58 protein-coding genes and 1 other RNA gene (2 of these 59 cut by a window edge) are annotated in these 56,051 nt (G+C 56.2%); 32 read left to right on the top strand and 27 right to left on the bottom strand.

The genetic code is table 11. The features are described 5' to 3' along the window. The 5 genes from betA to ACR0KN_RS10600 all read right to left on the bottom strand — a co-directional run. Positions 1-293, bottom strand: partial view of a choline dehydrogenase gene (gene betA / locus ACR0KN_RS10620; RefSeq protein ID WP_480653377.1) — the 5' end (the start) only. Its footprint begins 1,366 nt before the window's first position; 293 of the gene's 1,659 nt are visible here — the first part of the coding sequence; it begins with the start codon at positions 291-293; its stop codon lies off the left edge, out of view. An 86-nt stretch (positions 294-379) separates the two neighbouring features. After that, on the bottom strand, positions 380-1,888 hold the full coding sequence (gene betC / locus ACR0KN_RS10615; RefSeq protein ID WP_480653375.1) for a choline-sulfatase: 1,509 nt from the start codon (positions 1,886-1,888) through the stop codon (positions 380-382). Further along, a complete protein-coding gene (gene betI / locus ACR0KN_RS10610; protein WP_260022726.1) occupies positions 1,885-2,457 on the bottom strand; it encodes a choline-binding transcriptional repressor BetI in 573 nt (190 codons plus the stop codon). The genes betC and betI overlap by 4 nt, the downstream gene beginning before the upstream one ends. Before the next feature lie 61 nt (positions 2,458-2,518). After that, a complete protein-coding gene (locus tag ACR0KN_RS10605) occupies positions 2,519-3,451 on the bottom strand; it encodes a DMT family transporter (RefSeq protein ID WP_170540935.1) in 933 nt (310 codons plus the stop codon). Between the two features lie 40 nt (positions 3,452-3,491). Next, entirely contained in the window at positions 3,492-4,091 is a 600-nt protein-coding gene (locus ACR0KN_RS10600) for a LysE/ArgO family amino acid transporter (protein ID WP_170472528.1), read from the bottom strand. Positions 4,092-4,175: 84 nt separating this feature from the next. On the opposite strand from ACR0KN_RS10600, the gene ACR0KN_RS10595 reads away from it, so the two are divergent. Next, positions 4,176-5,063 carry a LysR family transcriptional regulator ArgP gene (locus ACR0KN_RS10595; RefSeq protein WP_480653373.1) on the top strand — a complete coding sequence of 296 codons (888 nt, stop codon included), beginning with the start codon at positions 4,176-4,178 and terminating at the stop codon, positions 5,061-5,063. A 2-nt stretch (positions 5,064-5,065) separates the two neighbouring features. On the opposite strand, the gene ACR0KN_RS10590 is transcribed toward ACR0KN_RS10595, so the two are convergent. Then, a complete protein-coding gene (locus ACR0KN_RS10590; protein WP_170472532.1) occupies positions 5,066-6,340 on the bottom strand; it encodes a permease in 1,275 nt (424 codons plus the stop codon). Positions 6,341-6,510: 170 nt separating this feature from the next. After that, entirely contained in the window at positions 6,511-7,251 is a 741-nt protein-coding gene (locus ACR0KN_RS10585) for a YebC/PmpR family DNA-binding transcriptional regulator (protein ID WP_010441922.1), read from the bottom strand. A 111-nt stretch (positions 7,252-7,362) separates the two neighbouring features. On the opposite strand from ACR0KN_RS10585, the gene ACR0KN_RS10580 reads away from it, so the two are divergent. From ACR0KN_RS10580 to ACR0KN_RS10565, 4 genes are all read left to right on the top strand, one after another. Further along, positions 7,363-9,135, top strand: coding sequence for an SLC13 family permease (locus tag ACR0KN_RS10580; RefSeq protein WP_170472535.1), 1,773 nt, complete (start codon positions 7,363-7,365; stop codon positions 9,133-9,135). Positions 9,136-9,151: 16 nt separating this feature from the next. Then, complete coding sequence (locus tag ACR0KN_RS10575; RefSeq protein WP_480653370.1) at positions 9,152-9,886, top strand: glutamine amidotransferase; 735 nt, start codon at positions 9,152-9,154, stop codon at positions 9,884-9,886. A gap of 72 nt (positions 9,887-9,958) precedes the next feature. Further along, positions 9,959-10,816, top strand: a complete 858-nt coding sequence (locus ACR0KN_RS10570; RefSeq protein WP_010441919.1) for a bile acid:sodium symporter family protein — start codon at positions 9,959-9,961, stop codon at positions 10,814-10,816. Positions 10,817-10,827: 11 nt separating this feature from the next. Next, entirely contained in the window at positions 10,828-12,489 is a 1,662-nt protein-coding gene (locus ACR0KN_RS10565; RefSeq protein ID WP_480653368.1) for an FAD-binding dehydrogenase, read from the top strand. Here the strand turns inward: ACR0KN_RS10565 and ACR0KN_RS10560 are convergent, their stop codons facing one another. From ACR0KN_RS10560 to ACR0KN_RS10550, 3 genes are all read right to left on the bottom strand, one after another. Further along, on the bottom strand, positions 12,490-13,236 hold the full coding sequence (locus ACR0KN_RS10560; RefSeq protein ID WP_480653366.1) for a YbaY family lipoprotein: 747 nt from the start codon (positions 13,234-13,236) through the stop codon (positions 12,490-12,492). 96 nt (positions 13,237-13,332) lie between these two features. After that, a complete protein-coding gene (locus ACR0KN_RS10555; RefSeq protein WP_480653364.1) occupies positions 13,333-15,111 on the bottom strand; it encodes an SLC13 family permease in 1,779 nt (592 codons plus the stop codon). A 91-nt stretch (positions 15,112-15,202) separates the two neighbouring features. Then, positions 15,203-16,015 carry a TIGR00282 family metallophosphoesterase gene (locus ACR0KN_RS10550; protein ID WP_170472550.1) on the bottom strand — a complete coding sequence of 271 codons (813 nt, stop codon included), beginning with the start codon at positions 16,013-16,015 and terminating at the stop codon, positions 15,203-15,205. 87 nt (positions 16,016-16,102) lie between these two features. On the opposite strand from ACR0KN_RS10550, the gene ACR0KN_RS10545 reads away from it, so the two are divergent. Beyond that, a complete protein-coding gene (locus tag ACR0KN_RS10545; protein WP_170472553.1) occupies positions 16,103-16,330 on the top strand; it encodes a putative hemolysin in 228 nt (75 codons plus the stop codon). Here the strand turns inward: ACR0KN_RS10545 and ACR0KN_RS10540 are convergent. Beyond that, positions 16,327-16,899: a 5-formyltetrahydrofolate cyclo-ligase gene (locus ACR0KN_RS10540; protein WP_480653361.1), complete on the bottom strand. Its 573-nt coding sequence runs from the start codon at positions 16,897-16,899 to the stop codon at positions 16,327-16,329. The genes ACR0KN_RS10545 and ACR0KN_RS10540 overlap by 4 nt on opposite strands. Next, positions 16,896-18,290, bottom strand: a complete 1,395-nt coding sequence (mgtE, locus tag ACR0KN_RS10535) for a magnesium transporter (RefSeq protein WP_480653359.1) — start codon at positions 18,288-18,290, stop codon at positions 16,896-16,898. The genes ACR0KN_RS10540 and mgtE overlap by 4 nt, the downstream gene beginning before the upstream one ends. 139 nt (positions 18,291-18,429) lie before the next feature. On the opposite strand from mgtE, the gene guaD reads away from it, so the two are divergent. Next, complete coding sequence (gene guaD / locus ACR0KN_RS10530; protein ID WP_480653357.1) at positions 18,430-19,719, top strand: guanine deaminase; 1,290 nt, start codon at positions 18,430-18,432, stop codon at positions 19,717-19,719. A 65-nt stretch (positions 19,720-19,784) separates the two neighbouring features. On the opposite strand, the gene ACR0KN_RS10525 is transcribed toward guaD, so the two are convergent. The 3 genes from ACR0KN_RS10525 to ACR0KN_RS10515 form a co-directional block, all read right to left on the bottom strand. After that, positions 19,785-21,119, bottom strand: coding sequence for an 8-oxoguanine deaminase (locus ACR0KN_RS10525; RefSeq protein WP_480653356.1), 1,335 nt, complete (start codon positions 21,117-21,119; stop codon positions 19,785-19,787). Between the two features lie 114 nt (positions 21,120-21,233). Then, complete coding sequence (hisN, locus tag ACR0KN_RS10520) at positions 21,234-22,025, bottom strand: histidinol-phosphatase (protein ID WP_480653354.1); 792 nt, start codon at positions 22,023-22,025, stop codon at positions 21,234-21,236. A gap of 44 nt (positions 22,026-22,069) precedes the next feature. Continuing rightward, positions 22,070-22,441: a helix-turn-helix domain-containing protein gene (locus ACR0KN_RS10515; RefSeq protein ID WP_010441908.1), complete on the bottom strand. Its 372-nt coding sequence runs from the start codon at positions 22,439-22,441 to the stop codon at positions 22,070-22,072. 337 nt (positions 22,442-22,778) lie between these two features. Here ACR0KN_RS10515 and ACR0KN_RS10510 point away from each other — a divergent pair, with 337 nt between their 5' ends. Beyond that, entirely contained in the window at positions 22,779-23,747 is a 969-nt protein-coding gene (locus tag ACR0KN_RS10510; RefSeq protein WP_480653352.1) for an NADPH:quinone oxidoreductase family protein, read from the top strand. On the opposite strand, the gene ACR0KN_RS10505 is transcribed toward ACR0KN_RS10510, so the two are convergent. Next, the gene (locus ACR0KN_RS10505; protein WP_010441906.1) at positions 23,731-24,609 is read right to left on the bottom strand and encodes a LysR family transcriptional regulator; all 879 of its coding nucleotides are present in this window, start codon (positions 24,607-24,609) and stop codon (positions 23,731-23,733) included. The genes ACR0KN_RS10510 and ACR0KN_RS10505 overlap by 17 nt on opposite strands. Before the next feature lie 127 nt (positions 24,610-24,736). Here ACR0KN_RS10505 and ACR0KN_RS10500 point away from each other — a divergent pair, with 127 nt between their 5' ends. From ACR0KN_RS10500 to ACR0KN_RS10490, 3 genes are all read left to right on the top strand, one after another. Further along, positions 24,737-24,955 (top strand): DUF1127 domain-containing protein, encoded by a 219-nt coding sequence (locus tag ACR0KN_RS10500; protein ID WP_170472574.1) that lies wholly within the window; start codon positions 24,737-24,739, stop codon positions 24,953-24,955. Between the two features lie 195 nt (positions 24,956-25,150). Then, entirely contained in the window at positions 25,151-25,888 is a 738-nt protein-coding gene (locus ACR0KN_RS10495) for a Bax inhibitor-1/YccA family protein (RefSeq protein ID WP_010441904.1), read from the top strand. Between the two features lie 78 nt (positions 25,889-25,966). Next, positions 25,967-26,440: a GNAT family N-acetyltransferase gene (locus tag ACR0KN_RS10490; protein WP_480653349.1), complete on the top strand. Its 474-nt coding sequence runs from the start codon at positions 25,967-25,969 to the stop codon at positions 26,438-26,440. Positions 26,441-26,503: 63 nt separating this feature from the next. Here ACR0KN_RS10490 and ACR0KN_RS10485 read toward each other — a convergent pair whose 3' ends face one another. Beyond that, positions 26,504-27,010 (bottom strand): hypothetical protein, encoded by a 507-nt coding sequence (locus tag ACR0KN_RS10485; RefSeq protein ID WP_480653347.1) that lies wholly within the window; start codon positions 27,008-27,010, stop codon positions 26,504-26,506. 207 nt (positions 27,011-27,217) lie between these two features. Continuing rightward, entirely contained in the window at positions 27,218-27,385 is a 168-nt protein-coding gene (gene rpmG / locus ACR0KN_RS10480; RefSeq protein WP_010441901.1) for a 50S ribosomal protein L33, read from the bottom strand. A 371-nt stretch (positions 27,386-27,756) separates the two neighbouring features. Between rpmG and ACR0KN_RS10475 the strand changes: the two genes are divergently transcribed. After that, on the top strand, positions 27,757-28,089 hold the full coding sequence (locus ACR0KN_RS10475) for a GYD domain-containing protein (RefSeq protein ID WP_010441900.1): 333 nt from the start codon (positions 27,757-27,759) through the stop codon (positions 28,087-28,089). Between the two features lie 6 nt (positions 28,090-28,095). Here ACR0KN_RS10475 and rnpB read toward each other — a convergent pair. From rnpB to gatC, 5 genes are all read right to left on the bottom strand, one after another. Beyond that, an RNA gene (gene rnpB / locus ACR0KN_RS10470) (RNase P RNA component class A) lies at positions 28,096-28,493 on the bottom strand. A gap of 124 nt (positions 28,494-28,617) precedes the next feature. Continuing rightward, complete coding sequence (locus tag ACR0KN_RS10465) at positions 28,618-29,322, bottom strand: N-acetylmuramoyl-L-alanine amidase (protein ID WP_480653521.1); 705 nt, start codon at positions 29,320-29,322, stop codon at positions 28,618-28,620. Next, positions 29,273-29,965: a hypothetical protein gene (locus ACR0KN_RS10460; protein ID WP_480653345.1), complete on the bottom strand. Its 693-nt coding sequence runs from the start codon at positions 29,963-29,965 to the stop codon at positions 29,273-29,275. The genes ACR0KN_RS10465 and ACR0KN_RS10460 overlap by 50 nt, the downstream gene beginning before the upstream one ends. A 40-nt stretch (positions 29,966-30,005) precedes the next feature. Continuing rightward, positions 30,006-31,493, bottom strand: a complete 1,488-nt coding sequence (gene gatA / locus ACR0KN_RS10455) for an Asp-tRNA(Asn)/Glu-tRNA(Gln) amidotransferase subunit GatA (protein WP_319544947.1) — start codon at positions 31,491-31,493, stop codon at positions 30,006-30,008. Between the two features lie 3 nt (positions 31,494-31,496). Further along, positions 31,497-31,784: an Asp-tRNA(Asn)/Glu-tRNA(Gln) amidotransferase subunit GatC gene (gene gatC, locus ACR0KN_RS10450; protein ID WP_170472591.1), complete on the bottom strand. Its 288-nt coding sequence runs from the start codon at positions 31,782-31,784 to the stop codon at positions 31,497-31,499. A gap of 224 nt (positions 31,785-32,008) precedes the next feature. Between gatC and ACR0KN_RS10445 the strand changes: the two genes are divergently transcribed. After that, positions 32,009-32,167 (top strand): hypothetical protein, encoded by a 159-nt coding sequence (locus ACR0KN_RS10445; RefSeq protein WP_010441895.1) that lies wholly within the window; start codon positions 32,009-32,011, stop codon positions 32,165-32,167. A 152-nt stretch (positions 32,168-32,319) separates the two neighbouring features. After that, on the top strand, positions 32,320-32,883 hold the full coding sequence (locus ACR0KN_RS10440) for a DUF4202 domain-containing protein (RefSeq protein WP_480455643.1): 564 nt from the start codon (positions 32,320-32,322) through the stop codon (positions 32,881-32,883). A gap of 52 nt (positions 32,884-32,935) precedes the next feature. On the opposite strand, the gene ACR0KN_RS10435 is transcribed toward ACR0KN_RS10440, so the two are convergent. After that, on the bottom strand, positions 32,936-33,607 hold the full coding sequence (locus tag ACR0KN_RS10435) for a ceramidase (protein WP_260022741.1): 672 nt from the start codon (positions 33,605-33,607) through the stop codon (positions 32,936-32,938). Positions 33,608-33,664: 57 nt separating this feature from the next. On the opposite strand from ACR0KN_RS10435, the gene ACR0KN_RS10430 reads away from it, so the two are divergent. The 3 genes from ACR0KN_RS10430 to ACR0KN_RS10420 are packed head-to-tail and all read left to right on the top strand — an operon-like array spanning position 33,665 to position 36,497. Beyond that, a complete protein-coding gene (locus ACR0KN_RS10430; RefSeq protein WP_260022742.1) occupies positions 33,665-34,357 on the top strand; it encodes a metal-dependent hydrolase in 693 nt (230 codons plus the stop codon). Then, complete coding sequence (locus tag ACR0KN_RS10425) at positions 34,357-35,532, top strand: M24 family metallopeptidase (RefSeq protein ID WP_480653341.1); 1,176 nt, start codon at positions 34,357-34,359, stop codon at positions 35,530-35,532. The genes ACR0KN_RS10430 and ACR0KN_RS10425 overlap by 1 nt, the downstream gene beginning before the upstream one ends. After that, the gene (locus ACR0KN_RS10420; protein ID WP_480653340.1) at positions 35,529-36,497 is read left to right on the top strand and encodes an adenylate/guanylate cyclase domain-containing protein; all 969 of its coding nucleotides are present in this window, start codon (positions 35,529-35,531) and stop codon (positions 36,495-36,497) included. The genes ACR0KN_RS10425 and ACR0KN_RS10420 overlap by 4 nt, the downstream gene beginning before the upstream one ends. A gap of 4 nt (positions 36,498-36,501) precedes the next feature. On the opposite strand, the gene ACR0KN_RS10415 is transcribed toward ACR0KN_RS10420, so the two are convergent. Beyond that, positions 36,502-36,951, bottom strand: a complete 450-nt coding sequence (locus tag ACR0KN_RS10415) for a nucleoside deaminase (RefSeq protein WP_480653338.1) — start codon at positions 36,949-36,951, stop codon at positions 36,502-36,504. On the opposite strand from ACR0KN_RS10415, the gene ACR0KN_RS10410 reads away from it, so the two are divergent. The 15 genes from ACR0KN_RS10410 (at position 36,950) to ACR0KN_RS10340 (ending at position 53,854) form a co-directional block, all read left to right on the top strand. After that, positions 36,950-37,828, top strand: coding sequence for a pseudouridine synthase (locus tag ACR0KN_RS10410; RefSeq protein WP_319544955.1), 879 nt, complete (start codon positions 36,950-36,952; stop codon positions 37,826-37,828). The genes ACR0KN_RS10415 and ACR0KN_RS10410 overlap by 2 nt on opposite strands. A gap of 175 nt (positions 37,829-38,003) precedes the next feature. Continuing rightward, positions 38,004-38,918 carry a 5-bromo-4-chloroindolyl phosphate hydrolysis family protein gene (locus tag ACR0KN_RS10405; RefSeq protein WP_480653336.1) on the top strand — a complete coding sequence of 305 codons (915 nt, stop codon included), beginning with the start codon at positions 38,004-38,006 and terminating at the stop codon, positions 38,916-38,918. Positions 38,919-38,947: 29 nt separating this feature from the next. Next, positions 38,948-40,138 (top strand): toxic anion resistance protein, encoded by a 1,191-nt coding sequence (locus ACR0KN_RS10400; protein WP_480653334.1) that lies wholly within the window; start codon positions 38,948-38,950, stop codon positions 40,136-40,138. Next, positions 40,138-41,109 (top strand): DUF2927 domain-containing protein, encoded by a 972-nt coding sequence (locus tag ACR0KN_RS10395; RefSeq protein ID WP_170541010.1) that lies wholly within the window; start codon positions 40,138-40,140, stop codon positions 41,107-41,109. The genes ACR0KN_RS10400 and ACR0KN_RS10395 overlap by 1 nt, the downstream gene beginning before the upstream one ends. 22 nt (positions 41,110-41,131) lie before the next feature. Continuing rightward, positions 41,132-42,280: an SPFH domain-containing protein gene (locus ACR0KN_RS10390; protein WP_480653332.1), complete on the top strand. Its 1,149-nt coding sequence runs from the start codon at positions 41,132-41,134 to the stop codon at positions 42,278-42,280. A gap of 35 nt (positions 42,281-42,315) precedes the next feature. Further along, on the top strand, positions 42,316-43,407 hold the full coding sequence (locus ACR0KN_RS10385) for a TFIIB-type zinc finger domain-containing protein (RefSeq protein ID WP_480653330.1): 1,092 nt from the start codon (positions 42,316-42,318) through the stop codon (positions 43,405-43,407). 30 nt (positions 43,408-43,437) lie between these two features. Then, positions 43,438-44,121, top strand: a complete 684-nt coding sequence (locus tag ACR0KN_RS10380; RefSeq protein ID WP_480653328.1) for a nitroreductase — start codon at positions 43,438-43,440, stop codon at positions 44,119-44,121. Between the two features lie 22 nt (positions 44,122-44,143). After that, positions 44,144-44,581 carry a D-aminoacyl-tRNA deacylase gene (gene dtd, locus ACR0KN_RS10375; RefSeq protein ID WP_480653326.1) on the top strand — a complete coding sequence of 146 codons (438 nt, stop codon included), beginning with the start codon at positions 44,144-44,146 and terminating at the stop codon, positions 44,579-44,581. Then, on the top strand, positions 44,581-45,684 hold the full coding sequence (locus ACR0KN_RS10370) for a glycerate kinase type-2 family protein (protein ID WP_480653324.1): 1,104 nt from the start codon (positions 44,581-44,583) through the stop codon (positions 45,682-45,684). Before dtd ends, ACR0KN_RS10370 begins: the two co-directional genes overlap by 1 nt. A gap of 44 nt (positions 45,685-45,728) precedes the next feature. Further along, on the top strand, positions 45,729-47,723 hold the full coding sequence (locus ACR0KN_RS10365) for a CocE/NonD family hydrolase (RefSeq protein ID WP_480653322.1): 1,995 nt from the start codon (positions 45,729-45,731) through the stop codon (positions 47,721-47,723). 124 nt (positions 47,724-47,847) lie between these two features. Next, the gene (locus ACR0KN_RS10360) at positions 47,848-49,434 is read left to right on the top strand and encodes an ABC transporter substrate-binding protein (protein WP_480653320.1); all 1,587 of its coding nucleotides are present in this window, start codon (positions 47,848-47,850) and stop codon (positions 49,432-49,434) included. Positions 49,435-49,449: 15 nt separating this feature from the next. Further along, a complete protein-coding gene (locus ACR0KN_RS10355) occupies positions 49,450-50,406 on the top strand; it encodes an ABC transporter permease (RefSeq protein WP_010441877.1) in 957 nt (318 codons plus the stop codon). Then, positions 50,406-51,221, top strand: a complete 816-nt coding sequence (locus ACR0KN_RS10350) for an ABC transporter permease (protein ID WP_029621990.1) — start codon at positions 50,406-50,408, stop codon at positions 51,219-51,221. Before ACR0KN_RS10355 ends, ACR0KN_RS10350 begins: the two co-directional genes overlap by 1 nt. Next, positions 51,218-52,855 (top strand): ABC transporter ATP-binding protein, encoded by a 1,638-nt coding sequence (locus tag ACR0KN_RS10345; protein WP_170541031.1) that lies wholly within the window; start codon positions 51,218-51,220, stop codon positions 52,853-52,855. The genes ACR0KN_RS10350 and ACR0KN_RS10345 overlap by 4 nt, the downstream gene beginning before the upstream one ends. 162 nt (positions 52,856-53,017) lie before the next feature. After that, positions 53,018-53,854, top strand: coding sequence for an alkaline phosphatase family protein (locus tag ACR0KN_RS10340; RefSeq protein WP_480653318.1), 837 nt, complete (start codon positions 53,018-53,020; stop codon positions 53,852-53,854). A gap of 8 nt (positions 53,855-53,862) precedes the next feature. On the opposite strand, the gene ACR0KN_RS10335 is transcribed toward ACR0KN_RS10340, so the two are convergent. Both ACR0KN_RS10335 and ACR0KN_RS10330 read right to left on the bottom strand, forming a co-directional pair. Further along, positions 53,863-54,786, bottom strand: coding sequence for an alpha/beta hydrolase (locus ACR0KN_RS10335; protein ID WP_480653316.1), 924 nt, complete (start codon positions 54,784-54,786; stop codon positions 53,863-53,865). A gap of 12 nt (positions 54,787-54,798) precedes the next feature. Beyond that, positions 54,799-56,051, bottom strand: partial view of an acyl-CoA synthetase gene (locus tag ACR0KN_RS10330; protein WP_480653314.1) — the 3' portion only. Its footprint extends 637 nt past the window's final position; the window shows 1,253 of its 1,890 coding nt (coding positions 638-1,890); its start codon lies beyond the right edge, outside the window — the gene reads right to left on this strand; the stop codon is at positions 54,799-54,801.

Here is a 56,051-nt window from a genome sequence, read left to right as displayed (position 1 = left end):
GCGTGGCCACGCACATAGACCATTCCATTGATCGACGAAGACCCGCCAATCACCTTGCCGCGCGGGCAAACAAGGCGGCGATTGTTCAAATGAGGCTCGGGCTCGGATTTATAGCCCCAGTCATAGCGCGACATGTTCATCGGATAGCTGAGAGCGGCTGGCATCTGGATGAATGGGCCCGCATCGGTGCCGCCATGTTCGATCACCAGAACCGAGGCACCGGCCTCACTTAGTCGATACGCCATCGCACAACCGGCGGACCCAGCGCCAACGATGACAAAATCTGCTTCCATATTCGTGTCTCCATTTCCACGCAGGCTAAGATTTTTCGGCGAAAAATCTTATCGCCTCTGGCGGAAGTATTTTGAAAAAGTGAACGTTATTCGCCCCGCGGGAAGCGTTGGCTTTCTTCAACGTCGTTTAGATCCATGTGATTGCGCATGTAGCGTTCGGATGCTTTCTGCAGCGGCTGGTAATCCCACGGGTAATAACCGCCTTGCCGCAGCGCTTCGTAAACTACCCACCGACGGGCCTGACTGGCCCTTACATCGGAATCAAATCGCTCAAGGTCCCAACGCGCCTCGGATTTGGCGCGTAAGGACTGCAGGGTGCCCGCGTGTTCGGGTTGGCTCGCCAGGTTTTTCAGCTCGTGAGGGTCCTCTTCAAGATCAAAAAGCTGGTCCGGGTCCAATGTGCAGCGATTGTACTTCCACTTTCCATACCGAAGCGAAACCAAAGGCGCGTAGGAGGCTTCTGCCGCGTATTCCATCGCGACAGGAGCTGTTCGTTCATTCCCCTTCGCCAAAGGCACAAGGTCTTCGCCATCTGTCCATGGAGCAATTTCAGCCATGTCAACTCCGGCAAGCGCCCCAAGTGTTGGCGTGACATCGATCGTTGATACCGGTGTATCGATCCGGCCAGTGGGAAGATCGGGCGACGAGATCATCAAGGGCACTCGCGAGGACCCCTCGAAGAAAGTCATCTTGAACCACAATCCACGCTCGCCCAACATGTCGCCATGGTCTGAGACAAAGAGGATGATGGCCTCTTGCCGCGTGGATTCCAGCACTTCCAATATCTCGCCGATCTTGTCGTCCAGATAAGAGATGTTGGCGAAATAAGCGCGGCGGGATTTGCGGATATCCTCGGTCTTTATGTCAAAACTGCGCCAATCATTTGCATCAAAAATACGCTTGGAATGCGGGTCCTGATTGTCATAGCCCAAATCCGAGATCTGTGGCTCAAGATGCTCACAATCCTCATACAGATCCCAATATTTACGACGCGCCACGTACGGATCGTGTGGATGCGTGAAGCTGACGGTTACACACCAAGGGCGTTCATCTTTGCCACGCGCCAGATCATACAATTTGGCTTTGGCGTTATAGGCAACCTCGTCGTCATATTCCATCTGGTTGGATATTTCGGCAACGCCTGCCCCGGTGACTGATCCCATATTGTGATACCACCAGTCGATACGCTCACCGGGTTTACGATAATCCGGCGTCCAGCCAAAATCGGCTGGGTAAATGTCGGTGGTTAGGCGATCCTCGAACCCGTGCAACTGGTCTGGACCAACAAAGTGCATCTTACCTGATAGACAAGTGTAATACCCAGCGCGGCGAAGATGGTGCGCATAGGTTGGAATATCGCTGCGGAATTCAGCCGCATTATCATAGACGCCTGTCCGCGAGGGTAACTGGCCAGACATAAAGCTGGCCCGCCCCGGCGCGCACAGTGGCGACGCTGTGTATGTATTCGCGAAACGCGTTGATTTTGCCGCCAGTTTTTTCAGGTTTGGCGCATGCAACCATTCCGCGGGACCGTCGGGAAAGAGGGTCCCGTTGAGCTGATCCACCATTAGGATCAGAATATTCGGTTTTGTCATTTTTCGGCCTCTAGGAAAACTTTCATAACCCGCAGCGCATGGTTCACGGCCAACTGCGGCTCTTGCGGCGCGTTCAAAGCAGCGTGGATGTACAACCCATCGATCAGAGCGATCATATCTTCGGCGGCTTCGGTCGGATCGCGCAGTAGCGGGCGTAGCGCATGGATGAGATTCGAGCGGATCCGGGCCTGATAGATTTGCCAAAGTCTAAGCGCATCATCGTTGGTTTGCGCCAGAACATAAAAGGTCATCCATGCTGCAATCACGTCCGGCGTGAAACAGGATGGTGCAAAACAGGCGCGGATGATGGCCTGCGCGCGTTCTTCAGGCTTGGCTGTACCAAGTTGAGTGCGCGCTTCTGCCCCGAAATCCGACAGTATACGACGCATAGCAGCAAGGAATATCTGCTCTTTCCCACCGAAATAATGATGGGCCAATGCGCTGGACATTCCCGCACGCTTGGCAATCTGGCTGACGGTCACATCGAGGGATTTTTGTACGCCAAGTTCGGCAATCGTCGCCTTTACGATCGCATCCCGCCGGATCGGCTCCATTCCGAGTTTTGGCATCTTCGCCTCTCTACCCTGCTTGAGTGTAAGAGAAGCTAAGCGCTTTATATTGACTCGTCAATCAATAACGACTCTGAGCGGGTGTTTCTGAACCCTGGAGCGGGGTCGGCGGCGTAGCTTTGCCCTTACTAAGTATCGCCTCGCGCCACGTGATGAAACTGACGGCTGCCAGGATCAGAGAGCCTCCGACAACAACCCATATGTCGACACTCTCATGGAAAACCAATGTGCCAAGCAACGTCGCCCAAATCAACTGCAGGAATGTCACGGGCTGTGTCACGGCTACCGGAGCAGCTTGCAACGCGAGCGTCATGAAATAGTGCCCAGCCGTGGCAAAGCTGGCAACGACAAGCAGAATGCCCAAATCACGCATGGAAGGTGGCTGCCACACGGCGATAGCAAAAGGGATCAAGGCAATCGTGACCCAGATAGAAAGATGCGCAACTACTGCCGATGGCCGAATATCATGCACCATAACTTTAGCCAGCAGATAAGAACCTCCAAGTGCCAAGGCCGTACCCAACATCGCCAGATGTCCCGGCGATACCTCGCGAAATCCAGGTCTCAGTACGATTACAACCCCAACAATCGCAACACCGATTGCTGCGATTCGACGAACAGCGAGCCGCTCTCCCAGGAAAAGCGCGGCACCCAGAGTAACATAGATCGGCGTCATGTAATTCATTGCCGTTACTTCGGCCAGCGGAATGCGGGTCATGGCATAGAACCAGAGCATGACGGCTATGGCATGAACCACCCCTCGCAATCCAAACAGGGTCAAGTTACGAGTGGACAGCGGCGTTCCAATCAGCGCACGCCATGCGGGAATAAGAAAAACCAGCCCAAAAACATACCGCAAAAATGCGGCCTGAATTGGATCCATACTAGTCCCGAGCACTTTCACCAGAGCATTCATGCCCACAAAAGACAGACCTGCCGAAAGCATCCAGAACATGCCGACAAGCGGGCGCTGCTGATCGTTTGGTGAAGTCATACCGACGGTTGAACACCGTTTTCTATTCGGGAACAACCCTTCACATGATAACAAGTTTCATCGCAATACCCAGCATCACGATGCCGATCAGTACGTCGAGTATTTGCCATGCACGCGGGCGCGCAAAGATCGGTGAGAGAATGCGCGCACCATATCCCAGTGAGAAGAAGAATACGAAGCTAGAGGATACTGCACCAATAGCAAACCCCATTCGGTCATCGTATTGGGCAGAAATCGATCCGATCAACACCACCGTATCCAGATACACATGAGGGTTAAGCCATGTGAAGGCCAATACGGTCAGCATAGCCGCGCGCAAACTGGTACGCTGCCCTGCATCGGTGTCCAACATTGCGCCACCCCGCCAGGCGGACTGGAAACTGCGCAAAGCATACCATGTCAGAAAGATCGCGCCTCCATAGCGCATTACCGTTTCAAACCACGGTGCGGCCTGCGCCAGCGTGCCAAATCCGGCTACACCAGCCGCAATTAGAATTGCATCCGAAACCGCGCAGGTCAGGCAGAGAGGAAAGACATGCTCGCGTCGTAGCCCCTGACGCAGAACAAAAGCGTTCTGAGCGCCAATCGCCAAGATAAGGCTGAAGCTAAGGGCAAATCCTGCGATCATTGATGGGAACATGCGACCTCCTGTTGTTGGCCGTTGACTATAGCCATCCCGAGGCCCTATCAAATTAATGTTTGTAACCTGAATTAAGAAAATCTAATGCTCCTGGACCCGCATCATCTTTCAGCGCTGTCTGCAATATTGCGCCATGGAAGCTTTGATGCGGCAGCAGCTGAATTGTCTGTGACCCCCTCCGCAATCTCTCAACGCATCAAGGCTTTGGAAGATCGTGTTGGAGCCGCTCTGATACATCGCGGTTCCCCTTGCATCGGAACACCTGCTGGCTTGCGGATTGCGCGTCATGCCGAAGATATTGGCCTGCTTGAAGCAAAGCTCGCACGAGAGCTGACCTTGGATGAGCGCGAAGGCCCTACCCGCGTGCGGATTGCACTTCCTGCCGACATTCTGGCGACATGGTTTATCGACGCGATCGCGCAGGCTGGCGATTTATTGTTCGATCTGGTGATTGACGATCAGGATCACTCGGCCGAATGGCTGAGGCGCGGCGAGGTCAGCGCGGCGATTACCGTCGGTGGACAAGCCGTCACTGGATGCGATTCATTTGCGCTGGGCGCGTTGCGCTATCTGCCAACCGCCAGCCCCGCGTTCATGGACCGCTGGTTCAGCGATGGCGTATCGGCTGAATCGTTGTCGCTGGCGCCTTGTCTGACTTTCAATCGCAAAGACAATTTGCAGAAAACCTGGATCACTAAACAGATAGGACGTCGGCTTGCGCCACCGACGCAATTTATGCCTTCTACAAACGGCTTTGTTGAGGCAGCGATTGCAGGCTTGGGCTGGGGGATGAACCCTGAAAGCCTTGCACGCCCTGCAATTGTAAAAGGTCAACTCCGCGAGGTTATTCCCGACACGCCATTGGATGTGGAACTGACCTGGCAGATCGGGCGGGTGCTTGCCCCTGCCCTTGCACCGTTGACCAAGGCAGTTCGTCGTGTTGCAGCCCAGGCGCTCATCATAACAGGCTAACCTTATGCCTGCGTATCCGCCTTCTGTTGCGGCTGCGCAATTCGGTAACAGGAAAACGCTGCCCAAATACTGACAAGCACGATGAACACAATAGCTGATGCAACCTCGTGCATATGGGCAACTGCGGCCAACGCAGCCGATAATGCAACGGCCGTTAACCGACACATAGACTTGATGGCTGCAGCGCCCTGAATACGTTGTTCTTTGGGGGCAATGTCCAGAAAATAGAGCTTCCGCGCGCTTGATATTCCGGTTGTTGCGACCGAGACGACAAACAATGCAATCGCGTGCAGATGAACTTCGTGGTCAATGTGGGCATAGTGGAAGGCCAGCAGAACGATCCCGGTTGCTGCGACCATCAGGTTGCCCGAGACCATCACCGCGCGGTGAGACTTCATGTTCACCAACTGCCACAACGGCGCCGAAACCAGATACCCGGATGCGGACGAAATGATCATGGCCGTCAGCCCCTTTGCAGAAGTATGGTGTGCCTCTGCAGCGATAAGCGCAAAGAACGGGACCGACAGCGATACAACAACCAAAGGAAGCCGCATCGCCATATAACGACGGAACCAAGGGTATTCGAACATTTCAACGATGCCGGAAATAATACTCCGCAGCGATTGACGGCCGGAAATCTTGATGTTTCCATCTTCAGGTTTTTCGGGGGCACTCTCTGCCATTCCGAGAATGCACAGCGCAGAAAACAGGAAGAACGAAACCGATGCTGCGATTACAGCGGAATGTCGCGAAAATGGCGGATATTCTTTTGTGATCTCGTGGATCAATAACACCAATCCGATCGCGCAAAGACCACCGGCACCCAATTGGAGATATCGGATAATCATGCGAGATTTCGATTTCAGATGATCACCGAACAGATCGGACAACATCAGGGATTGGCTCTCTTCAATCAATCCGATCAGGAAAAACGCCGCAACAAAGGCGATAGCGGTCAGTGTAACGCTGCCGGTTGCCGCGATGGCCAAGGCCATCAAAAGGCAGCCGCCCAATCCTATTTCGGTCAGGGCGATACCGCGTTTCTTGCGAACCTGCGCCGCGATAGGACGCGCCAGAACGAGGTCAGAGATCATACTGCCCGACATGCGAATAGAAACCAATGCCGCCGCAAGGAACATCGGCAGCTCTAACGAGATCGCAAGAAAGGGCAAAACAACAGAGGGGCTGCCCAGAGTCCACGCAACCTGTGATAGGATGCTCTGGCCAGCTATGACCGGCACATTTCTTCGGGCAGGATCGGTCGTGTTCGTCGCCATTTCTTGGTCTGCGTAGTGCGCCTATGGTTACTTATTCAGATTTTTCAGCCTCATTGATCTGATCATAAATGCAAGGACCTTAGGGACCAAAATTTCTGTTAGGCGTAGCCCTGCAACAGAAAAACCCGGCCAAAGGCCGGGTTCTAATTAACCAACGATTGCCCGACGCATCAGAGTTGGGCCATGACCTCGTCTGTCGCCTCAAAATTGGTCGTAACCCGCTGGACGTCGTCATCGTCTTCCAATGCATCCACCAATTTCATCAGCTTCTGCATATCTTCCAGACCCAATTCGGTCGTGGTTGTGGGTTTCCAGACCAGCTTGGTGGATTCGGATTCACCCAGCGCGGTCTCCAGCGCATTCGATACATCGTTCAGATCCGTATCAGCGCACCAGATGATGTGACCGTCTTCCGAGCTTTCGACATCCTCAGCCCCGGCCTCGATCGCGGCTTCAAAGATCGTATCCGCATCGCCAGCATCCGCCTGATAGACAACTTCACCCTTTCGGTCGAACATGAACCCAACCGAGCCGGTTTCACCTAGATTGCCGCCATTCTTCGAAAACGTCGAACGCACGGTCGATGCGGTGCGGTTGCGATTGTCCGTCATCGTCTCGACGATCACGGCCACACCGTTTGGGCCATAGCCCTCGTACCGGATTTCTTCGTATTCATCCCCTTCGCCCGCAACGGATTTCTTGATGGCCCGGTCGATCACGTCCTTGGGAACCGAGTTCGACTTGGCCTCTTTTACCGCCAGACGCAGACGCGGGTTCTTGTCGGGATCGGGGTCGCCCATCTTGGCGGCGACGGTGATCTCTTTCGAAAGTTTGGAAAACAGTTTGGACCGCGCGGCGTCCTGACGTCCCTTGCGGTGCTGGATATTGGCCCATTTGGAATGGCCTGCCATGGTGCGTCCTCGTCATTCGTGATTGCGTGTTCGGCGCTCATATAGACGTTTGCGGGGGGCAGGATCAAGAGAGCGGCTTGTCCTGCCTTCGCCCTTGGCTATGGTGGCGATATGACGACAGATCAGATTATTCTTTTTTCCCTTTTCATTGCCGTATTTGGAATGCTGCTTTGGGGGCGGTTTCGATATGACCTCGTCGCGTTCACTGCCCTTATGATTGCAGTAACGCTAGGCGTTGTCCCAGTCGAGAACGCCTTCGCCGGGTTTGGCCATCCAGCAACGATTATCGTAGCACTGGTTCTTGTAGTCTCTGCGGGTCTGGTTCGGTCGGGCGCGGTGTTCCTGATTACACGGACACTGGTTGATGCCTCGCGCAGTCTGGGCGCGCATATCGCGCTGATGGGCGGGATCGGCGCAGTTCTGTCCGCTTTTATGAACAACGTTGCCGCGCTGGCGTTGCTAATGCCAGTCGACATCCAAACCGCTCGCAAGGCGGGGCGTTCGGTGGGTCTTAGCCTGATGCCGCTAAGCTTTGCCACCATTCTTGGAGGCATGGCCACGCTCATCGGCACGCCGCCCAATATCATTATCGCCTCAATCCGCGCCGAAACTCTGGGCGAGCCATTTCGGATGTTCGACTTTGCCCCGGTTGGCGGTATCGCAGCGATCGCCGGTCTGGCCTTTGTGGCCTTGGTGGGTTGGCGACTAATCCCCAATCGTGGCGTCCAGGAAGAAGCATCGGAAGTTCTGGCCGAGTACATCGCCGAACTGACCGTCCCGCCCGAGTCACCCCATATCGGCAAGCGCGTTAGCGAGCTTTATGAGGCGGCTGAGAAATCCGACGTCGCCATTATCGGCCTGATCCGGGATGGCAAGCGGCGCTATGGCAGGTCCACCCACACCACTTTGCGGGAAGGTGACGCGCTTGTGCTTGAAGCCCGACCCGAAGCGTTGGACGAATTCCGCGCTGCGCTCAATCTCGATTTTTCAGACACAAGGCGGCAAGAGGTGTTGACTGCCGAGGGCGACGGGCTTGAGGTGATCGAGGTCGTTGCCCCCGAAAGCGCCCGCATCACTGGACGCACCGCGCAGGCGCTGGGGTTGGCCTGGCGACAGAGCACGGTGCTAATGGGCATTTCGCGTCAGGGCCGTCGCATCACGGAACAAGTCCGGAAGACCGAAGTTGAGGCGGGTGACATCCTGCTTCTGCTCTGCCCGCGCGACCGGGGCGCGGACGTGACCGAGTGGCTCGGCTGTTTGCCTTTGGCAGCACGCGGCCTGAACGTCACCGCCAACGACAAAGCGTGGCTCGCCATCGGCCTGTTCGCAACAGCCGTACTGGCCGCTAGCATCGGACTGATCTATCTACCCATCGCTTTAGGTCTGGTCGTTGTGGCCTATGTGCTTACCAAGATCATGCCGATTGCGGATATCTACAATCACATAGAGTGGCCGGTGGTGGTACTGCTGGGTTCGATGATCCCGCTGGGAAGTGCATTGGAAACATCCGGCGGCACCGAACTGATAGCGAACGCACTGATCCAATTGACAAACGGTCTGCCTGCCTGGGCGATCCTGACTGTGCTGATGGTTGTCACCATGACCCTGTCGGACGTACTCAACAACACGGCCACCGCAATTGTTGCGGCCCCCGTCGGGATACAGATGGCGCGTACGCTTGAGGTATCGCCCGATCCATTCCTGATGACAGTGGCCGTGGCAGCCTCGGCAGCATTCCTCACACCGATTGGTCATAAGAACAACACGCTGGTGCTGGGTCCCGGAGGCTATCATTTCGGGGATTATTGGCGCATGGGCCTACCGCTAGAGATATTGATCATCGCCGTATCAATCCCCTCGATCCTTGTGTTCTGGCCGCTTTGACGGGTAAAGGCAGCGCATGAAACGCTTTCTGATCCTGCAACTCCGCCCAGAAATCGATGCTTCGGATGCTGAGTACGCCTCAATTCTGGACAAAACCGGCCTTGAACCTTCGCAAACCCACCGCATCCGGCTGGATTGCGAAGACCTGCCCGCAGGGCTGGACGTTACCGACTACGCCGGTGTGATCGTCGGCGGAGGCCCGGGTTGCGTCAGCGACGATCCGGCAGGAAAATCTACTTTGGATGCCAAGATCGAGGGCGCGATCATGGGGCTGATGCCGCAGATCACAGCACAGGACCACCCGTTCATGGGCTGCTGCTATGGCCTGGGAATTCTCGCGGCGCATCTGGGAGGTGATGTCAGCAAACGGCAATTTGGCGAACCGGTTGGACCATCGGATTGCGAACTGACCGAAGATGGCGCGCAGGATCCTCTGACCGCTGGCCTAGTTCCGCAGTTTGAAGCCTTTGTCGGTCATAAAGAGGCCGTGCAATCCCTGCCAGAAGGCTGCGTGCATCTGGTCACCTCGGCCCCCTGCCCGATCCAGATGATCCGCTGGGGACAAAATGTCTATGCCACTCAGTTCCACCCCGAAGCGGATGCCAAGGACTTTGAACAGCGGATTAACATCTACAAAGATCACGGGTATTTCCCGCCGGAAGATGCACAACGCCTGATCGATATCTGCCACGCGGCGGACGTTACACAACCCGGGGAAATCCTGCGACGGTTCGCCGAACGCTACGGGTGACCCAACGGCGTTATTGCCTGATTAACACCCCCTCGCATAGGCTGGCCCGAATGACTTTGGGAGGAGTTGTTCTTGGACCTGCTCATAAATGTTGGCCTGCCGCTTTCGCTGGCCATTATCATGCTGTCGCTCGGGATCGGGCTTGAGGCCGCTGATTTTCGCCGAGTTCTTACCCGCGGATACCCATTCGCCATCGGTGCGATCAGTCAGGTTGTGTTGATACCACTGGCTGCTTTCACAACCGTCACGATGTTCGGGCTACCCGCTGAGATTGCCGTTGGCGTGATGCTTCTAAGCTTTTGCCCCGGCGGCGTTACCAGCAACATCCTTGCAAAGTTTGCCAAAGGCGACGTTGCGCTATCAGTCAGCCTGACGGCTGTGATCAGCCTGTTGTCGATTGTGACAGTTCCAATTCTGGCCGCGTGGTCCATCGATTACTTCATGGGTGAGACAGCCCCGGAAGTATCGATTGGCGCCCTTGCTACCGCATTGTTCCTGATCACAACGTTGCCTGTCGCGATAGGCGTTAGTATTCGCCACTTTGCCAAAGAGTTCGCGGTTCGGATCGATAACCCTTTGTCCACGCTTGCCTCGATCCTGTTTGTGCTGATCGTTCTGGCGGCGCTGGCCGGAAACTGGCAATTCTTCATTGAGAACCTCAGCTCGATCGGGGCCGCGTTGATCGCGCTGAATATCGCACTGCTACTAATTGGGCTTGGGCTGGCGCGGATCGCCAAGCTGACATGGGAAGAGGCGAAAACCATTTCGGTCGAAACAGGCATACAGAATTCGGCGATGGGAATTACGTTGGCGGCACTGATCACAGGCACCACAACGGGCTTCAGCCCGCTTGCCGTTCCGGCCGCAGTTTATGGTATTACGATGTATGTGGTCGTGACCCCCTTTATCCTTTGGTTCCGCAACCGCTGAAAGGAGATCAGATGGCTGATAATACAGCAGACGCGATTGTCGTCGGCGGCGGGCTTGCCGGTCTGGCTGCCGCCGCAGAGTTGGGGGATCGCGGTAAGCGTGTGATCATTGTAGATCAGGAGCCGGAACACTTCCTTGGCGGGCAGGCGTTTTGGAGCCTTGGCGGTCTGTTCATGGTCGACACCCCGGAACAGCGTCGCATGGGTATTCGCGACAGCTACGATCTGGCACTGCGCGACTGGATGGGCAGCGCTCAGTTCGACCGTGATGAGGACAATTGGCCCCGCAAGTGGGCGGATGCCTATGTCGAGTTTGCAGCAGGTGAAATGCGTCCTTGGTTATATGACATGGGGTTGCGCTGGTTTCCGGTCGTGGGATGGGCCGAACGCGGTGGGTCATACGCCAATGGTCATGGCAACTCAGTCCCGCGCTTTCATATCACGTGGGGCACGGGCCCGGGAGTGTTGGAGCATTTTATTAGGCGCGTGCAGGATCATGTCAGTGCTGGTTTAATCCAGTTGAAGTTCCGCCACCAAGTCAGCCATATCATTATGCAAAATGGCACAGCCAAGGGCGTATCCGGAGAGGTTCTAGCCGATGATAGTGTCCAGAGGGGTGGCAAGACCAATCGGGACGAAGTGGGCGAGTTCGAAGTCTACGCGCCTGCGGTCATCGTCACCTCCGGCGGGATCGGTGGGAACTTCGAAATGGTGCGAAAAAACTGGCCCACAAACCGATTGGGTGAACCACCCAAAGACATGATCGCTGGCGTGCCCTTTCATGTCGATGGCCGGATGATCCCGATCAGCGAGAAAGCAGGCGGCCATGTGATCAACGGTGATCGAATGTGGCACTATACGGAAGGCGTACGCAATTGGGATCCGATCTGGCCCGCGCACGGTATTCGCATCCTGCCCGGTCCAAGCTCGATGTGGTTTGACGCGTGCGGCAATCGTCTGCAACCCCCTTGTCTGCCGGGCTTCGATACGCTGGGCACGCTGCGCGAAATCTTGAAGACGGGTTATGAGTACAGTTGGTTCGTTCTGACCCAGAAAGTGATCAAGAAGGAATTTGCCCTCTCCGGGTCCGAGCAGAACCCGGACTTCACTTCGGGTAGCTGGAAAGAGGTTATTCAACAGCGCATTTTATCCGGCTCAAAGGCAACTGGCCCGGTCGAGGCTTTCAAGGAAAAGGGTGAGGATTTCGTTGTTGCCAACACGCTGACGGAATTAGTCAGTGGCATGAACCAATTGGGCGGCGGACTGATTGACGAAGCGTATTTGCGCACGCAAATCGAGGCGAGGGATTCTCAGATCGACAACCCATTCTCGAAAGACGCTCAGATGATGGCGATCCATGCCGCGCGCAATTACCGGGGCGATAGGTTGATCCGCACCGCCAAGCCACACAAATTCCTCGATCCGTCAAATGGCCCTTTGATTGCAGTTAAATTGCATGTTCTGACCCGCAAAACGCTTGGTGGGTTGCAGACCAATCTCGACAGTCAGATGATTGGCGCAGACGGCCAAGTCGTCCCCGGCCTGTTTGCAGCCGGAGAGGTCGCGGGCTTTGGCGGTGGCGGTTACCACGGATACAACGCGCTGGAGGGCACGTTTCTGGGCGGTTGCATCTTCTCGGGCCGCAATGCGGGACGGTCCCGCGCCGTGGCCTGATTACTGGTTGCGCACAAACTTCAGAACAGGTTCGCCTGCGGCGTCGAGCATAACCAGACTGTCACCGGCAACCGCATAAGTGGTTACACTTTGCAAAGCGGCAAGAAATTGGTCTTCAATCTCTTCCATTTCTGGTGGACACGCCATCAAAGTGGCAGCCATGTTCTCAGGAAATTCTATGCTATTGCCGATGATTTCGGCTTGTCCGGTAAACCGATTACAACCGCCTGTACCGCCGAACGCTCCGCCTTGAGCAAATGAAAGCTGTGGCGGGCGCTTTGCGTCCAACACCTCTCCATCTATTCCGATGGCCACCCATTCAGTCCCTTCCAGTGTCGCGGCGCTCTGATCGTGCGCCTGCACCAGTATCAGGTCTGCGGAATTGCCTTCTCCGTTGGTCAACACCGGGTGAATCGTATCGGTCGTAAACAGCAGCTCCTCTCCACGATAGATTGCACCCCGGACCGCATAGGTCATTCCTTCGCGGATCAGCGCATCATCAAACGACAACTCAAATTCTGATGGCACGCCGTTCAGAGCGTAGCGCTGCGCTGCCAGTGTCACAGCAGCTGCGTCCGCCCGCGAGATATCCTGTAATTCGACATACAGTGTTGCATCCGGTGGCAGAGCGATCCGTTCACGATATGTCGCTGTGCCTGTCACCGATCCGGCGTGGCTTTGGCTGCCCAGCAAAGCCAATACAACTGCTCCGGCCACAATGGCCTGTCCGAGTTTTGGAAAAGGCATGATCCTATCCTCTCTCATTCGTCTTTTAGAAAAAGATTGTGGCTGGATCACCATTTACAAGGGCAACACATTCAAGTCGGCGAAACTGTGCCAGTCTCAGAGTGGCCAGATGAACGGGATCAAGAGTGAGGCCAACAAACCGACCGTCAGGTTTAACGGCACACCAACCTTTAGAAAATCGGTGAACCTGTACCCGCCCGGCCCGTACACCATCATGTTGGTCTGATAACCGATGGGCGTCGCAAACGAAGCCGACGCCGCCACCATCACCGCGACGACCAACGGGCGCGGATCGATGCCAACTGCCTGCGCCAACGAGATGGCGATCGGAGTCACCACCACTGCAACTGCATTGTTTGAAACCAATTCGGTCAATACCGAGGTCAGCAAATACACAGCCCATATGATAAGGAAGGGCGGCAACATGCCCAGCGCGGGTGCGATCGCCTCGACAATCAGCGTCACAGCGCCAGATTTATCGAGAGCCGCACCGATTGCGAGCATTGAGAAAATCAGCGCCAACAATCTGCCTTCGACAAAGGAAAACGCCTCATCCGCATCGATACAGCGGGTCAGCAGGACCACCGCAACAGCCAGTATAGACAAAAGCAGAATTGGAGCGACGCCCAGCGCAGCCAACGCAACGATTCCCACCAATGATCCAATGGCAATGGGTGCGTGACTGCGACGGAAGGCACGTGCCGAGGGCTGTGTCACATCAACCATGTCCATATCTGCTGCCAGCCTTTGAATATCACCGGGTGAGCCTTCAAGCAGCAGTGTATCCCCCACGCGTACAGTTAGAGCATCCAACTGGCGCCCGATATTCTGGTTTCGGCGATGCACAGCCAAAACGTAGACACCGTACCGACGACGCAAACGCATCGCACCCAATGTTCGCCCAACCATACGGCAACCCGGTGTAATCAGAACTTCGACCGTCTTGGTTTCAACTGCCGAGACCTGATCAACCCTCTTTAATTCCTTATTGCTTTGCAGGCTCAACAACTCAGTCATCTCGGTGCGGAGAACCACTCTGTCACCCACTTTCAGCGTGACACCTTTTAGGTTCCGACGTAACGACTCATCACCCCGAACCACGTCGATCAGCCGCACACCTTGGCGTTTGAACAGTTGAACCCCCGTTACTTCGCGGTCGATCAAGTTGCTTTCGGGTGGGATGACCGCCTCAGTAAAGAACTTCATCTTGGATCGGTCACTCAGCATTTCGGCCATGCTGTCGCGCTCTGGCAACAAACGCGGCGCTATGAAGCGCAGATAAACCATGCCGTAGATAACCAGAGCTACGCCCAGTGGGGTGACCTCAAATATCGTGAAGGCCGTCATGCCCTGCGCACGCGCGACGCCATCAACCAGAAGGTTGGTAGAGGTGCCGATCAGGGTCAACGTTCCCCCAAGAATTGCCGCATAGCTAAGCGGAATCAACAGTTTGGACGCCGAAACGTTCAGTGTGCGAGCGATTTGAATAAAGACCGGGATCATCACGACGACAACAGGTGTGTTCGACACCACTGCAGACGCGATGACGACAAATCCCATCAACAAACCGATGGCTATACGCGGATTAACCTGCGCCTGCTTTTGCGCCACGGATGTGAACGCATCAAGCGCCCCTGTTCGCACCAAAGCCCCCATGATGATGAACATGGCACCGATGGTCCATGGCGCAGGGTTAGACAGTACCGCAAGCGCGCTTTGATAGGGCAGTATACCCGTTGCAAGCATCAGGGCCACGCCGCCAATGGCGACAACTTCGGTCGGATAGACCTCGCGCAGGAACATGATGAACATCCCTGCAACAATCATCAGCGCCAGAATTGCGCTACCCGTTTCTATCAGTTGAAGGAATTGCATTCTTGGTATTCTGTCCGAAACCTGATCTGGCACACGCGCCTATCAGCCAGTTTCACGCATTGCATGCCACAGGGCAAGCCTGACATGTGACTTAGGGGCCTGCCTGCTGCAAACGCCCACCAACGCGCACCATCTGCACAGATTTTGCGCTTCCGTCGCGATCATCGGTTTCGACATACACACCGCTCAGCGTTGCCTCGCCATTGGCGGGTGTGAACCGGGCTTTGGGCATCCCGGTGATGAAACGACGCATAGGTTCTTGTTTGTCCATACCAATGACCGAGTCATAGTCCCCGCACATTCCGGCATCGGTCAAGTATCCTGTCCCGCCAGTCAAAATCTGCGCGTCCGCCGTCGGCACATGGGTGTGCGTGCCCACCACAAGGCTGGCGCGTTTGTCGCAATAGTGGCCCATCGCCATCTTTTCAGACGTCGCCTCGCAATGCATATCGACGATAATCGCCTGCGCCTGCCCACCGCGTGGGTGCGATTTCAGGATCGGTTCGATAGCTGAGAACGGATCATCGAAGGGGCGCTTCATAAATACTTGCCCCAGTACCTGCACCACCAGCACCTTGCGTCCACCCGGCGCCGTGAACAGCCGATGACCTCGCCCAGGTGCCCCTTTTGCATAGTTCACCGGGCGCACAATGCGCGGCTCTTTCTCGATGAACTGCAACATGTCTTTCTGATCGAACGCATGGTCGCCCAAAGTGATGCAATCGGCACCGGCGTCCAAAAGCAGCTTGGCGTGATCACCACTGAGCCCCATGCCATTGGATGCATTCTCGCCGTTAACCACGACGAAATCCAACCGCCACTCCTCACGCAAACGCGGCAGGTGCTGTTGAACGGCGGCGCGACCCGAGCGCCCCATGACGTCGCCAAGAAATAATAACCTCATGTCACCCGTCCTAAGTGTGGTGCAACACAAGCACAAGTGATTAAACTGTCACCATAAACCGCAAATAATATTGGTTAGGAGAAACTTATGACCCGCTATCTTATTATTGTTACCCTGCTCGCCCCCCTCGCCGCGTGCGATCAGCCAGCCGAGCAATCAACCGAACTGGCAAACCCAGCGGCGACTTTTTGCATCGAACGGGGCGGCACGTACAATATTCAGGATGGCGACGGCGGCCAAACCGGGATCTGCACCCTGCCAGACGGAACCAAACAGGATGCCTGGGACTATTTCCGTGCTGAGCACACGGGCTAGGCTGAAAACGTCAGCACGCGGCTTTCTGTGATAACCATATCAAGAGGTTGGTCCGTCGGCTCAAGCGGCAGCTCTTCTGCCTCTTGTGCATCGAAGGCAAACCCGATCGCCAATGTCGGGCGTTTGCCGCGCAACCCCTCTAGCGTGCGATCATAGAAGCCACCACCATATCCCAGACGACCACCCTGAGCATCAAACGCAACCAGCGGCACAATCAGGATTTCAGGATCAAAATAATCGTCGATCTCGGGTACCTTCGCACCAAATGGTCCGTCTTTCAGCGCGCCTTCCGGAGTCCAACGCGAAAATCGCAGCGGCTTCCCGGCGGCCTGAATGACGGGTACGCCGACGGCCCCGTATGCGACTGCTTCGGCCATTGCCGGCAACGGGTCGATCTCGGTTCGGATGGGCATGTATCCTGAGATGGGAACACCTCGGTGCCCGGCCAAAACCTCGGACAAACGTCCTGCAGCACCCGGTAGGCGCGTGTCAAACGCCGCCTTTCGGCGCGCAAAGGCCGCCTTTCGGGCAGCGGCTTTGATTTCAGTCAGATCGGTTGTGTCGGTCACAGTAGCACCATGCTGGCAAGCCCCAGAAATATGAAGAACCCCATCACGTCCGTCGTCGTTGTCACAAAGGTTCCCGATGCCAGCGCAGGGTCGATCCCCAGACGATCCAGCACCACCGGTACTACCGTACCTGCAAAGCCCGCGATGATCATGTTCACGACCAGCGCCGATCCAATCACGACACCCAGCAACGGAGAATCAAACCACATCATCCCAACGGTTCCCAACACGATGGCAAAGCATAATCCGTTGAGCATCCCAACCAGTAATTCGCGGCGGATCACGCGCCACACATTCGAACTCGTCAAGTCACGTGTCGCCAGCGCGCGTACAGCCACTGTCAGTGATTGAGTTCCAGCGTTGCCTCCCATTGAGGCAACAATCGGCATCAGGATTGCGAGTGCAACAAGCTGATCGATTGCGGCCTCAAACTGCGAAATGACCAGCGAACCACAAATCGCGGTGATCAGATTGACACCGAGCCATGGCAAGCGCCGTTTACTGGTTGCCGCTACGCTATCGGACAAAGAACTTTCGTCCGAGACACCTGCAAGACGCATCATGTCTTCTTCATATTCTTCATCCAACACCACCATCGCGTCATCAATGGTAATGACGCCAACCAACCGCCCATCCGTATCCACAACCGTGGCCGAGATCAGATGGTATTGGTTGAACGCATAGGCCACATCCTCTTCGTCCTGATCGACAGGGATGGTGTGGAATTCTTCCTCGGCGAGGTCATGCAAGGGCACCTCTCGCCGGGTCGCCATCAGCTTTCCCAGTGTAACCTGCGCAACGGGCTTCAGCCGCGGGTCAACAAGGACGACATGATAGAACTGTTCTGGCAGATCATCATTGGCCCGCATGAAATCAATGGCCTGCCCCACCGTCCAGTGCTCGGGCGCCATGACGACTTCACGCTGCATAAGACGACCGGCGGAATTTTCAGGGTAGGACAACGCCTGCTCAGCGGCGACTCGTTCAGAGTCTTCAAGCGCATCAAGGATCGTCTCTTGTTGCGGCTCTTCGAGATCCTCGAGCAGATCAACGACATCGTCGCTTTCCATGTCCCGAACAGCTTCGGCCAAGACATCCGGTTTCAGAACATCGATCACTTCTTCCCGGACAGATTCATCCAGTTCTGAAAGAATATCCCCGTCAAATTCCTTATCGTACAACCGGATCAGGCCCGCCCGGTCAAAGGGGCTGATCTGTTCCAGAAGGTCGGCAATATCAGCCGCATGTAGCGGCTCCATAAGATCGATCAGCTTGGTGCGATCTTCGACCTCCACCGCATAGAGGATGGCTTCGACGGTTCGCGGGTCGAGCGCATAGGCGTCCTCGTCCTGGGGCTGATCGGGTCTGGCTTCGTCACTGCCTGTCGTCATGCGCTGCCCCTTTTTTCCTGCCGATTGACCCTAGATAGAAGAAGCAGCTACCGGAAAACAATGACAATGGTCCAATTTACCCACATCTTTTGCATCCCTATGCTGGATAGCGGCCCCAAACAGGCGGAGAACACAGCAGATGGCGCAAAAGACGCTTTTGAAGGGACGCGTGCTCAGCTTCAACGGATCACCGTTCGAAGGCGAACCCACAGACGCGACCGAACTACACGAAGCCGTATTGATAGAAGATGGTCGCATCGCAGCATTGGGATCCGCGACCGATCTTTCTGTCGCGCACCCCGAGGCCAAAGTTAAGGATTATGGCGACAAGCTTATTTTGGCGGGCTTTGTGGATCCGCACGTTCACTATCCGCAAACCGCGATGATTGCGAGTTGGGGCAAGCGCCTGATCGACTGGCTCAACAGCTACACGTTCCCGGAAGAGATGAAGTTCAGCGATCCTGACTATGCCGCTGAAATTGCAAATAGATACCTCGATTTAACGGCAGCACACGGTACGACGACAATGTGCAGCTTTTGCACTATTCATCCCGAGAGTGTTGATGCGTTTTTCTCGGCAGCCAAGGCGCGAAGTCAACGGGTTGTCGCCGGCAAAACCTGCATGGATCGAAATGCACCCGAGGGGCTGCGTGACACCGCACAGACCGGGTATGACCAGTCCAAGTCACTGCTTGAAAAGTGGCACGGGGTTGATCGCATATCCTACGCCATTACACCGCGTTTTTCGCCGACATCGACACCAGATCAGTTAGAGGCGATGGGCGCGCTGTGGGCGGAGCATCCCGAATGCCTAATGCAAACACATCTCAGCGAACAAACCGACGAAATTGAGTGGGTGCGCTCTCTGTTCCCTGAGGCGCGCGACTATTTGGATACCTATGAGCAGTTTGGATTGTTGGGTGGAAACGGTCTCTACGGTCACGTGATCCATCTGGAGGATCGCGAACGTGACCGCTTGCGCGAGGTAGATGCAGCTCTGATCCACTGCCCCACGTCCAATACGTTTATCGGCTCTGGTCTGTTCGACATGAACGGCCTGATCCGCGAGGGGCACCGGGTTGGTCTTGCCACCGATACAGGCGGTGGTTCCAGCTTTTCGATGCTACGCACAATGGCCGCAGCGTACGAAATTGGTCAACTGCGGGGTCGTCCGCTACACCCGTCGCAATTGCTTTGGCTTGGAACGGTTGGGTCAGCTCGAACTTTGCGGATGGATGATCGTATCGGCAATATTGCAGTGGGCATGGAGGCGGATCTGGCGGTATTGGACCTCGCCTCGACTCCGGCCATCGCCCAACGCGAAGCACATGCTGATGATCTCTGGGAAGCGGTGTTCCCGACCATCATGATGGGGGATGATCGGGCTGTTGCCGAGGTCTGGATCGCCGGGCGAGCTGTTTCTGCTTGATAGGAATGGGCCTGTGGCCCATGCCTCCGGCGGGGATATTTTCAGCCAGATGAAGAGCGCATCCGCTATTCTGCCAACGCGCTTGCCAGACGATTCTGAGTTTCTATGGCCTTTGGCAGGTCAATCGTGACGATCTGGCCGTCGCGCACAACCTGGCGTCCCTCGACAAACAGATGTTTGACACGCGTTAGTCCGGCCAGAAGGAGCGCAGCGGGGTCCCAACTGCCCGCACTTTCGATGCCGCGTACGTCCCAAATGGCTATGTCAGCGCGTTTGCCGGGCATAAGCCTGCCGCAATCGGGCCGATTCAACACATCCGCCCCGCCACGGGTGGCAATCTCGAACGCTTCGCGGGCTGACATGGCGTCAGCGCCATTTGCAACCCGTTGCAGAAGCATGGACTGACGCGCCTCGGCGATCAGATTGCCGCTGTCATTGCTGGCTGAACCGTCCACACCCAGCCCGACATGCACGCCTTGGTCGCGCATCTTGCGGACTGGCGCGATACCTGAGCCAAGGCGGCAATTGGAGCATGGGCAGTGCGCAACACCAGTTCGGCTACGCGCAAATAGGTCGATCTCGGAGCCATCCAGCTTGACGCAATGGGCGTGCCAGACATCCGATCCAGTCCAGCCCAGCTCCTCTGCGTATTGGCCGGGCCGGCAACCGAACTGATCTTCAGAATAGGCGATATCTTCATCGTTTTCTGCCAGATGAGTATGTAGCATTACGCCTTTATCGCGCGCGAGAAGCGCGGCATCGCGCATCAGGTCCCGACTGACTGAGAACGGTGAACACGGCGCCAGACCAACGCGACACATCGAACCCTCAGATGGATCGTGATAGGCATCCACCACGCGGATCATATCCTCCAGAATGGCTTGCTCGGCTTCGACCAGAGCATCAGGAGGCAATCCACCATCACTTTCACCGATACTCATTGCCCCGCGCGTCGGTTGAAAACGCAAACCCAATTCCGACGCGGCATGGATCGTATCTTCAAGTCGCGCACCATTGGGATAAAGGTAGAGGTGATCAGAACTAAGCGTGCAGCCAGACAGCGCCAACTCTGCCAGACCAATCTGAGCGGAGATAAACATCTCTTCAGGTCCAAAGCGGGACCAGATGGGATAAAGTGTTCGTAACCATCCAAATAGCAACGCATCCTGCCCGCCGGGCACCGCGCGCGTAAGGGTTTGGTAGAGATGATGATGGGTGTTCACCAGACCGGGGGTAACAACACATCCGGCGGCATCATGTATTTCACCCCGGCTGGTCAAACCATGGCCAATCTGGGCAATCTTTCCGTCCCGAACCAACAGATCAGCGGCCACAAGCTCTTGCCGATCATCGTCCATCGTCACGATAATGTCGGCATTCCGGATCAATATTTCTGTCATTTTTGCACTCCCGCATCCTGCCCGTCTCATGCGTGGAGTATTGGGCTGGTGGAAAACGGGCGTAAGAACCAGCCGCGATCAGTTTAAAGCCGCATGGGGGGTGCGGCAACCCGTTTAATATTGCTTCAAGATTTCCAGCGCCGCCGCATGAATCTCAGCATTGGCTGCTGCGAGGGCACGCCCGCCATTATGGGCAGGATTACCCTGCCAATCTGTCACAATACCACCTGCTGCTTCGATCACCGCGATTGGGGCCTGGATATCGTAGGCATTCAACCCAGCCTCGACCACCAGATCGGTTTGCCCTGCAGCAAGTAGCGCATAGGCGTAACAATCCATCCCATAACGCGTCAGCTTCGTTTTCTGAGAAACCGCCTTGAAGGCAGCGGCCTCGGCCTCGGTGCCGACCTCAGGAAAGGTGGTGAAGATGATCGCCTGATCCAATGATCGCGTATTCCGGGTCTCGAGTTCCGCGCGCCCCATAGGGCCTTTGACAAAGGCGTGCTCTTTATCTCCGATAAAGCGTTCACCGATATAGGGCTGATCGATTACGCCAAGCTTAGGTCCAGTCTCATCGCTCAGGGCGATCAGAACACCCCATGTGGGCGTACCACTTATGAATCCGCGCGTGCCGTCGATTGGGTCCAGCACCCAAACCCGTCCGCTCACTCCTTCGGAATGGCCAAACTCTTCCCCTAAGACGCCATCCTTGGGCCGGTGAATGGCCAGCACCGCACGCATCGCTTTCTCTGCTTCGCGGTCAGCTGCAGTCACAGGATCAAACCCGGCATCGAGCTTGTTGTCCGTCTTCAAGTTAGATTGGCGGAAAAACGGAAGAATGGCCGCCCGCGCCGCGTCGGCCATTTCTTCGGCAATCTCTAGATCACTTCGTAGGGTGTTTTGCATGGCTTACCCGTGCGACGGGCACCCCGCGAAGTCAAGCGATTGTATTAGGCGACGTCGCTCAGCACGCGCGCCAGTTCAAACAAGCGGCGACGCTGATTTTCCGGTATCGCATAGTACGAGCGAACGAGATCAAGCGCTTCTTTATCGCCCATCAGATCTGCAGGAACTGATTTTTTGTCAGCCTCTGCTTTCTGAGCTTCTTCAAGGCCTTCAAAGAAAAAGCTGACCGGAACATCCAATGCCTCGGCAATGTCCCACAAACGCGACGCGCTTACACGGTTGGCACCCGTTTCGTATTTTTGAATCTGTTGAAACTTGATACCAACTTGCTGCGCCAACTGCTGCTGAGTCATGCCAATCAGCCAGCGGCGATGCCGGACGCGTTTGCCCACATGGACATCGACGTGATGGGTCATTGGTAGTCTCCTTTACACAAACACCTGTCCGGGAAACCGCAACAGCAGCCGTCACCGCCAAGTTAGCGGGTCGCTGCTTAAGAACTTCCTAACTTAGGATCGTGCCCCCCGAACAGCACCATAGAACAATAATATTGCCGCAATCGATTCTTTTTTCAAGACGGTTGAATCCAAGAATATGGACTGTTGATTATGGTTGAGTACCGGGATCATCACATCTGTGTATGTTCGGAGACAACAAATCAGACCAGACACCTGTTTGAGAAGGGTGTTTGATTGGAATTGACAAAACGCGCGCGCTCTCCGCCTATGTGCCCTAAAATACCGGAGAACACTGATGCTGGCATTTCGTATCAAAACCAAGGGAACAATGGCGCAAATTTGCCAAATGCCCGAGCCGACACCAGCGGAAAATCAGGTGCGCGTATCCATTCGGGCCTGCGGGCTGAACTTTGCCGATCTTTTGATGCAGAAAGGCTCCTATCAGGATACACCCGGCACACCGTTTACTCTGGGTATGGAAATTGCAGGGGTCGTTGCCGAAGTCGGAAATAGTGTTACGCATCTAAAACCAGGTGACCGCGTCGCTGTTTTCTCTGGTCAGGGCGGCCTGGCCGAATCTGGTGTCTTCGATGCTGACCGGGTTATTGTCATCCCAGACACAATGAGTTTCGAAGACGCTGCCGCCATTCAGATCGCCTATGGCACCAGCCATATCGCGTTGGAGCACCGGGCACGCCTACAGGCCGGCGAAACGCTGCTGGTGACCGGAGCTGCTGGCGGCGTTGGGCTGACCGCCATCGAAATCGGGAAACTGATGGGGGCGACCGTCATCGCGCAAGCGCGCGGCGCGGACAAATTGGTGGTGGCGCAGCAGGCCGGTGCGGACCATTTGATCGATGCGGATGAGGATCTGCGTAACCGCGTTCGCGCCCTTGGCGGAGCCGACGTGGTCTATGACGCCATCGGTGGTGACGTTTTCAAGGCTGCGTTCCGCGCCACGAATCCCGAGGGCCGCCTATTGCCCATCGGCTTTGCGGGGGGTGAAGTTCCTCAGATTCCGGCCAACCATCTTTTGGTTAAAAATCTCAGTGTGATTGGCGTCTATATCGGTGGTTACCTGAAATTTAAGCCGGAAATCGTTCACAATAGTTTCAGCACTCTGTTTCGCTGGCACTCAGAAGGACGGATTAAACCTCATATCAGCCACATCCTGCCTTTGCAGGACGCAGCCAAGGGATTGGAATTGCTGCGTGATCGCAAATCCACCGGTAAGATCGTCATCCAGATCAACTCGCCACTTTGAGGGGGCGCGCACTGGGGTGTGAAAAATTTTGCCGCAGGAGATTTGCGAGCTCAGCCACATATTCCTCGCGCACTCTTTCAGCACCATAAAGGTTGATGAACTGCACCGGCAGGTCCGGAAGGACCCCAGCATGGTCGATCAGTTCCTGATGGTTGGGCTGTGTCCCCTCCAACAGTACACCCACCGCCAGATCAGCACTGACTGTTGCTTCGACCGTACGGTCTGAGTCGCTGTCGATGCTCATGTCCCATTCGATCCCAGCGTCATCCAGCGCCGCGGTCGCAACCGGACGGAAGATGCAATTGCGGCAAAACCCCAGCCGCAGAGGCTGTTGTCGCCAAGCGGACCCGTTCAGAGCCCCGACCCAACGCAGTGGCATATGATACAAGGTTTCAGCCCCCTCGCCCGCTCCCGATTCCGTGGTCACGATCAAATCAAAACCTCCGCGCGCAAATTCTTCCTTCAGGTGGCGCGTATTCGAGGTAACCAAGTTCACGTTCACGCGCGGGAAGCTGGCATTGAAGCGCTTTAGGACACGGGGGATGAACGGATGAACGACATCATGCGGCACCCCCAACACGACCTCTCCTTCAAAGGCCTGATCAGTGAGCCGCCCGATCACCTCATCATTCAACGCAATCATCCGGCGCGCATAGGCCAGCAGTTGCTCGCCAGACGCGGTCAGCGCAATGGTTCGACCGGATCGATCCAGCAGCTCCAGCCCGAGTAGCTCTTCTAACCGCTTGAGCTGCATGGAAACAGCCGATTGCGTGAGATGAAGAAATCCAGCTGCGCGGGTAACGCCGCCGTGATCCGCGACGGCAACGAATGAACGAAGCGTAGTGATGTCCAGATTTCGCATCTTCAAGATTCCTTATGAGTAATGTCAAAAACATTCATTTCTAAAATATGTCAGAATGCTCCATATAGATCAAGGAAATTGATTGAAGCACGGTGTTTCATCAGTCAAACATGAAAGGGCAATACCCATGACCCATCTAGCCATTTCGACTCTGCGTCGCATCAAAGGTAAATCGATTGGAGACCGCCTGCTCAACATGTTGAGCCTTTCGCGGCAACGGCAAAAACTGGCTCAGCTTGATGATCGCGCTTTGGAAGATATCGGAATCACCCGCTCCGAGGCAGAAGCCGAGGCTTCTCGCCCTATGTGGGATGCGCCTGACTGCTGGTACAAACACCTGTATTAATTGGACAATAGAAGAAATCTGGCGGCATTAGGGACTGCGCCGTCAGGTTTTTTGCACCAGTCGCGAAATTTGCCGACAGTTTTGCTGAGTTTTAGAGTGAAAACCCTTGAAACGAGGGCCGTACTCTCCGATATTTAGTGGGAAACCGGCCTGCAATCGCAGGCTGAGCACAGAATATTGAAGGGAGACCCTTAAATGGCACAATTCGACACGATCCGGACGGCGTCCGGGGCGCGCGCTGCCGAGATTGATGAGGGCCTGCGCGCCCATATGAACAAAGTCTACGGCACAATGTCCGTAGGTATGCTGATCACGTTTGCTGTTGCCTGGGCCGTTGGCTCAAGCCCGCAACTTCTGTCGATCTTCCGTGACCCAGTCACGCTTAGCCCGAATATCCTGGGTTGGATCGTGATGTTTGCACCTCTGGCGATGGTGTTCGGCTTTGGCGCCGCCATCAACCGTCTCTCGGCGTCTGGCGCGCAGCTGTTCTTCTATGCATTTGCAGCCGTCATGGGCCTGTCGCTGAGCTGGATTTTCGTTGCCTTCACCGGCATCTCGATCGCTCAGGTATTTCTGGTAACGTCGATCGCCTTTGCGGGCCTGTCGCTCTACGGATACGTCACTAAGAAAGACCTGTCTGGCATGGGTACGTTCCTGATGATGGGCGTCATCGGTCTGATCGTCGCGATGGTCATCAACATCTTCCTGCAATCGCCTGCGATCATGTTCGCTGTGTCGATCCTGGGTGTTCTGATCTTTGCGGGCCTGACCGCGTATGACACTCAGAAGATCAAAACGACCTATCTGCAGATGGCCCATGCGGGTGACCAGGAATGGCTAGGCAAGGCGGCCATCATGGGTGCACTGAACCTGTATCTGGACTTCATCAACATGTTCATGTTCCTGCTGCAGCTGCTTGGTAATCGCGAATAACGCGAACCTCATACTCACAGCCAAAGGGCGGGTCCGAAAAGACCCGCCCTTTTTGTTTGGATAATCGGAGGACCATTGATGTCCATCGCCACCATTTGCCCGTCACAGGCGCATCGCTTGTTGCCATTACTTCAACAGGTGCATGACCTGCACGTTCAGAAACAGCCACAGCGATACACACCTTTGCCAGATGACAAGGAAGTCGTTTCCTATCTTTCAGAATGGCTCAGCCACGACGCAGTGGTTGCATTGGGCTATGAGGAGAATCAAATACTGTTGGGATATGCGTTTTTTGAGCTTGAGAAGCGTGCTGCGACACCTTTTCGCCGGGCGGAAACACGTGCGATGCTGCACCACATCAGCGTCGATACCAAGCACCGTCGGAAAGGAATCGGATTAGCCTTGATAAACGAGGTTCGCGCACGTCTGCTTGCTGATGGCGGAGATGTTTTGGCCACGACCTATGCAACCTTCAATACGCCTTCGGCTGAATTGATGGCGCGCGCCGGGCTAAACCCCGTGATCAGTTTCGCTGAATGGCGCGTTGAATAACGGCGGAAACAGAAAACCCCCACCAAATTGGCGGGGGTACAAAATGGTTTGGTACTTTGGCAATCAGCTACAGTTCAGCGGCACCGCAAAACCAGAGCTGCGCTTGGACGAGCCTTTGCGGTAAACATCCCCAGCGGGCAAGCAACCGGTAAAGCGCTCGGTTCGCGCTCCGAAGGTTGCACCGATGGAATTGTCCACGCGAGTGTCCCCTTCTTCAGTTCGCAACACACCAAACAATGTCCCGTTCACACTGACCGTGCTCAGCAGCAGATTAGTGCTCTGGCCTGACAGCTGAACGGCGCTGGTATCAGTGCGTCCACCATTATCGATAGCTACTTTCGCCATCTTGGAAAGCTCGGTCTGATCAGACGAGACCTGAACCGTTGGCAACTTGGCGAGCTCTGCCGGGATGTTGGTTGCAGGTTGAACAAATGCCACGGCTCCTTTCACATCGGATACCGTACGCGGTTCACCATCTATCCCGGTGAAACCAACACCTTCGCGGTTAAACGGATCTTCGCAGGCTGACAGGGTCAGAACTGCAAGGGCGGGTAACAAGATTTTTTTCATGGCGGTCAACATTTTGGAAAGAGTTGCTGAAGCGTAGCGGCATGGAGTGCGTAAAAGCAAGCCGCCCTCACCCAGAACACCCGAGGGGCTGATGCGCCCCTGCAACGCCCGTGTTTCGCACCGACGCGCTGTGGGACGCCTAAAACCAACAAAAAAGGACCCCGCATCGGCAGAGTCCTTTTTCAAAAATTCAAGTCAGAGGGCAGATTACTTGATCTTGCCTTCTTTGTACTCGACATGTTTCCGAGCAACCGGATCGTATTTACGAATGGTCATTTTCTCGGTCATGGTGCGCGCATTCTTTTTGGTCACGTAGAAGTGGCCCGTGCCCGCGGTCGAGTTCAGACGGATCTTGATTGTCGTCGGCTTCGCCATGGTTATCTCCTGCGTCCGAAAAGGCAGGGGCCTTTCGGTTGAATCCTTATGAGCGTGCGCTTTTAACTGCTCGTACGCCCAAGTCAACCAGATTCGCCGTGTTCCGGGAACAATTCCCTACTCCGCCTCAACGGGGTGTCGCTTGGTGTGTTCACGAAACTGTGATAGGGTCACCGTGACCAAAGAGTCCGTGTTGCGATCATGGGCCAAATCTGACCGGGACTATCGTCCGGCACCCTACACCACTCACGTCAATAGTATCGCCCGGGTTACCCGGGTGTTCCTGAATTGCAGGCGTCTCAGCAAGCAATCTGGCCATGGAACCGGCCAGTCGGATGGTTCCGAATAGACTTAAACAGTGGGAGGTTTTCATGCCTGTATTCATCACTTACGCATCCTACTCATCCGAGGCCGTTCAGGCGATGGTTGCCAATCCTCAGGATCGTACCGGCCCGGTCAGTGCGCTGCTTGAGAAAGCGGGCGGAAAGCTGATCTCATTCTACGTTACCACCGGTAGCAACGATGTTGTTGTCATCAGCGAGGTCCCTGACGGCACTGATGCGGTCGCAATCGGGATGGCCGTTGCAAGCACGGGTGCAGTATCGAAAATCGAAACCGTGCGCGCATGGTCTGCCGAAGAGTTCGTTTCGGTCGCTGCAAAAGCAGCAACGCTAACCGGGGTGTATACGCCGCCGACGGGCTGAGGAATTATGCGCGGAGGGCCTGTAAGCCGGATCCTGTTCCGGGGTTACCCCCTTCGATGACCATTCCTCTAGGCCGTGCATTGCTGCGCGGCTCAAGCTGCCAACCCGGTCCCTCTCGGCCAAAGCGAGCCTAGCGGCGGTATCGGTTTGCACCGACCGGCCCGCGCGGGGACCCTATTCGGCATTGCTCCCGGTGGGGCTTGCCGTGCCGCCACTGTTGCCAGCGGCGCGGTGGGCTCTTACCCCACCGTTTCACCCTTACCTCGGGCCAAGGCCCGCGGCGGTCTGATTTCTGTGGCGCTTTCCGTCGGGTTTCCCCGCCCGGGCGTTACCCGGCACCGTTGCCTTGTGGAGTCCGGACTTTCCTCTCGGGCATATGCCCCAGCGGCCATCCGGCCCTCCGCGCGAGGTGTTGGGTATGCTTTGGGAGAGGTTACGTCAAGAGCGGTTGGAGGATGAAGGGGCCAGCCCCTTCTTGGCCTTCGGCCAATTCAACCCCGGGATATTTTTGGCCTGATGAAGTGCGGATCAGGTCGGATGTGGAGGAAGGGCCAGCGCTTTGAAATCGTCAGGGTGCAATGGGCCTGTGGCCCAGGGACGGTGGCGCAGGCGAATGGTTTTGAGCAGGATGTCATCATCGACATCAGCTGTATATCCCCGGGCTTGCGCGAGCGCCCGGAACGTCGTTTCGGAAGGCGCTTCGGTGCCAGTTGGAGCGGCAAGGCTTTGACGTTCCAGTCTTTGCCAATCAAAACGGGGGCCTGGGTCTGTCTTGCGCCCGGGTGCCATGTCGGAATGTCCAATGACACCTTCCGGAGAGATCGACCAGCGCCGCATGAGTTTGGACAGAAGTTGTTCCAGCGCGTTCATCTGAGGCTCGGAGAACGGGTGATCGCCCCGATTGTCCAATTCGATGCCAATGGAACGGGAATTTATATCCGTCTGCCCGTGCCACTCCCCGGCCCCGGCATGCCAGGCGCGGTCTTCCTCGCGCACAAGCTGCCAGAGCTCGCCATTGCCGCCGATCAGATAGTGAGCGGAAACTTCAGGACCGGGATCGCAAAGGCGCTCGAGCGCAGCTGATGCGCTTTCCATTGCGGTGTAGTGCAGAACGATCAGCGCAGGCTTCAACCCATCGCGCCGGGGGCCGAAATTGGGCGATGGATGCCAGATCGGCGGAAGCTCAGTTGTTGACGGCACTGCGGAATGCACTGGGGTCCCAGCCGCAGGCATAGCCGTCGCCATCCGGGTCCAGACCTTTACGGTCGCGCTGGGGACCGCCATTGGACAGAAATTCGATCTGGGCCTGATCCGGCGATGCGAATTGCGCACAGTTCCGCTCGGCTTTGGCCTGTAAATTGAACCCTGCACGGCTGTAGAGCTGGGTTCCGACGGGGTTTGACGTGTTCAACGCGTATTGCACGATGTTGGGCTGTCCATCTGTACCGCGCTGTGGAACCGCGGTTGGCGCGACAACTTCATATGTCTGTCGGTTCTGTTCGATCCGGGCCGCATCTGCATCGATACTACGCCTGTTTGAAACGGCTTCAAAATCCTGTTCGTCAGAAATGCCTGTGTTGTTTGCCACTGGGGCAATTAAGCCTTGCTGGTCAGACGTACTGGCCAGCGCCACAGCCGTCTGGTTTGCAATATCAGCCGCACTACCGTCATTCAGAGGAGCACCTTGCGCCGAAAGCGGCTGCTCCGAAATCGCTTCGGGTGGCAGCAGCGGGTTACCAGCGAGCCCCTGCCCGGCCAGTTCAGCCTCGCGTTGGGCCTGGTATTCCGGCGTATTGAACCCGGTACCCGATACAGGGGCGACCGTGTCACAGGCTGCTACCAGCCCGAGGGTCGAAATCAGAAGCAATTTACGCATTCGGCTGCTCCGCCTTCTTGTCGTTCTGCCGGTCAGAGAATTACCACCATTTGCCCGGCTTGGCCACAAACCCGGCGGCATTCTCAAGCGCGTAGGCGGTGTTGAGCAGATCGCCCTCTTCCCATGGGCGGCCGATCAGTTGCAGACCTAGCGGCAGTCCCTGAGCGTCCAGTCCCGCTGGAACCGAGATACCGGGCAGGCCAGCTAGGTTCACGGTCACTGTGAACACGTCGTTCAGATACATTTGAACCGGATCAGCTTCGGTCATCTCACCCAGGCCGAACGAAGCCGAAGGTGTGGCCGGGGTCAGGATTGCGTCAACGCCAGTCGCGAAGACATCTTCGAAGTCTTTTTTGATCAGTGTCCGCACTTTGCGGGCGCGGTTGTAGTAGGCGTCATAGAAACCCGCCGACAACACATATGTGCCGATCATTACCCGGCGCTGGACCTCGGGGCCGAAGCCTTCCGCGCGGGTCTTTTCATACATTTCGGTGATGCCGTCACCTTGTGCCAGCTGCGCGCGGCGGCCATAGCGGACACCGTCATAGCGGGCAAGGTTCGAAGACGCCTCAGCAGGAGCAATCACATAATATGCAGGTAGTGCGTATTTGGTATGCGGCAGCGAAATATCGACGATCTCAGCCCCTGCGTCTTTCAGCATCGCAGCGCCATCAACCCAGAGCTTTTCGATCTCGGCGGGCATACCGTCCATGCGGTATTCTTTGGGAATACCGATTTTCTTGCCCTTGATATCGCCGGTCAGCATTGCCTCAAAATTCGGCACCGCCAATTCGGCACTGGTGGAATCCTTGGGGTCATGGCCACACATGGTTTCCAGCATGATCGCCGCGTCACGTACGTTCTTGGTCATCGGGCCGGCCTGATCCAGCGACGAGGCGAAGGCAACGATGCCCCAGCGTGAGCAGCGGCCATAGGTCGGTTTGATGCCGGTAATGCCAACAAAGGCGGCAGGCTGCCGGATCGAACCGCCGGTATCGGTGCCAGTCGCAGCCAGACACAGATCGGCAGAAACAGCCGAGGCCGAACCACCAGAGGAGCCGCCTGGTGTTAGCTGAGCCTCGTCGTTGCCACGCCGCCACGGGCTGACGGCGTTACCATAAACGGAGGTTTCGTTGGACGAGCCCATGGCAAATTCGTCCATGTTCAGCTTGCCCAGCATCACTGCACCTGCGTCAGCCAATTGCTGAGACACAGTGGATTCGTATTCGGGCTTGAAGCCATCGAGTATCTTGGACGCGGCCTGCGAGGGAACACCTTTGGTGCAGAACAGATCTTTTATACCGATCGGCAAGCCGCACATCGAAGGGGCGTCGCCCGCTTTGATCCGATCATCTGCGGCCTTTGCACGCTCAATCGCAATCTCGGGTGTCTTGTGGACGAACGCGTTCAGCGCATCGGCTTCATCAATGGCTGTCAGGCAGGATTCAGTCAGTTCAACCGAAGTTACATCACCGGCACGCAACGCGTCGCGGGCTTCAGCCAGCCCCAGTTTGTTCAGTTCGCTCATGACTTACTCCACAACTTTGGGAACAGCGAAGAACCCTTCGCGCGCATCGGGGGCATTGGACAGAACTTTGTCCTGCTGATTTCCGTCAGTGACTTCGTCCTGACGACGCTTCAGACGCATCGGCGTGACCGAGACCATCGGCTCGACACCTTCGACATCCACTTCGTTCAGTTGCTCGATGAACCCAAGGATGGTGTTGAACTCGGATGCCAGCGCGGGCAGCGCGTCATCCTCGACCTTGATCCGGGCGAGTTTGGCCACCTTGGCGGCGGTGCTTTGGTCTATCGACATCGGAAAACCTCATATGCGTTCAGGGGCGTTTACCCGTCTGTCGCATCACTCGCAAGACCGGTCACCGGATGACGCCGCCGTGCGCACTCAATTCGCCAGCAGCCATGCGTTTTTGAATGCCCCATATGCAAATTGGTGAACTGATTAGTTCACTTTCGGCATTGAAAATTAAACCGAACTGTTCATTTCAATTGTGTGACACCACTCGAAACCGGAGACAGCATATGAAAACCTTTGTCCCTGCATTCATCTTGGCCGCCGTGGTTCTGACATCTCCTGCCCTAGCATTGGGAATAGACATGAACAATCTGACCCGAAACCTCAGCTTCCCTCAGCCTGTATCGGAGCCTGTGACCAAAGATCAAACCCAGACAGGCAAGTAGACCTGTCCCATGTGCCGGATTGGTTTCCCCCTCCTGATCCGGCACTTTTTCCAAATCACCGCTGTACCCTGACCGACAAGTCGTTAGCATGACCAAAGACCATCAGCCGAAACACCCACAGGTGACGATCAGGCGAGCTAACGGAGCAGAACATGAGCGCACGCAAGCAAGCAGTACTGAACGCAATTGACGCCGCCAATGCGGAAGATCCCAATATGGAAAACGGGCAGCCCGCAGAACTGCTGTATGGCCAGCGCATGAGTGCCGAGCTTGATCGCCTTTTCCCTAATGCATCTGATGCACTGCAGATTGCCGCGCGCGGGCAGCATGTCGAACGCTGGAAGCTGAAGCGCACCGAATATCCGGAAGGGCGGGCCGGTTATCTGGCATGGCGCAAGGCACAAGGTGTTTACCACGCGGACGTGGTGCGAGGCTTTATGGAACAAGCCGAATACGGTGCGGATCAAATCGAAGCAGTCGAACAGATGCTGCGCAAACAAGGTATCAAGCGCCATGCCGACGTGCAGGCGCTTGAGGATGTGATCTGTTTTGTTTTCCTGAAATGGTATTTTGAACCCTTCGCAGCGAAGCATTCAGCCGAGAAAATTCAGCGCATCGTAGAAAAAACCGCTATCAAGATGTCCGCCGAAGGCCGCGCCAGAGTTTTGGCGGAATTTGATCTGCCCGAGGCTTTGGCGGCAGCATTCCGTGACTGACCTCAAGTGATTCCAAGGTACTGGTAGCCCGCCAATGTGTTTTGGTTTGGCCTCAAGTACCCGGCGCAGTCGTAACAGGCACCTTCCGAACGGCGCGCAGATATACCTCGATCATCCAGCCCAGCATGGTGGCGTTCAGTATGTGCCACATGAAATGCGTTCCGATGGGAAAGTGACTGCAGGTTGGCTCATCCAAGGCTCGGAAAATGATCGAGGCGATCAGTATGCCAGCCCCGATCGCCAACCCGCGCGCTGTATCAGGGGTTCGCGACCTCAACAGTAAAGCATAAATCAGGATCAATAGCGGCACCGGTGCATAGGCTGCTGAACCGCCTAAACCCGGCACCAGCTGAAACACGGGAATCGTCAACGCCGCGTAGGGAATGAACAGCGCGGTCAGACCCAGCGCATAAACGGGCCGCATCCCCCAGACATCCCGGTTCACCGCAAAGACATAAACCAGAATATAAAGCAAGATCGGCGTTGTATCTGCTATCGCGGCCCAAACCTGTGCATGCGTATGAAACAGGTAGCTGCCGACACCAATCATTGTCAGTATCACAACCAAGGCCATCGCCAGCGGGGCACCCTGCCCTCGCACCCTGCGCCACATGACGAATGCCGCAACAAGAAACGCCACATTGGTCACGGCGTTTATCGGCTCGGCCCAATACGATGGCGAGAGCCGCTCGCAATAACCGTCAATATACTGCGTCCAGTCCATGGATTTTTACATAGCCGATGCTAGGCTGACGCCAAGCAGAATTTGGGAGAGTTCACTATGGAAATTATTTGGCTGGGACATGGCAGCTTTCGCATCGAAACATCGGGGCAGGTCCTGCTGGTCGATCCCTGGCTGACGGGGAACCCGTCATTGCCCGAAGATCAGCATGATGCGGCGGTGGAGGGTGCAACCCATATCCTACTGACCCATACCCATTTCGATCATGTCGTTGATGTATTGCCACTGGCCAAACATCTGAACGTACCCGTCGTGGGACAGTACGATCTGATGGGCTATTGGGCCGAGGCGGAAGGGATCGAAACAGTTGGTTTCAATAAAGGCGGCACAGTTGACCTTAGCGGTATCAAGGTATCGATGGTCCCAGCCTCGCACAGTTCGACCTTTTCAACCCCCGACGGATTGCGTACCGGTGGGACCGAAGTCGGGTATATGATCTCAACCGAGGGCCGAATGGTGTACGTCTCTGGCGACACCGATATCATGGCGGATATGGATTGGATGGGGGAATTCTACAAACCCGATATCGGCATCCTATCTGCTGGCGGTCACTTTACCATGGACATGAAAGGCGCGGCCTACGCGGCCAAACGGTACTTTGACTTCAAAACAATTATTCCGTGCCACTACCAGACCTTTCCGATTCTCGAACAATCGGCTCAGGCCCTGATTGACGGCCTGCCGGGCGTCGATGTGATCGAACCCGAAGTGATGAAAGCGATTTCTCTCTGATGCCCGCCACAGATTTCAGCGCCCAGGAATTTGCCGACCGTATCGCGAAGACCCGCGCAGCAATGGAACAGCAGGGGATCGAAACCCTGCTTATAACCGACCCATCGAACATGGCGTGGCTTACCGGTTACGACGGGTGGAGTTTTTATGTACCCCAGATGGTCATCCTGCCAGCGAACGGTTCTCCACTATGGTGGGGGCGTACGCAGGACAAGGCTGGTGCAGCGCAGACCACATGGATGGATGCATCTGATCTTCTGGACTGGCCTGAAGAGCACGTTCAACACCCCGACCACCATCCCGTCGATTCCCTCGCCAAATTTTTGCGGGACCGCGGATGGACTTCGGCACTGGGTGTCGAAATGGACAACTACTATTACTCGGCCGCCAGTCATCGCATACTGCAGAACGCATTCGGTGACGCTGCGATTTTGGATGCCACTGGCCTGGTAAACTGGCAGCGGGCAGTCAAAAGCGACGCCGAAGTCGAAATGATGCGAAAAGCAGGGCGGCTTACCGCCCATATGCACCAGGTGTTGCGCGATGCGTTCCGCGAAGGGCTCCCAAAAAACCAACTGGTTGCCGAAGTTCAGGCGGCAGGCATCGCCGGATTGCCGGGACTGGCCGGGGACTATCCCGCAATCGTTCCAATCGCCCCTTCAGGTACCGAGGCGTCTGCCTCGCACATCACCTGGAACGACAGACCCTTAACGCGGGATGAGGCAACGTACTTTGAAATCTCAGGCTGTTATCGCCGTTATCATTGCCCGGCCAGTCGCAGCCTGTTTCTGGGTGATCCTCCGGAAGATATTCGCCGCGCCGAGGCTGCTGTGCTCAGGGCCATCGATGATGCCTTGAGTGCGGCGCGTCCGGGCACAACTTGCGAAGAGGTCGCGAACTGTGTTTACGAAAGTTTCGCCCGTGCCGGATATGTCAAAGCCAACCGCACCGGCTATCCGATCGGATTAAGTTACCCTCCCGATTGGGGTGAACGCACCATGAGCCTGCGGCCGGGTGACACGACCGAACTTCAGGAAAATATGACATTCCATTTGATGCCCGGGCTCTGGACTTCGGATTGGGGACTGGCGATCACCGAGAGCTTTTTGGTTACCGCCAATGGCGGCCAGCCATTGGCAGATATCCCTCGGGAGCTTGTGGTAAAATCCAAATGAATCAGCCTATTCGCCCATCGCCGGAGTTGATCGCGGTGGTGCGACGCTGGAATGACGCTGTTCGAACCAAAGATGGAGCGGCGCTCTACAACATGCTGTCGACGTCTGAGTACCTGCGATATCAAGGCTCAGCGGATGGGGAGATTTGGTCAGGCTCGCTATTCCGAAAGGGTTTCCCTGATCATGTGGCCGAAATTCCCGACTACAGTTGGGAAGAACACGGCCTAGAGGCATTTGAATGCGGTACAGTTGGTTGGGCCCATTGCGTTGCAACGCTTCGCTTTGCCACTAACCAAAAGGCAATGTTGCATAGGTTCACCTTCATCCTGCATCTCGAAGATGGTGTGTGGAAGATGATACATTGCCACGTGTCCAATCCGATCCCCAACATGGAAAAAATCGGTATCGAGCACAAAGCCCTGGACGCGCTGGTAGCAGCTGCACGCGACGGGTTTCGTCAGGATCAGCGCGAGGGCATGGCTTCGGTTATGTTCACTGACATCGTCAATTCATCGGCTATTGCCGACAAGCTGGGAGATCGGGTTTGGACCGATGCTATTCAAAAACACTTTGAATTGGCTCGTGACGTCATCGAGGCTCAGAGCGGAACGCTGGTAAAGTCGCTGGGGGATGGAACCATGTCCAGCTTCTCGTCGGCGCGGTCGGCACTGATGGCCGCAGTCGACCTGCAGCGGCGCAACGCCAGTGAATTGGGCGAACCAACGCTGCAGATTCGCGTCGGCATACATACGGGAGATGTGATCCAGACCGATGACGATTTCTTCGGTACGGTGGTTAACAAGGCCGCCCGGATCGCGGCCTCAGCCGCACCGGGAGAGGTCCGTTTGTCCGACGCAACCCAGCTTTTGGCGGACGGGCAAGATGGGATGACCTTTGGCACACCAAGATCAGTTTCGCTGAAAGGTCTGCCCGGCGATCATACGATCTATAGCTTAAGTTGGTAGCGCGCTAACGCCGCCCCGCGAAAAAATCCTTGAGCAATCGCTCGGCCTCTTCGGCACCGATCCCATCATAGATTTCAGGGGTATGATGCGCCTGCGGATGCGAAAATACCCGCGCGCCGTGGGCGACGCCGCCCGATTTCGGATCGGATGCGCCGTAGTACACACGCCGGATACGCGCCGCAGCCAGTGCTGCCGCACACATGGCACAGGGTTCTAGCGTCACATATACATCGTGATCCGGCAGCCGCTCCGATCCGGCGTGTGCGCAGGCGGCGCGCAGCACCAGTATTTCGGCATGGGCGGTGGGATCGTTCAACTCGCGTGTCCGATTACCTTCAGCGGCAACCACCTGACCGTCCGGTCCGATAATTACAGCACCCACGGGCACCTCCCCCCGGTTTGCCGCCGCCTGCGCCTGTTCCAGCGCCAGTTTCATGTGAGATCGGAACTCCATGCCTCTGACTGCCCCAGAAACCCGGCTTTCGCAAGCCGCCGGGATAGGCTATGGGCGGGGGATGACCAATACCCCTCCTCCCGGCGATCGGATCGCCAAAGTGCTTGCCCGCGCCGGTGTCGCCTCGCGTCGCGAGGCTGAACGCATGATCGAAGCCGGTCGTGTGACCGTGAATGGCAAACCCATCAGTAGCCCAGCGCTGAACGTGACGGCCAAGGACAGGATCACTGTCGATGGCAAACCCGTGTCCGAGCCCGAGCCATCTCGCCTATGGCTCTATCACAAGCCTCCAGGCCTTGTGACGACGGCGCGTGATGAAAAGGGACGCAAGACGATCTTCGACGATCTGCCAGAGGACATGCCGAGGGTCATGAGTGTCGGACGGCTCGACCTGAATTCGGAAGGGTTGCTGCTGCTCACCAATGATGGCGGCATCAAGCGCAAGCTTGAACTGCCCGCCACCGGATGGCTGCGCAAATACCGGGTGCGGGTTAACGGGCGCCCCAAGGATGAAGATTTTGCACCGCTTCGCAAGGGATTGGTCATAGACGGGGAACGGTTTCAGCCCATGACCGTTACATTGGACCGCCAACAGGGTGCGAACGCCTGGCTAACCATCGGTCTGCGCGAAGGCAAGAACCGCGAGATTCGCCGAGCAATCGAAGATATCGGCTATGCGGTAAACCGGCTTTTGCGGATTTCTTATGGCCCGTTTCAGCTTGGTGACTTGAAATCCGGTGAGGTTGAAGAGATTCGTCGGCGTGTTATGCGTGATCAATTGGGGATGGACGCTGAAGAAAGCGGCAAGCCAACCGTCAAACGCCCTGCCCGGCCTCAGCGCAAAAGGCCGACAATCGGCAAGAAACCTCGCAAGTGACGCAGCTTAAGTAACCTTCCCCCTAGCGCCAAGCCATCGCATCGCCTAAATTTTCTGTGATAGCGACAGTTTGGGGGCACCATGTCCGGGACCGGAGTACAAAAATTGGCGTATGCAGCGCTGCTGGTGCTGTTGTTCGGCGTCTGTACCGGCGTGCTTGGGGGCTTGTAAGGGCATGGCCAAAAGGTTCGGTGGGAAATTCAGCCCTCAGGGTGCGTCGTCAGACCAAGATCAACCCTCTCGTGGACAGTTTGACGGAGCTCGGGTCGAACCGGCGGGTGCACGCGCGAACCTCCTATTTGTGCCCGCAATTCCGTTGGTATTCCTGTCACTGAACGACGGCGCTATAGGAATGACAATTGGTTTGATCGCTGCAGGTCTGCTGACGGCCGCCGCATTCTTGCTGCGCGAAGGGCTGCGAGCGGAATCTGCATACAATGCCAAACGTACCGCCCGCCGCCCGGCCTTCCCCCGCAAAATCTTCTCAAGCGTCCTGACTGGGCTGGGCACGGCATTGGCCGCGTATCGAACAGAGTTTCTAGATGCAGAAACCGCAGCTCAGGCCAGCCTGTTGGCACCGGTTCTGTTTGGGGTTGTTGCCGCTGCATTACATTCGGTGTCCTTTGGCATCGACCCCTTGAAAGACAAGGGTATGGAAGGCATCGACACCTTCCAACAAGATCGCGTGGCGCGCGTTGTTGAGGATGCGGAATCTCACCTGACCCAAATGACAGACGCGATCAAACGCGCCGGAGACCGTCAGATCGAAGCGCGTGTCGAGCGGTTTCAAGATACCGCCCGCGATTTGTTCCGAACGGTCGAAGAAGACCCACGTGATCTGGCGGGCGCGCGGAAATATCTGACGGTTTACTTGCAGGGCGCACGCGATGCGACGGTGAAGTTCTCGGACGTCTTTGCGCGTACCCGCGATGCGCAGGCGCTGGCAGATTATTCGGCCCTGCTGGACGATCTCGAACAGAATTTCGCGGCGCGGACGCGAAAGATGCTATTGGATGACCGCAGTGATCTGACGGTTGAAATTGATGTGCTGCGTGACCGGCTGCAGCGCGAAGGCGTCCGGTTGGATTGACCGGCTTTTATGTAAGCGAGGATTACCCCATGTCCGATGAGATCAAGAACAAGGCAGTCGAGGCTGAAACGCTGGTGCAAGAAGTCACCGCCGTCGCCCTCCCTGAGCCGCAGGCTGAGATTGTGCCGCTTGAAGACGCCGACGAAACGGTTGGCGTCGAAATCCGCAAGCGGATGGGTGAGATCGACATGGGCGACACAAACTCGATCGTGTCATTTGGATCATCCGCACAGGCGGAATTGCAGGAGATCAGTCAGGCGATGCTGGCCGATGTCCGCAATAAGGATGTGGGCCCGGCGGGAGACAGCCTTCGCAATATCGTAACGACGATCAGAGGTTTCTCTGTCAGCGAATTAGACGTTCGCCGCGAGCGTAGTTGGTGGGAAAAACTGCTAGGCCGCGCAGCACCCTTTGCCAAGTTCACGGCGCAGTATGAGGACGTTCAAAGCCAGATCGACCGGATCACAGACGACCTCTTGGGCCATGAGCACACCTTGCTGAAAGATATCAAGTCTCTGGATCTTCTGTATGAAAAGACGCTGGAGTTCTACGACGAACTCGCGCTTTACATTGCGGCGGGTGAGGAAAAGCTGACCGAACTGGACAGCCATGACATTCCCGAAAAAGAGGCCGAGGTTCAGGCCGCACCCGATGACCAGCAGGTGATGAAGGCGCAGGAATTGCGCGATTTGCGCGCCGCGCGCGACGATCTGGAACGCCGGGTCCACGACCTCAAACTGACCCGTCAGGTGACGATGCAGTCGCTGCCCTCGATCCGCTTGGTGCAGGAAAACGATAAATCGCTGGTGACCAAGATCAATTCAACCCTCGTCAATACCGTGCCGCTTTGGGAAACCCAGCTGGCACAAGCGGTAACCATCCAGCGCAGTGCTGAAGCTGCAGCCGCAGTACGTGATGCCAATGATCTGACCAACGAGCTGCTGACCTCGAACGCGGCCAACCTGCGCGAGTCTAACAAGATGATCCGCGAAGAGATGGAGCGTGGTGTCTTCGACATCGAAGCCGTCAAACAGGCCAACGCTGACCTGATCGGTACGATCAACGAAAGCCTCGCCATTGCGGACGAAGGCAAAGCCAAGCGCGCCGCCGCCGAGGAAGAATTGAAGAAGATGGAGGCCGAGTTGCGCGACACGCTCGCCTCGGCCAAAGCGCGACAGGACGGGATCGGTGACAATGCCGGAACGGCTGTCCCCGGATAATGGAAACAGCGGGCGTGCGGCCATTACATCGCGCTAGGACTGCAACATTGGTAGTTTCGCTGCTGGCATTAGCTGGCTGCGAAGAGGCCTTGACGACGTCCATCGCTCCGGAACCCCGCCCAGAGCAACCTCAGGGATTGAGCAATGCCTATCAGCCCCCTTCGCCCGCCAGCCTCGACCTCGCGCGGTACTATGAAAGCGTTCAAAACAACCTGCTGACGCGCGGGCTGTTGCGTACCGATGGTGGTGGGCCGGATACGCCCTACGACGCCGATGACCTCGCACGGAATTTCGAAACCATTGCGTTTTATAATGAATATCCGGGGGAGGCTGTCTCGAGCGGTAGCAGAAGAACCAGCCGACAGTTAAGTCGCTGGTCGTCACCCGTACGCATCAAACCCGAATTCGGACCCTCAGTCGCGCCAAACGTTCGCCAGCAAGAGACTGCCCGAATTGACGCCTATGCCAACCGTTTGTCGCGGCTGACTCGACATCCGGTCTCGACCACCACCCGGAATGCGAACTTTCACGTATTCGTGGCGGGTGAAGATGATACCGCCTATGTACAAGCCCGGTTGCGACAACTGATCCCCGGCATAGGACAGGCGCAGCTTGATCTCTTCGACAAACTGCCGCGGTCTTTCTATTGTTTTGTGTTTGCGTCGGCATCGAACAGCGCGCCTCAGACTTATACCCGGGCTGTTGCCCTGATACGGGCAGAACATCCCGATCTGGTGCGCCTGAGCTGCGTTCATGAAGAGATTGCGCAAGGATTGGGGCTTCCGAATGACAGCCCATCGGCCCGACCGTCGATCTTCAATGATGACGACGAGTTCGCCCTGCTCACCAGCCATGACGAAAAACTACTGACGATTCTTTACGACCCGCGCTTGAAAGCGGGCATGACCGCTGACGAGGCACGTCCGGTGGTCCGTATCATTGCACGCGAATTGATGGGGCAGTCGCTCTGACCCCGAAGACAGGAGAAATCCAATGGGAATTTTTGATTTTCTGACCGGCGAATTCATCGACGTCATCCACTGGGTTGATGACACCCGCGACACGATGGTCTGGCGGTTCGAGCGTGAGGGCCACGAGATCAAATACGGTGCCAAGCTAACAGTGCGCGAAGGTCAGGCGGCTGTGTTTGTGCATGAGGGGCAGCTGGCGGATGTGTTCACGCCCGGACTCTACATGCTTGAGACAAACAACATGCCGATTATGACGACGCTGCAGCATTGGGATCATGGTTTCCAGTCTCCGTTCAAGTCTGAAATTTACTTCGTTAACACGACCCGGTTCAATGACCTGAAATGGGGCACCAAGAACCCGATCATGCTGCGCGATCCCGAGTTTGGGCCAACACGCATCCGGGCCTTCGGCACCTATACGGTGCGGGTCAAGGACCCGGCGAAATTCCTAGTAGAGATCGTAGGCACCGATGGTGAATTCACCATGGACGAGATCAGCTTTCAGATCAGAAACATCATCGTGCAGGAATTCAGCCGCGTCATCGCAGGCTCGGGCATTCCAGTTCTCGATATGGCCGCGAACACCGCCGATCTGGGAAAACTGATCGCAGCCGAGGTGTCACCGGTGCTGGATGGGTATGGTTTGAGTATGCCCGAATTCTATATCGAGAATATCTCGCTCCCACCTGCGGTCGAGGCGGCTCTGGACAAGCGCACCTCGATGGGTTTGGCGGGCGATCTGGGCAAGTTCACTCAGTATTCCGCTGCCGAGGCCATGACAGCGGCTGCCAATAACCCCGGTCAGGGCGGTGGCATGGGTGCCGGTCTTGGCATGGGGATGGGCATGGCGATGGCGCAGCAAATGTCGAACATGGCAGCGGGTCAGCCCAGCGGTCCCTGGAGCGGTTCCGCCCCCGCTGCACCGCAAGCGTCAGCGCATGCGGCACCGCCGCCCCCGCCACCCGTCGAGCATGTGTGGCATATCGCGGTGGATGGCCAGACTAGCGGACCATTTTCCAAAGCCAAGATCGGTCGTATGGCAACTGACGGTGAGATCACGCGCGATACGCATGTCTGGACGGCTGGTCAGGACGGTTGGAAAAAGGCGGGGGACGTACAAGAATTGGCGCAGTTGTTCACCATCTTGCCACCGCCGCCACCGGGCGCCTGACCCGATATTAGGCTATCCATGACCAGGATTCTGTAATGGCAAAAGTCGAACACCGTTTTCCTTGCGAACAATGCGGGGCGGATTATCGGTTCAATCCCGATGACGGAACGCTCACCTGCGATCACTGCGGACATTCCGAGGCCATTGGCGCGGGCCCGTGGGGAGGGGCCAGTTTACGTGAACTCGATTTCGAAACGGCCATCGCGGATCGCCTCCCCGATAGTGAAATTGAAGAAACTCGTGTTCTTACCTGCCCCAACTGCGCAGCACAGGTCGAATTTGACCCGAACACACACGCCGCAGAGTGCCCATTTTGTGCGACACCTGTCGTCACAGATACCGGTGTAAGCCGCCATATCAAGCCACGCGGTGTGTTGCCCTTTGCACTGGACGAACGCTCGGCACACCAAGCCATGGGGGATTGGCTGGGGCGACTGTGGTTTGCGCCCAATGGGCTGAAGGAATACGCCCGCAAAGGCCGCAAGATGCAGGGCATCTACGTGCCCTACTGGACATTCGATGCCGATACCAAGTCGAGTTATCGGGGTGAACGTGGTGTCGTCTATTACGAAAACCGAACCGTGATGCGGGATGGAAAGCGCGTTCAGCAGCAGGTTCCCAAGGTGCGCTGGTCGCCAAAGTCCGGACGCGTGGCACGGTTTTTTGACGATGTTCTGGTGTTGGCATCACAATCCCTGCCCAAATCCTATACGGATGCGCTGGAACCCTGGGATCTGCCTGCGCTTGAGCCCTATCAGCCCGAATATCTGGCTGGATTCCGTGCCGAAGCCTATACGGTCGAATTGCAGGAAGGATATCAGGAGGCGCGCGGTCACATGGCGCGCGTGATCGAGCGTGATGTACGGTTTGATATCGGTGGCGATCGTCAGCGCATCCACGCTGTCGATACGGAAGTCCGAGATGTCACGTTCAAACATATCCTACTGCCGGTCTGGATGGCAGCCTATAAATACCGGGGCGAGACCTATCGCTTTGTAGTGAATGGCAGAACCGGGCGCGTTCAGGGTGAGCGCCCCTGGTCGGCGATCAAGATTACCGTCGCGGTGGTACTGGGCCTGCTCGTTGCCGCAGGTGTCGGTTATCTGGTTGCAACCGGACAACAATAAAGAGAACACTCGTGTCAGATAGCGCGTTGGATGGGGGAAATTGACTTGCACCTTGACGCTCTGAACGATCTTTTAACTCAGCGCCATTCGTGCCGTGCCTTTTGCTCAGACCCTGTTCCCCGTGAACAGATCGAACAGATCGTCACAAGCGCAACGCGTGTTCCAAGCTGGTGCAACGCGCAACCCTGGCAGCTTACGATCACCAGTGGCACTGAAACTGACCATTTTCGCGAAGCGTTGCAGCGCGAGACACAACAGGCCAGCCCAAACCCGGACCTGCCCTTTCCAACCAGGTATTCCGGTGTCTATCAGGATCGTCGGCGCGCATGCGGCTGGGCGTTATACAAAGCGGTCGGCGTCGAAAAGGGTGATCGCACCGCTTCGGCGCAGCAAATGATGGAAAACTACACGCTGTTCGGAGCTCCACACTGCGCCATCCTATCCAGCCCCACCGAGTTGGGCCCATACGGTGCCATGGATTGCGGAGGGTTTGTGACAGCATTCGCATTGGCGGCACAAGCCCTGGGTGTGGCCAGTATCCCTCAGGCGGCGGTTGCGGCTTATGGTCCGTTTCTTCACCGGTATTTCGATATTCCAGATGACCGGATTGTTTTATGTGCGATCTCATTCGGATATCCAGATAAACACCATCCAGCCAACTCTTTCAGAACAGGACGTGCCGCTCTGGATGATATCGTTGATTGGCGTGAATAAACACCAAGAGTAGGAATTGCAGATGCGCGCGCTGCTTCAAAGAATTTCCAGTGCCTCTGTCACAGTCGAGGGAACGGTGATTGGCCGATCCGGTCCGGGGTTGATGATTTTGGTCTGTGCGATGCAAGGGGATGATGAGGCTCAGGCCGAACAACTGGCTAACAAGATCGCAAAGCTTCGCATCTTCAAAGACGATGCAGAAAAAATGAACCGTTCGATCTTGGATATCTGCGGCTCAGCATTGGTAATCAGCCAATTCACTTTGGCCGCTGACACGTCACGCGGTAACCGCCCGGGATTTTCCGGTGCGGCCCCGGCAGTAGAGGGCGAACGACTTTATGGAGCGTTTGTTCGCAACCTGTCCTCACTGGGCATACCAGTCGAAACGGGATCATTCGGGGCTGACATGGCTGTAGAACTGGTCAATGACGGGCCCGTGACAATTTGGATGGAAAGCTGATGCAGGCCTCTCAACAGATTCAGGATATTTGGAGCGCCGGTGTGGCGGCTGTAGATGGTTACACCGCGACGTTGGAAGCGATTCAAACGATGGAACGGCCAGACCAGATACTGGCCGTTGGCAAGGCGGCGGGTGCGATGGCCCGCGCTGCAGCGAACCAGTTCGGAGCGGTCCCCACGTTGGTCGTTACCAAAGATGGCCATAGCGATGGACTGCCAGCGCATGTTGATGTCATCGAATCCTCTCATCCCGTACCCGATGATCGCAGTCTGGCCGGGGGACGGGCATTGCGCGAAACCGTAGAGAGCATGGAACATGATAGCAGTCTGTTGCTTCTGGTATCTGGCGGCGCGTCCTCTCTGGCCGAGGATTTAATGCCCGGGTTCTCCCTGGACGATCTTGAAGCCCTGAACCAAAGATTGCTTGGCGATGGATTGGATATCAGAGCGATGAATGCTGAGCGGCGCAAACTATCGCGCATTAAGGGCGGAGGACTGCTGTCCAGTTTTCCTGGGAAAAAAGTGACCGTTTTGGCGATCTCGGATGTCCCCGGAGACGACCTGGGCGTGATTGGATCCGGCATCGGAGCGTTGCCAGATGCGCCGCGTTTTGCCGCCCAGACCTCAATAATCGCTTCAAATGCGCACGCACGTAACGCGGCCGCCCAAACAGCCGAGCAAGCTGGCCTTGTCGTCCTCGCCAACGCGGAGGCGTTGCACGATGACTACCTATCAGTTGCGACCGCGATAGGAGATAGACTGCGCCACATGCCCAATGGCGTGATGGTTTTTGGAGGAGAGCCAACCGTCGTTCTTCCGGATCAACCCGGGCGAGGCGGACGAAATCAGGCCCTAGCGCTGGCTTTGGCGCACGAAATTGAAGGGCAACGGGACATTACTGTGATCGTTGGTGGAACAGATGGCACGGATGGGCCAACGGACGCAGCCGGTGCTATCGTTACCGGCGAAACATGGTCAGACGAAGCGCAAGAATACCTCAACAACGCGGATAGCGGCAGCTTCCTAGCCAAAGCAGGTGCGTTGCTGGTTACGGGGCCTACAGGGACCAATGTGATGGACTTGGTGATTGCAATACGGAATTGATCTGACATCTTGGCCCGGTTGCTATCGGTCAGGAGTTCAGAGATATGGCACCGCCCTCCAACGCACTTCGCGAGATCGAAGAAATCCCTGATATGGGTATCACCATGCCAGATGGCTGCCGCCTTTCAGCCCGGATCTGGCGACCGATCGATGCCGGCGAAGACCCGGTTCCCGCCATTGTGGAACATCTGCCATATCGCAAACGCGACGGTACCACTGCACGTGACACCTTAACACATCCCTGGTTTGCCAAACGTGGATATGCCTGCGTACGCGTAGATATGCGCGGCAACGGTGACAGCGAAGGGTTGATGGAGGATGAATACACTCAGCAGGAATTGGACGATGCCGTCGCAGTAATCCAATGGCTAGCCGATCAACCCTGGTGTAGCGGCACGGTCGGGATGATGGGTATCAGTTGGGGCGGGTTCAACTCATTGCAGGTTGCCGCGATGCAGCCCGAGCCTTTGAAGGCAATCATTACGCTTTGTTCGACCGCGGACCGGTATGCCGATGACATACATTACAAAGGCGGATGCCTGCTGAATGAAAATCTGGGCTGGGGCGCGACAATGTGGTCCTACTCCTCTCGTGCTCCGGACCCTGATCTACGGTCAAACTGGCGTGAGCTGTGGTTGGATCGGTTAGAGAATGAGCCCTTCCTGCCCTCCGTCTGGCTGCGCCACCAAACACGTGATGCCTATTGGCGCCATGGTTCCGTCTGCGAGAATTTTGATGCCATTCAAGCGGCCACCCTGGCGGTTGGAGGCTGGGGTGACGCTTACAAGAACACTGTGCCATTGCTGGTCGAACAGTTGAACGCGCCGGTCAAAGGTGTTGTTGGCCCATGGGTGCACAAATATCCTCATTTCGCGGTTCCTGAACCTCGCATCGGATTTTTGCAGGAGGCCCTAAGGTGGTGGGACCATTGGCTAAAGGGAAAGGATACAGGTGTCGAAGATGATCCAGACTACCGCGCTTATCTGATGAACGGTGTGCGTCCGGCGCGCTGGTACAAAGAGCGCGCAGGGCGTTGGATTGCCGAGGATGAAGGCGCGACATCGCATCTGCCAACCCTGACGATGCAACTGACCGATGCCGGCCTTGGGCACGAAGGGTCACTGAACACCTCAATCCGATCGCCACATACCTGCGGTCTTGAAAGCGGCGAGTTTTGTGCGATTTGGCTAGGTCCGGATATGCCGGGGGACCAGAGGAGGGACGACGCGCTTTCAGCCTGTTTCGACAGCGACCCATTGGCAGCCGACATCGAGATTGTGGGCGCACCCAAAACTCGGCTCCGCCTGAGTGCTGACAAACCTCAGGCGCAGATTGCTGTTCGGCTGAATCATATACACCCGGACGGTGCTTCGACGCGGATCACATATGGGGTGCTAAATCTGACGCACCGCGACAGCCATGCAGATCCCACCCCCCTAATACCCGGTCAGACCTACGACATAGAACTGGACCTGGATCACATCGCTTATCGAATACCGAAAGGACACCGCTTACGCGTGGCGATCTCGAGCGCCTATTGGCCGTTAATTTGGCCTTCGCCGGAAACTGTCGAGCTTCAACTGACTGAAGGCGACATAATCATTCCAACGCGTCCGCCAGGTCAATCAAACGAATACAACTTCGCCCCTCCCGATGCAGAATCTGCGAATCCCGTCAGTGTTCTTCGAGAAACGCAAAATTCCCGGCGTGTGGAATTGGATATGACCACCGGCGAAACCCACCTGATCATCGAGGATGACTTTGGCAAACTCCGTGACGAAACGCATGGGCTGATCACCGGAAGCACCGCAACAGAAAAGTGGTCGATTCACCCCGACAAACCCCTTTCGGCGCGGGGCTATTGTCGTTGGACACAAGAACAGCAGCGCGGTGAATCGTTCCTATTCACTGAAAGCGTTTGCGAGATGTGGTCCGATGATAAGAACTTTTTTGTTCGAGCGGAGATAAGCGCCTTCGAAAATAACGAATTGGTCTATTCAAAAACACTCGAAGACACGGTGCCGCGCAATGAAATGTAAGTTTTGAAGCTAAAGACGAAAGATTTTCACTTGCCCACCACCCTGAATTGCCCCTACTTTGACTCACGCGTCAATAAAAAGTCCAACAATGGACCGAACATCCAATCAACTGGGAGATCTCTGGATGAACGAACAACTCACTCACATGTCAAAGCAGGTCACGGCTGGAAAGCTGACCCGCCGTGAATTCATGGGTAAAGCTGCGGCACTGGGTGTCTCGGCCGCAATCGCAAGCAGTATGTTTGCCGATGCCGCACGTGCGGCTGGCCCAAAAAAGGGCGGCGATCTGAAATTCGGTTTGCAGGGCGGCGAATCGACCAACTCGCTGGATCCGGCAACCTACGCAAGCTCAGTCCCATTCCAGAACGGTAAGCAGTTCGGCGACCAGCTTGTCGAAGTGGCGCCCGACGGCACCATCGAGCCGCGCCTGGCCGAAAGTGTCGAAGGCAGCTCGGACGCCAAAGTCTGGACCTTCAAACTGCGCCAAGGTGTCGAGTTCCACAACGGCAAGACCATGACCAGCGATGACGTGCTGAAAACTATGCAGCGCCACTCGAACGAAGATTCCAAATCCGGTGCATTGGGCATCATGAAAGGCATCGAGTCGATGAAGGCCGATGGAGACAATTTCCAGGTCACATTGACCGAGCCAAATGCCGACCTGCCGTATCTGATGGCCGACTATCACCTGATTATTCAGCCCGATGGCGGCATGGATAACCCGGCTGCAGGTATCGGCACAGGTCCGTACAAACTGGAAGTGGACGAACCCGGCGTCCGTCACCTGTTCACCAAGAACGAAAACCATTGGAACAGCGATTTCGGTAATTTTGACAGCGTCGAAGTTGTTGTGATCAACGATGCAACTGCGCGGACCGCTGCACTGCAGTCCGGACAGGTCCACGCCGTCAACCGCGTTGAACCCAAAGTTGCCGACCTGTTAGGTCGTGCGCCTAACCTGACCGTGCATTCAACCGCCGGTCGCGGTCACTATGTCTTTATCATGCATTGCGACACGGCTCCGTTCGACAACAACGAATTGCGCACGGCATTGAAATACGCAATCAACCGTGCGGAATTGGTAGACAAAGTCCTGCGTGGCTATGGCTCGATCGGGAATGACATGCCGATCAACGCAGCCTACCCATTGTTTGATGAAACCATCGAACAGCGCGAATTCAGCATTGAGAAAGCTGCAGAGCACTACAAAAAGTCCGGCCATGATGGTTCGCCGATCATATTGCGTGTAGCCGACGGTGCCTTCCCGGGTGCTGTGGACGCCGCTGCACTGTTCCAGCAGACCGCCGCACAGGCTGGAATTCCGCTTGAAATCAAGCGTGAACCCAACGATGGATACTGGTCCGAGGTTTGGAACGTTCAGCCGTTCTGTGCCTCGTACTGGGGCGGCCGTCCGGTTCAGGACCAGATGTATTCGACCGCGTACCTGTCGACCGCAGACTGGAACGACACTCGGTTTAAGGTTCAGGCGTTCGACGATATGCTGTTCGCGGCAAAGGCAGAGCTGGACGTTGGAAAACGCAAAAGCATCTACAGCCAAATGGGCCGGATGGTCCGCGACGAAGGCGGCCTGATCTGTCCGATGTTCAACGACTTTGTCGAGGGCATCAGCAACCAACTGGACGGATGGGAATCTGACCCGACGCAAGAGATGATGAACGGCAACATATCCCGCAAAATGTGGTTCGTCTAAAACGGGCTACGGATAATGCATCCTATCATCAAATTGGTTTCCCAGCGCCTGGCGCTGGGACTCCTATTGCTGCTCGGCGCTTCGGCCTTGATTTTTGGCCTGACCGAAGCCCTTCCCGGAGACGCCGCGCAAGCCGTCCTGGGGCAGTCCGCAACCCCAGAGGCCCTTGCTAACCTGCGCGAAGAGATGGGTTTGAACCGCCCTGCCCTGACCCGCTATTTCGAATGGCTGGGAGGCATTTTTCAGGGCGATCTTGGCCAATCTTTGACAAACAAGCTGGATATTTCTGAGAGCATTGGAAAACGCCTTGGAAATACACTGTTTCTGGCATGCGTCGCTGCCATCGTTTCCGTTCCACTTGCAATCTTTCTTGGACTTCTGGCCGTGCGTTATCGCAACCGCTGGCCGGATAAACTGATCTCTGCCATCACGCTCACAACGGTTTCGATACCGGAATTTCTGATCGGCTACGTGGTGATCTACTACATCTCAGTGAAACTGGGCTGGTTCTCCTCGCTAGCGATGGTCAACGATTCAATGTCGTTTGGGCAAAAGCTAAATGCCATTGCTTTGCCAGCCTTCGTACTAACGCTGGTGGTTCTGGCGCAGATGATGCGCATGACACGCGCTGCCATTCTTAATCTTATGCAATCCGCCTATATTGAAACGGCTGAACTAAAGGGTTTGAGTACCTTTCAGGTTATCGCCCGGCATGCCTTTCCCAACGCGATTTCACCTATCGTGAACGTAGTCATGCTGAACCTGGCCTATCTGGTCGTAGGTGTCGTCGTGGTCGAGGTTGTCTTCGTCTATCCCGGTATGGGGCAGTACCTCGTAGATGCCGTGACAAAGCGTGACGTGCCTGTTGTTCTGGCCTGCGGTGTGGTGTTTGCAGCCGTTTACATCGGCCTGAACATGGTCGCGGATATCGTGTCGATCCTTGCCAACCCAAGACTGAGGCATCCGAAATGATAAAGAACATTCCTCTTTCGGCACTGATTGGCCTTATGTTCACCGGCGCCTATTTCTTTGTGGCGATCGCCGCGCCCTTGATCGCGCCCTATGGAATGGCAGAAGTGGTCGGCGACGTTTGGGAGCCGAGTAGTTCCGAGCATCTGCTGGGCACGGACAATATCGGCCGCGATCTGCTAACCCGCATGATCTATGGCGGGCGCACAACAATCTTCATTGCCGCAGCTGCAACACTTCTCAGCTTTCTGACGGGAACGTCATTGGGCCTACTTGCTGCAGTTTTGGGCGGATGGGCCGATCAGGCGCTTAGTCGGACGGTCGATCTGATCATGTCGATCCCTACGCTGATCCTGGCGCTGGTTATTCTGGCAATCGTTCCGGTAACCGTTCCGATCCTCATCCTTGTGATGGGCCTGCTAGATGCGACACGACCATATCGTCTGTCGCGATCTGTCGCCGTGGATATCAACGTGATGGACTACGTCGAAGCCGCCAAACTGCGCGGTGAAGGACGCCGTTGGATCATTTTCCGGGAAATCCTGCCGAACGCTCTGTCGCCTCTGGTGGCCGAGTTCGGTCTGCGGTTCATCTTTATGGTCCTGTTCATCTCGACACTTTCGTTCCTGGGCCTTGGCGTCCAACCGCCCTTGGCGGATTGGGGCGGCATCGTGAAAGAGAATAAGGACGGCATCGTCTACGGTATTGGCGCCGCACTCTACCCTGCAGTGGCCATCGCCACGCTGGCGATCTCGGTCAACCTTGTTGCTGACTGGGTTCTGAACCGTACCACATCGCTGAAAGGAGGCCGAGGATGAGTGATACCCTTCTCAAGGTCCGCGACCTCAAGATCGGCGCGACCGTCTATCCGCCGGGTGAAAAGCCCCATGACATCGAAATCGTGCACGGGGTCAGCTTCGACCTCGCGCCCGGCAAGGTGTTGGGGTTGATCGGTGAATCCGGAGCTGGCAAATCGACCATCGGTCTGGCCTCGATGGCCTATGGCCGGGGCGGCGTTAAGATCACCGGTGGCGAGGTTTGGGTCAACGGCCGTGACATCATGAAGTCAGCGCTGGGTGATATCCGCAACCTGCGCGGCGGCGAGGTGTCTTATGTCTCGCAATCAGCAGCCGCTTCGTTCAACCCCGCCAAAAAGATCATGGATCAGGTGGTCGAAGCTGCAGTCGAACATAAGAAATTCTCTCGTAAAGAGGCCGAGGCCCGCGCGCGAGAATTGTTCGCCAAGCTAGGCCTGCCCGATCCGGACAATATCGGTGATCGATACCCACACCAAGTTTCGGGCGGTCAGTTGCAACGCTGCATGACAGCGCTGGCGTTGTGCCCCGAACCGGATCTAGTTGTGTTTGACGAACCTACCACGGCCTTGGACGTGACCACTCAGATCGACGTCCTGATGGCCATCAAGGAGGCCATCGCCGATACAGGTGTCGCTGCGTTGTACATCACGCATGACCTTGCAGTTGTCGCACAAGTCAGCGACGACATCATGGTTCTGCGGATGGGCAATACGGTCGAGTATGGAAACACCGATCAGATCATCAACAATCCGCAAGAAGAGTATACTCAGGCGCTGGTTTCGGTTCGCTCGATTGAACACGAAGAAAAGCAGCCCACTGCGGACCCGGTGCTGAGCGTCGATGGTATTACCGCGCGCTACAAAGGCTTGAACTTCGACGTTCTTCACAACGTCAATGTTGAGCTTCATCCGGGGCAGACATTGGCTGTGGTGGGTGAATCCGGCTCAGGCAAGTCGACGCTGGCCCGTGTGATCACCGGGTTGCTGCCGCCGCGTGATGGCGAGATCACCTTTGCCGGTCGGAAACTTAGCCCCGACTTGAAGGGCCGTTCACTTGAAGATCTGCGCGAGTTGCAGATGATCTATCAGATGGCGGATGTCGCGATGAACCCGCGGCAAACAGTCGGTACGATCATCGGGCGACCGTTGGAGTTTTACTTCAACATGCGCGGTGCTGAGAAACGCAAGCGTATCGTAGAACTTCTGGATGAGATCGAACTGGGCGAGAAGTTCATCGATCGCTACCCTGCCGAACTTTCTGGTGGTCAGAAGCAGCGGGTCTGCATCGCGCGTTCATTGGCGGCCAAGCCCAAAATGATCATCTGTGATGAGGTCACCTCGGCGCTCGATCCACTTGTGGCAGATGGCATCCTCAAATTGCTGCTGGACTTGCAGAAAATCGAGGATGTGGCCTATCTGTTCATCACCCACGATCTGGCGACGGTGCGCGCCATCAGTGACAGTATTGCGGTGATGTATCAGGGCCGCGTGGTCCGCTATGGACCCAAGTCGCAGGTGCTGAGCCCACCCTTCGATGACTATACCGATTTGCTGCTCAGCTCGGTGCCCGAAATGCATCTGGGTTGGCTGGAAGAGGTTGTCGCCCATCGCAAAATGGAAAGTGCGGGCAACTAATCCCGGACTTATTCCGAACATAGCATAGTGTTTGGAAATCCCGGCGTTTGACTGAAAACAAACGTCGGGATTTTACAATTTAGGGCGCAAATGGGCAGCCCCGTGCAAGCGAATCCCCTAGGGTCGCGACAACCAATACTTCGAAAAGAATAGGGCCGGACAATGGACCGAAAACTGCTTTTGATCATTCTCGACGGTGTGCCGTGGCGCAACTTTCGCAGACTGTTTGGCAATCTTGAAGGATGGGTCGACAGCGGCGATGCGCGGGTTTGGAAACTGCGCGCCGTCCTGCCTTCAACATCAGCCAGTTGCTACGCGTCGATCCATACCGGCGTCACACCGCAAGAGCATGGCTGCACCGGTAATGGCAACGTGTTTCGGCTGTCTCACAAGGACGTCTTCAGTCAGGTACGAGAAGCGGGCGGTGTGACCGGTGCGGTCACGCACAGCTACTGGTCGCAATTCTTCAACCGTCACCCCTTCGACTACGTTCGTGATGTGGAATATGACGAGCCTGACAACAAGACCATCAACCATGGCAGATTCCATTCGATGACTGGCTACGGCAAAGCCAACCAGATGACGCCATCCGACGTTGATCTGTTCGCCACGCTGACGAACCTCTGCCTTCGGTTTGGGCTGGATTACGGTATTCTGCACACCTGCACGCTGGACAGTATGGGGCACCGTTTCTACCACGACTGTGAGGAAATGGACCACGCCTGTTTCGTCATGGACGAAATGCTGGCACCTTTCATCCCGCGTTGGCGGCAGCTTGGCTACGATGTCATCGTAACCGCCGATCATGGCCAAGATGAACGCGGCCATCATGGCGGGCGTAGCCCGTTACAGCAGGAAACGGCTCTTTACTATTTTGGTGACGCCGAAGGGCCTGACACCGAGACCGTGATCGACCAGCTTCAGCTTGCGCCAACCATACTACAGCGCGTCGGTGCGCCTGTGGCAGATACTATGAAGGCCAAATCGTTCCTGAACTGAGGCACTTGTTAGTCGTAAGCCCAGATCCCCTGCCCTAGCGCCTCAATCGCTACCGAGATACGCTCAAAGCTGTCAGCGGCGCGCCTGACCGAAGTTCGGGCGCGCAGATACCCATGAACCAATCCCGGTTCATTAATGCAATGGGCCAACCCACCTGCCGCAGTTATATGCTTACAATAGGCCGGTCCGTCATCCCGCAGTGGATCGCAATCAGCCGTCACAACAACCGTGGGCGGGAGGCCAGAAAAATCATCATCCTGCAACGGAGCGAATGAGGGATCGTCATCCGGTGCAGGCCCACCGCAGCGTACAGTTTGGTAGAACCGGATGTCGTCCAGGGTCAGAAGCGGCGCGTTTGCATGTTCGATATACGAACCCTTTGACATGTCACCGCCCAAACCAGGATAGATCAGAACCTGACCCAGCACGTTGTCCAATCGCCCTCGGGCATAATGCGCAACGGTTGCAGCCAGATTACCGCCTGCACTGTCTCCCGCCAGAACGATTGGATCGCCATATTCCTGGACCACCCAGCTCACAGCAGTCCAACTGTCCTGAAACTGCGCCGGGTGCACATATTCAGGGCACAGGCGATAATCGACAGAGATGATCCGATAGCCAGTCTGAACACAGATTTCAGCACAGACATCGTCATGACTGTCCAGACCGCCCACGACGAACCCACCGCCGTGAAAGTAAATCACATTTCGAGTGGGATCACCGGCAGTGTAAACGCGAACAGGCACGCCATCGGCGGACCTGTCATGAACATCAACGCCCGGAGGTCGCGGTTGGCGAAAATCCTGACACATCGTGTCATAGACCCGACGTTGGTCAGCAATGGACATTTCGACTGTATCATCGGGATAGCTCTCGGCAGTACGCCGGATGAAACCCCAGGTCTCTTCGTCGATCAGACGTTCATAGTCCATTGTCCCTCCTAATTATTCAGACCACTCCCACGGTCGGGTAAACGAACCCAGCACCTTGGCCACATCGTCCTCGGACGCGCCGTTCGCGTCAAGCTGCGCGACGAGCCCGCGTTTCTTGTCGTCGATGACAGAAACGACCCGTGCCGCGACGCCGGCGGCTTCCAGAGCACCATTGTATATACGCGTGATCGCGTGCTTGCGCAGATCAGGCTTGAACACTTTGCCTACTGCGGTTTTCGGCAGTTCATCGAGAATGGTCAAATGCTTGGGCTGTGCAGCGCGTTCGTGGACGTGAACCTTGCAGAACTCCAGCAGTTCTTGTTCCGTGGTCGAGGCCCTGTCAACCAGTTCAACAAACGCACATGGCAGTTCGCCTGCGTGTGCATCCGGTTGACCGATCGCGCCGGCGAAGGCGACAGCTTCGTGCCCCAGCAGCGCCTCTTCAATTTCGGCGGGGTCGATATTGTGGCCGCCCCGGATGATCAGGTCTTTAGCCCGACCTGTAATCCAAAGATAACCATCCTCATCAAAACGGCCCAGATCGCCCGTGCGCAGGTACTTGTCGAAATGGTAGAGATCTACGTTCTTATCGACCTCGGTGTAGGTGTTGCCCGCATAAACGCCAGGGTTCGAGATGCAGATTTCGCCGACCTGATCGACACCGCATTCGGTCGGACCATCTGGCCCGTCCTGAAGGATTTTGACATCTGTATATGGGAACGGAATACCGATCGAACCGATCTTTTTCTCTCCATCCACCGGGTTGCACGAGACAAGGCAAGTGGCTTCTGTCAGGCCATATCCTTCGACGATGGTCACGCCTGTGGCCTCTTCGAACCTGCGGAAGAGTTCAACCGGCAGCGGAGCCGAGCCCGAAAACGCGGTTTTGACGGATGAGATATCCGCATCCACCGGGCGTTGCATCTTAGCTGAAATCGCGGTGGGCACCGTAATAATGAACGAGACTTTCCAGCGCTCGATCAGCTTCCAGAAATTGTCGAAGACACCGTCACCGCGATACCCTGCAGGTGTCGGGAATATGACATGCGCACCCGACGATACAGCCGCCATCACGATCACATGCACCGCAAAAACGTGGAACATCGGTAGCGGGCACATGATGACATCGTTTTCGTCAAACAGCAGGGTCTGCCCCAGCCAGCCGTTGTAGATCAGACCGGAATACTTGTGCTGCGCCACCTTCGGCATGCCCGTGGTGCCGCCGGTGTGGAAATAGCACGCGACGCGATCTTCCTTGCTGTCTT

It is taken from the genome of Ruegeria sp. AP7, from assembly GCF_056539905.1.
Note: the sequence above shows the minus strand (reverse complement) of the source record. Positions and strands in the feature narration are given on the sequence as shown.

Excerpts from the sequence above, each read along its gene's own strand:
- ACR0KN_RS10355 (WP_010441877.1), top strand. The coding sequence starts at position 49,450 with ATGCATCCTATCATCAAATTGGTTTCCCAGCGCCTGGCGCTGGGACTC.
- ACR0KN_RS10365 (WP_480653322.1), top strand. The coding sequence starts at position 45,729 with ATGGCACCGCCCTCCAACGCACTTCGCGAGATCGAAGAAATCCCTGAT.
- ACR0KN_RS10595 (WP_480653373.1), top strand. The coding sequence starts at position 4,176 with ATGCTCCTGGACCCGCATCATCTTTCAGCGCTGTCTGCAATATTGCGC.
- ACR0KN_RS10345 (WP_170541031.1), top strand. The coding sequence starts at position 51,218 with ATGAGTGATACCCTTCTCAAGGTCCGCGACCTCAAGATCGGCGCGACC.
- ACR0KN_RS10525 (WP_480653356.1), bottom strand. The coding sequence starts at position 21,119 with ATGACAGAAATATTGATCCGGAATGCCGACATTATCGTGACGATGGAC.
- ACR0KN_RS10490 (WP_480653349.1), top strand. The coding sequence starts at position 25,967 with ATGTCCATCGCCACCATTTGCCCGTCACAGGCGCATCGCTTGTTGCCA.
- ACR0KN_RS10370 (WP_480653324.1), top strand. The coding sequence starts at position 44,581 with ATGCAGGCCTCTCAACAGATTCAGGATATTTGGAGCGCCGGTGTGGCG.
- guaD (WP_480653357.1), top strand. The coding sequence starts at position 18,430 with ATGGCGCAAAAGACGCTTTTGAAGGGACGCGTGCTCAGCTTCAACGGA.
- ACR0KN_RS10385 (WP_480653330.1), top strand. The coding sequence starts at position 42,316 with ATGGCAAAAGTCGAACACCGTTTTCCTTGCGAACAATGCGGGGCGGAT.
- ACR0KN_RS10380 (WP_480653328.1), top strand. The coding sequence starts at position 43,438 with ATGGGGGAAATTGACTTGCACCTTGACGCTCTGAACGATCTTTTAACT.
- ACR0KN_RS10340 (WP_480653318.1), top strand. The coding sequence starts at position 53,018 with ATGGACCGAAAACTGCTTTTGATCATTCTCGACGGTGTGCCGTGGCGC.
- ACR0KN_RS10495 (WP_010441904.1), top strand. The coding sequence starts at position 25,151 with ATGGCACAATTCGACACGATCCGGACGGCGTCCGGGGCGCGCGCTGCC.
- ACR0KN_RS10410 (WP_319544955.1), top strand. The coding sequence starts at position 36,950 with ATGCCTCTGACTGCCCCAGAAACCCGGCTTTCGCAAGCCGCCGGGATA.
- ACR0KN_RS10510 (WP_480653352.1), top strand. The coding sequence starts at position 22,779 with ATGCTGGCATTTCGTATCAAAACCAAGGGAACAATGGCGCAAATTTGC.
- ACR0KN_RS10440 (WP_480455643.1), top strand. The coding sequence starts at position 32,320 with ATGAGCGCACGCAAGCAAGCAGTACTGAACGCAATTGACGCCGCCAAT.
- ACR0KN_RS10550 (WP_170472550.1), bottom strand. The coding sequence starts at position 16,015 with ATGAGGTTATTATTTCTTGGCGACGTCATGGGGCGCTCGGGTCGCGCC.
- ACR0KN_RS10475 (WP_010441900.1), top strand. The coding sequence starts at position 27,757 with ATGCCTGTATTCATCACTTACGCATCCTACTCATCCGAGGCCGTTCAG.
- hisN (WP_480653354.1), bottom strand. The coding sequence starts at position 22,025 with ATGCAAAACACCCTACGAAGTGATCTAGAGATTGCCGAAGAAATGGCC.
- dtd (WP_480653326.1), top strand. The coding sequence starts at position 44,144 with ATGCGCGCGCTGCTTCAAAGAATTTCCAGTGCCTCTGTCACAGTCGAG.
- mgtE (WP_480653359.1), bottom strand. The coding sequence starts at position 18,290 with ATGACGACAGGCAGTGACGAAGCCAGACCCGATCAGCCCCAGGACGAG.
- ACR0KN_RS10505 (WP_010441906.1), bottom strand. The coding sequence starts at position 24,609 with ATGCGAAATCTGGACATCACTACGCTTCGTTCATTCGTTGCCGTCGCG.
- ACR0KN_RS10575 (WP_480653370.1), top strand. The coding sequence starts at position 9,152 with ATGAAACGCTTTCTGATCCTGCAACTCCGCCCAGAAATCGATGCTTCG.
- ACR0KN_RS10515 (WP_010441908.1), bottom strand. The coding sequence starts at position 22,441 with ATGACCCATCACGTCGATGTCCATGTGGGCAAACGCGTCCGGCATCGC.
- betC (WP_480653375.1), bottom strand. The coding sequence starts at position 1,888 with ATGACAAAACCGAATATTCTGATCCTAATGGTGGATCAGCTCAACGGG.
- ACR0KN_RS10360 (WP_480653320.1), top strand. The coding sequence starts at position 47,848 with ATGAACGAACAACTCACTCACATGTCAAAGCAGGTCACGGCTGGAAAG.
- betI (WP_260022726.1), bottom strand. The coding sequence starts at position 2,457 with ATGCCAAAACTCGGAATGGAGCCGATCCGGCGGGATGCGATCGTAAAG.
- ACR0KN_RS10405 (WP_480653336.1), top strand. The coding sequence starts at position 38,004 with ATGGCCAAAAGGTTCGGTGGGAAATTCAGCCCTCAGGGTGCGTCGTCA.
- ACR0KN_RS10390 (WP_480653332.1), top strand. The coding sequence starts at position 41,132 with ATGGGAATTTTTGATTTTCTGACCGGCGAATTCATCGACGTCATCCAC.
- ACR0KN_RS10335 (WP_480653316.1), bottom strand. The coding sequence starts at position 54,786 with ATGGACTATGAACGTCTGATCGACGAAGAGACCTGGGGTTTCATCCGG.
- ACR0KN_RS10425 (WP_480653341.1), top strand. The coding sequence starts at position 34,357 with ATGCCCGCCACAGATTTCAGCGCCCAGGAATTTGCCGACCGTATCGCG.
- gatC (WP_170472591.1), bottom strand. The coding sequence starts at position 31,784 with ATGTCGATAGACCAAAGCACCGCCGCCAAGGTGGCCAAACTCGCCCGG.
- ACR0KN_RS10585 (WP_010441922.1), bottom strand. The coding sequence starts at position 7,251 with ATGGCAGGCCATTCCAAATGGGCCAATATCCAGCACCGCAAGGGACGT.
- rpmG (WP_010441901.1), bottom strand. The coding sequence starts at position 27,385 with ATGGCGAAGCCGACGACAATCAAGATCCGTCTGAACTCGACCGCGGGC.
- ACR0KN_RS10420 (WP_480653340.1), top strand. The coding sequence starts at position 35,529 with ATGAATCAGCCTATTCGCCCATCGCCGGAGTTGATCGCGGTGGTGCGA.
- ACR0KN_RS10435 (WP_260022741.1), bottom strand. The coding sequence starts at position 33,607 with ATGGACTGGACGCAGTATATTGACGGTTATTGCGAGCGGCTCTCGCCA.
- ACR0KN_RS10465 (WP_480653521.1), bottom strand. The coding sequence starts at position 29,322 with ATGCCTGCGGCTGGGACCCCAGTGCATTCCGCAGTGCCGTCAACAACT.
- ACR0KN_RS10580 (WP_170472535.1), top strand. The coding sequence starts at position 7,363 with ATGACGACAGATCAGATTATTCTTTTTTCCCTTTTCATTGCCGTATTT.
- ACR0KN_RS10605 (WP_170540935.1), bottom strand. The coding sequence starts at position 3,451 with ATGACTTCACCAAACGATCAGCAGCGCCCGCTTGTCGGCATGTTCTGG.
- ACR0KN_RS10445 (WP_010441895.1), top strand. The coding sequence starts at position 32,009 with ATGAAAACCTTTGTCCCTGCATTCATCTTGGCCGCCGTGGTTCTGACA.
- ACR0KN_RS10460 (WP_480653345.1), bottom strand. The coding sequence starts at position 29,965 with ATGCGTAAATTGCTTCTGATTTCGACCCTCGGGCTGGTAGCAGCCTGT.
- ACR0KN_RS10545 (WP_170472553.1), top strand. The coding sequence starts at position 16,103 with ATGACCCGCTATCTTATTATTGTTACCCTGCTCGCCCCCCTCGCCGCG.
- ACR0KN_RS10565 (WP_480653368.1), top strand. The coding sequence starts at position 10,828 with ATGGCTGATAATACAGCAGACGCGATTGTCGTCGGCGGCGGGCTTGCC.
- ACR0KN_RS10600 (WP_170472528.1), bottom strand. The coding sequence starts at position 4,091 with ATGTTCCCATCAATGATCGCAGGATTTGCCCTTAGCTTCAGCCTTATC.
- ACR0KN_RS10560 (WP_480653366.1), bottom strand. The coding sequence starts at position 13,236 with ATGCCTTTTCCAAAACTCGGACAGGCCATTGTGGCCGGAGCAGTTGTA.
- ACR0KN_RS10415 (WP_480653338.1), bottom strand. The coding sequence starts at position 36,951 with ATGGAGTTCCGATCTCACATGAAACTGGCGCTGGAACAGGCGCAGGCG.
- ACR0KN_RS10430 (WP_260022742.1), top strand. The coding sequence starts at position 33,665 with ATGGAAATTATTTGGCTGGGACATGGCAGCTTTCGCATCGAAACATCG.
- ACR0KN_RS10500 (WP_170472574.1), top strand. The coding sequence starts at position 24,737 with ATGACCCATCTAGCCATTTCGACTCTGCGTCGCATCAAAGGTAAATCG.
- ACR0KN_RS10485 (WP_480653347.1), bottom strand. The coding sequence starts at position 27,010 with ATGAAAAAAATCTTGTTACCCGCCCTTGCAGTTCTGACCCTGTCAGCC.
- ACR0KN_RS10555 (WP_480653364.1), bottom strand. The coding sequence starts at position 15,111 with ATGCAATTCCTTCAACTGATAGAAACGGGTAGCGCAATTCTGGCGCTG.
- ACR0KN_RS10395 (WP_170541010.1), top strand. The coding sequence starts at position 40,138 with ATGGAAACAGCGGGCGTGCGGCCATTACATCGCGCTAGGACTGCAACA.
- ACR0KN_RS10590 (WP_170472532.1), bottom strand. The coding sequence starts at position 6,340 with ATGGCGACGAACACGACCGATCCTGCCCGAAGAAATGTGCCGGTCATA.
- ACR0KN_RS10400 (WP_480653334.1), top strand. The coding sequence starts at position 38,948 with ATGTCCGATGAGATCAAGAACAAGGCAGTCGAGGCTGAAACGCTGGTG.
- gatA (WP_319544947.1), bottom strand. The coding sequence starts at position 31,493 with ATGAGCGAACTGAACAAACTGGGGCTGGCTGAAGCCCGCGACGCGTTG.